Below are 57,671 nucleotides of genomic sequence, written 5' to 3'. Positions count from 1 at the left end.
AGAAACACTGCAAGATGTGAATACAAAAGTGATTTTAAAAAATCAATCCTATAACAAGCATGTTGACCTGCCGCGCTTAAATCATTGGGAAGATTTCTCGAGATTAGTAAATAATTAACTTATCACCATAACGTGTAGTTGATTCCTGTTTCGACTGGGCACTTTGTTGCTGACGCTTCGCTTTCGCACAGAGCAAAGCTTCCTGGGGGCGTCCGATGAGCCGCTTGGGCCAACACGATGTTGGTCACGAAGGCGTTATCACAGGACGTGATGGTTTTAGCCTTCGTTCCCTTATCGCTAATCCCCAAGGAGTCGCCCAGTCTCCACTCCAATCAACTTATAACAAAGGCATATTTTTAACAAATGTCGTCCACAATTTTGGTGATGAGTTAAATAATTAAAGCAATACACCCGAATAGAAGGCACTTAAAAAGTGAATCTATTCGGGTGTATTCTTTGTTTCAATCAATACAATTGCTTTTCGATTTCTAACGCAACGCTTTGAATAGTGTCAATTAATAAATTATCATCGTAATCACTGTAGCGTACTTCTGGTATAACGAGTGACACTGATGCAATTATTTGGTTGGAAGCATTTAAAATCGGTGCAGATACAGAGCATGCTCCACGCACTCGTTCGCTATTACTTTTCGCTAACCGTTGTAAACGGATTTGCTTTATTTCCTCTAACAGCTGCTCTTTTGAAAGTATCGTCCTACCAGTGATAGCTTCAAGATTTATATTCTCCACATACTCTTCAACATTTGACATAAATGCGAGCAATATTTTAGATGATGCACCTGCATAAAGGGGAGAGGTGTCACCTACAAACATTTTCGTTGAAAGCGGATATGTTGAATCATAGTTTAAAATACATCGTCTTTCCAATCCATCAATAATATTCATGGAAACACTTTCACCGATTTCTTCGTTTAGCTTTTTTAAAATAGGTTCTGCGACAATAATAAGACTTGATTCTTCTTTTACTAAATTCCCTAAATACAGAAGTGAATGACCTAATTGATAGCGCTTAGTTCGCTCATCTTTGTGAAGAAAGCCTTCGTACACAAAGGTAGAAACGAAGCGTTGTAAACTGGAAATGCTGATCCCTGTTTTTTTACTTAACTCAGTTAGGGAAAGGCTTGGTTCATCTTTTGAGAAAGCTTTTAATATTTTAATAGCTTTGTGCAGCGATGACATTGTATAGTTTTTTTCGAAAATCTCCTGATTCATCCCGTCACCTACGTAATAAAATAATTTTCTTCGACATCCGGCGGAGCATTTATCTTCATAAATTCTATTATAGCGTAATTTTATTTTTGTAGAGAGGACTTTTGGAATTCGTTTGTCTGTTCTCCAAGTATCGGTGGTGCTAATTTATATTGAATATCTAAATCAGAGAACTTTAACGGGCTTTTGATGAATCTGATTGTACCATATTGTTCATGCTCTATTTCTCCAATCATGTCGCGTGCCATAAATTGCGGTTGTTCTAGTGCCTCAGCAATTGTGTTCACACGTCCTCCTGGAAGTTTGTATTGTTGTAACAAGGTAATCCACTCATCCCGTGTTTTTGTCATGGTCATGTCAGTAACCATCTGGACTAGCTCCGCTTCATGTTGTTTGCGCATCGTATTCGTTAAAAAGCGCGGATCATTGGCCCATTCTTCACGTTGCAACATCGAGCAAAACTTTTTAAATTGTCCATCTGTCCCAACGCAAATCATTAGGGGACCATCTGCACAGTTAAATACTTGATAGGGCGCAACATTATTATGACGATTACCGAGACGTTCTGAGATAAAACCTGTATTTAAATAAGCACTCGCTACATTCGCTAAGCTACTCATCTGAACGTCTAATAAAGCTAAGTCAATAAATTGCCCTGTATTGGTTTGATCACGCATTCGTAAAGCGGCTAAAATACTAATGACAACATAATTAGAGGTTAAAATATCTGCAATAGGAACACCAACTTTTGTCGCTTCTCCTTCAGGTGAGCCAGTGACATGCATTAAACCACTCATTGCTTGAATTACTGGATCGAAGCCTGGTTCGTGTGCAAGAGGACCAGTTTGACCGAATCCTGTAACTGCACAATAGATGATTCTAGGATTCACTTTGCTTAATTCCTCATAGCTGAGCCCCATTCGCTCCATGTCACCCGTTTTAAAATTTTCGAGGACGACATCAGCATCTTTGACAAGTTCTTTAAATTTTTCTCTGTCCTCAATTGTCTTCAAATCTAGTGTGATCGATTTTTTATTGCGATTGGCACATAAATAATACGTACTTTGACCATTCACAAATGGCCCCCAATCACGCATACTATCAGAACCATTTGGATGTTCTATACGAATTACTTCTGCCCCTAAATCTGCCAACATCATGGAGCCAGCAGGAGCAGCATAAACACGAGATAAATCTAATACTCGAATATTTTCAAGAGGTTGCATTGTTCGTCCCCCTAAACACGTCATTTATAAACAGGCTTACGTTTTTCTACTACTGCGTTTACACCTTCTTTAAAATCATCTAACTCTGTAACAATGGCCATTTGTGATGAAATGTAATCAAGGGCACTACGTAAATCCATCCGTTGACTTTGATAAACAGCACGTTTAATGAATTGCAATGTCGTAGTTGGACGACTAGCTAATTCTTTTGCGTAATTCAATGTGTATTCGTCAAGCTCATGGTCTTCTACAACAAATGTCACAACACCTTTGTCTTTTGCTTCATCAGCAGTTAATACACGAGCTGTCCAGAACATGTCCAATGCTTGATCGATGCCGATTAATTTTGGTAAATAATAAGCGCCACCGTCGCCCGGCACGATCGCAACGTTAATGTAGCTTTCAGAAATCTTTGTAGATTTTGCAGCAATCCGTATATCGCACATTAAGGCCATATCAAGCCCTGCGCCCATTGCAAATCCATGTACCTGTGCAATAACGGGCTTATCAATTTCTTCAAGAAGAAGGGGAATACGCTGAATCTTTTTCCACAGAGAATTTTTTCGTGCTAACCCTGTAGAAGAGATATCGTCCTCGCTTTGGAAAAACCCTTCACCAGCTTGCATCGCCTTAATATCCCCACCAGCGCAAAATGATTTTCCATTACCTTTTACGATCACAACACGAATGTCCTCTGAATCACGAACAGTTTCAAGGGCTTCAATCCATTTAGCGATCATCTCTTCACTAAAAGCATTGTACGCTTCAGGTCTATTTAATGTAATTGTAGCAACATGGTCTTGCACTTCAAAAAGTAAATCAGTCATCGATAACACTCCTTATCATGTCATTAGTGGTTTGTCTCACAAATTAATGTTGGTAATTGGCCTTATCCTTCTACTTTGAGAAGTGGAGAGCTTGCGCTACTTGAAGTTAAATATCCCCATAGACTATCTCCACTATTTTCTAGCAGTTGTGTTGCGACTAAATTCGTCCAATAAGAGATGCTAGCTCCTTCATCACGCCATGACCAAAGTCTGCGTGTAAATTGGTGCAAACTATGCTCGTGTGTTGTACCAATTGCAGCATGTACTTGATGCGCAATTGTTGTCACTGCTTGAATAATTTCCTCGAAACGTATGCGGGCGTAAGCAACCTCACTATTTTGATTATTCTTCAGAAGGGCTTCGGTTACATTATTAAATGCTGCTAAGGCGATCGCTGTTTCACCTGCTAAATGTACAATATGCTGCTGAACGAGCTGGAAGCGATGAATCGGCCGACCGAATTGCTCACGTTCTTTCGTATATTGAACAGTTAAATCATTTATTTTATCGACGGCACCAGTCATCAGTGCTAATTGAAAAGCGGTATTGAGTGTTGTTATAGCGTGTATGTTGTCAGGAGATAACACAGCAGATACTTGTGAAACATTAGCATGATGGAATATAACGGTATCACGCGGTTCGCCTGCTAAATTCGACCCTAGCTTAATTTCAGCTTGGCTTAAATCTATTTCTACAAGATGAGTACCCTCCGTGCTATAGGCAAGTGTCACTAGATTTTTTGTATGACGTGCCCAAGGGATATGGATCGCCTCTCCCGTTAATTTGCCATTCTCTAACGTAAAGGCTTGGTTAGGGCAGAGCATATACGTCGCAAAGTCTTCAATTACTTGTAAACTAGCAAACTCTAATAAATAATTTGCAAATGTTGTTTCTGCAAATGGGATCGGTGCCGCGTATTTTCCAGTTATACGAATAATATTTAATAAATCCTCGATGTCGCCACCTGCACCGCCATTTTCTTCTGTAATGGCTACAGCTGTCATACCGTTTTCTTTAAACAGATCCCATAGTTCTGGTGCCCAATGACCTTGTTCCACTGTATCAACTAACTCTTTATCGACTTTTTCTTTTAACATGCGCTCTACAACATCAAGAATCATATCTTTCATTTCACTCATTGTGCTACAACCCCTTTCGCTACAACGCCATACAGTACCTCTGAAGTTCCTCCTCGGATAGTGAAACCTGGTGCATGTAAAATGGATTCAGCCATAAAGCGATCTATTTTACGATGCGCGTCAAGAGTAGGATAAGTCTGTACGATTAAGCGTGTAATTTCAGGAATACTCTGCTCAAATTTCGTACCGAGTGCTTTCACAAGTGCTGCAGGAATAGATACGTCTTCACCATTACCAGATTCTAAAAGCTGGGCTACCCCAATTGATAAATTACGTAGACCCCAAAGACGAGCTATTATTTTAGACGCTTGCTGTAACCCTTCTAAATTGTTTTGGCGTTTTAACTCTTGAATAAGTTCATCGATTAATGGGAACGTACTCAATATTCGCTCTGGACCACTGCGCTCAAAGGCAAGCTCTGCTAATCCTTGAGCCCAGCCATTACCGATCTCTCCAACAACCATATTGTCAGGTACAAAAACATTGTCAAAGAACACTTCGTTGTAATGATGCTCACCCGTTAAAAATTTGATCGGCACAACCGTTACACCTTCCGCATGTAAATCAACAATCAATTGACTAAGCCCTGCATGTTTACTTTTTCCATCAAAAGGACTAGTCCGTACTAAAGTCACCATATAGTGGCAAAGGTGTGCATTACTCGTCCATATTTTTTGACCGTTGACAATCCATCCACCCTCTACTTTTTCAGCACGTGTGCTTACCGAAGCGAGATCAGAGCCACTATTTGGTTCACTTAAACCTATGCCGAAGTAGCATTCACCTTTCACGATTTTTGGTAAGAAATATTCACGCTGCTCTTCTGTTCCATACCGTAAAAGAAGTGGTCCTGTTTGGCGATCAGCAAACCAGTGTGCAGCAACCGGAGCACCAACAGCTAAAAATTCTTCCGTTAAAATGTATCGATCAATAGTACTTCTCTCTTGACCGCCATATTTTTTAGGCCAAGTTAAGCCAATCCAACCTTTTTGACCAATTAATTTAGAGAATTCAGGATCATCTCCACTTAGCCAAGAGTCACATTTAGGCGTGAAAGTTCCTTTTGTTAATTCATCCTGTAGAAACGTTCGAACATCTAAGCGGAATTGCTCCTGCTCTTGTGTAAATTGCACAGTTGGTACATGAAACATTTGATCACTCCTTAAAATTTTACCATAATACGGTAACTATTATTGTATATGTGTATTTTATGATGACTTATAACTGTAGTCAATTACTTTTTGGAATTATTTGAAAATTTCAATGGGTAGTAATGAAGGTTTGTGGCTTATCACCAAAACGTGGGGTTGATTTCCGTTCCGCCTGAGCGCTTTCCTAGGGGGCACCGGTAAGCTGCTTCGTCCAAGAGGATGTCGGTCATGTATAATTCGGGAAAATAAAATTGATGAAAAAATGGAAATAAGGAGAATAAACATGTTACTATGTAGAAAATTACGTAATGGAGGTGTAGGGCGTGCAAATGGCTATCAAAACTTCCCAAAAAATAATGCAAGTGTTATCACCACAACTAGTACAGCAATTAGAAATACTACAATATTCAACAAATGAGCTAGAACAGTATATTTATGATAAGGCTAATGAAAATCCACTGTTAGTTGTCACGGATGCGACGGTTAAGACGCAATATGAGGAAATTATGCAATTAGCAAGTTATTCCGATAAGCGTAATTCTGCGCAATATTATGCACCGCAACATCATTCATTTAATCCCATTGAGATGAAGTTTGCAGTAAAAGAAAACTATGAGCATTTTTTATTGGAACAAGTACCTATGCATAAAAATCTATCTACTGTAGATTTAAAAATTTTAACGTTTTTAATTCAATCCTTAGATGAACGTCTATTTTTAGATGTTGATGTAGAAATAGTCGCAAATAAATGTAATACAAATGTTTTGCATGTAGAGGCACTATTGGACTTACTTCAAACTTTCGAGCCAGTAGGAGTAGGGGCACGTAATTATAAGGAGTATTTACTCATTCAGGTAGACAATGATGCGCTGGCACCGAAATTAGCTTCTCGATTGATCGAAGCGGATTTAGAGCTAGTGGCAGCACAAGCTATTAAACAATTAAGTAAAAAGTATAAGACATCTCTTCATGACGTGAAGAAAACTGTCAATTATATAAAAAATTTAAAACCAGTGATGACAGGAGATAAATTCGAAGCGATTCCATATGTCATTCCAGAAGTCGAAGTAGAAAAATTAGGAGAGGAATGGATGATTAAATTAAATCGTGGATATTTACCAAGCGTCACTATTGATAAACATTATGTTGAAATGCTAAAGAATGATCCGAACTGTAAAACTTATTTTAAAGACACAATGAAAGATGCTCTTTTATTATTACAAGGAATCGAACAACGTGATAAAACACTGTACGAATTAGCTAGATTGTTAGTGGAATTGCAAGAAGATTTTTTCCATAAAGGCATTGAGGCATTAAAGCCTATGCGGTTAAAAGATGTAGCAGATATTTTAAGTCTACATGTATCAACAATTAGTCGGGCTGTGCGTGGAAAATATATAAAAACCTCCCATGGCGTATATGCTTTACAATCGTTATTTACAAAAGGAGTAATGAATATTTCTGGAAAAATGGATTCTATTATGTATATTAAAAAGCGGCTCAAACAGTTGATTGAGACAGAGGATAAACAAAAGCCATTAACGGATCAGCAGCTTACAAATACTTTAAGTGCTGAAGGTATCCAAATATCCAGACGGACAGTAGCGAAGTACAGGGAAGAGATGAATATTATGAGTTCATTTAATCGTGTATATGGATAGGTTAGATGATGTAAATGAACTGTTAATGATGTATTTTTGCATCATAATTTGAAAAATGCATATAAAAAGATTCATAGATTTTTTTTAAGGCTCCTCACCATAACGTGAAGTTGATTTCCGTTCCGGCTGGGCGCTTTCCTGGGGGCGTCCGATGAGCCGCTTAGGCCAACACGATGTTGGTCACGAAGGCTTTATCACAGGATGGGATGGTTTTAGCCTTCGTTCCTCTATTGCTGATCCCCAAGGAGTCGCCCAGCCTCCACTCCAATCAACTAAAATTACTCCGTTTTATAAAATGTCATCGACAATTTTTGGTGATAAGACAGTTTTTAAATAACAACATAGATGGACAGATTGATAATTTTTTGAAATTTTTAATAATTGAATAGGTTTGGCATCAGAATTGCTCATTAAACGATAGACATTGAAATAGAAGAAAGGGGCTAGTAAATGTCTACATAACACAAAGGGGTGGTTTAATGGGGGCTTTGCAAAAATCATTGAAAACACGGCATATTACAATGATCTCCATTGGGGGGGTTATTGGTACAGGGCTCTTCGTAGGGACTGGAAAAAATATTTTAAGTACCGGCCCTGCGGCGGTGATTTCATATGCGATTGCATGCATGCTTATAGTTCTGATCATGCAAATGGTTGGAGAAATGGCGTCAGGAGAAATAGTATTAGGAAAGAAATCAGGGGGTTCGGCAGAGCTAGGCTCATTTGCTTCCTATGCAGGGAAGTATATTGGTCCATGGGCAGGGTTTACAGTAGGGTGGCTTTATTGGGCAAGCTGGGTATTTATTGTGGGGTTAGAAGCGGCACTCATAGGGGGAATGCTGCATAATTGGTTCCCGATGATACCAACATGGCTCGGAAGCGTAGGCATAACATTATTGATGACAATAGTTAATATTTATTCAGTAAAATCATTTGGTGAATTTGAATATTGGCTGTCCTTCGTTAAAGTTACGGCAATTATTGTATTTTTAGTTGTTGGCATAGCTATGATTTTAGGAATTTGGCCAAACTATGAACCGAAGGGATTAGGAATTTTAACGGAATTCGGTGGATTTGCCCCGAATGGTATTGTCCCGATTTTTACGGCAATTGTCTTTGTTATATTTTCGATTTGTGGCGCTGAGGTTGCAGCCATTGCGGCAGCAGAGTCAGAAAATCCAGCGAGAAATATTGTTCGCGCCATTCGCAACGTTGTCTTTCGATTAGGATTATTTTTTGTAGGCTCAGTAGCTATTATGGTTTTAATCATTCCTTGGAATGATTCAAAAATATTGGCAGCGCCTTATGCAAATATTTTAACGATGGCAGGGCTTCCAATTGCTGCTCAACTGATTCAAATCGTCATTTTTATTTCACTAATCTCTGTGTTAAATTCTGCTCTTTATACAAGCTCACGTATGCTACTTGAAATGTCGCGTCAAGGGGATGCACCAAAAATATTCTCACAAATTAAAAATCGTCGAGGTGTGCCTGTACCAGCTGTTATTGGTAGTACAGTAGTAGCGTATATTTGTGCGATGTTATACTTCATTTCACCTGAAGTTATTTTCTACTTTTTAGGTAATTGCGTTGGGGGATTAATGATTGCGGTTTATATTTTTATTGCTATTTCACAAATTCGTTTCCGCCGTTATTACGACAAAGTTTCAGATGAGCCATTATCGATTAGAATGTGGCTATTTCCATATTTATCGTATGTGACAATTGGTATCTTAACAGTCGTTTATTTATGCCAAGCTCTCATCGAATCTTTACGTTCACAATTCTACTTGAGTACATTTGTATTAATTGGCTCAGTTGTGTTGTTCATGATTATGCGAAAGCTGTCGACAAAACCAGCGGAGCAAATAGAGGAAAAGCTAGCATCAGAGTAGAATACTATAAAAATACAAAAAATTCGCAATATTTCTGCGAGATATCAAGCCGTGAAAGAATTTAAAGGTGCTTTAACACCTTTTAGGCTTCCAGATGCCCCGTAGAAAGAGCGAATTTTTTTGTATGAAAAAGCCTTTAAAGTCTTCGAGAGGGAGTGATCTAGATGTCGATAACTCAACTACATAAAGAGGAACATTTTTTTATTGTAAAAAATGATGAGGTAATGATTAAAAGTGATATCCAAATAGAGCTTCTTGAAAAAATAATAAAAAAATATAGTAAAGGATTAGAAACCTATGATGTAGAAGGCTATTTTATTCATGTAATAGAGACTTCGCAAGGTAACTTATTTCATGTCAAACCATTCATGCAGTATAGCTATATAGACTTTATGAACCCATTGTCCATTAAAGTATTAAACTCTATATCTGATGGCGTGACAGTATGTGATTGTGATGGCAAAATTTTATTTCAAAATGATATTGATATTGAAATTGTTGGCATTGATTTAATGGGGAGATATGCAAAAGACGTAATCGCTGAAGGATTAATGAGTGATTCCATTTCGATGAAAGTAATTGAATCAAAAGAAAAAGTAACTATTTTGCAGACGTTCATTAATGGCAAATGCTTTTTAGTCTCTGGTAAGCCGATATTTGATGAATACGGCGAATTACAATATGTAGTTGCTATTACTCGGGATATGACACAATTAAAGCTGTTAGAGACAGAAGTAAAAAAATTAGAAGTTCAAAACGAGAATTTTAAAAATAAGCTACATACCTTACATAATAAAGAAAACACAAAAAGTAGTTTAATAGCTGTATCTTCAGCAATGATGCAGGTTGTAGAGCGTGTTATGAGAGTTGCAGAGGTAGACTCTACTGTATTAATTGGTGGTGAATCGGGCGTAGGTAAAGAAGAGATAACAAAGCTTATTCACGCAAATAGCCGCCGTCATGATAAGCAAATTTTAACGATTAACTGTAGTGCAATCCCTGAGAATTTATTAGAATCTGAACTTTTCGGCTATGAAGCAGGAGCCTTTACGGGAGCGTCAAGAGGTGGTAAGGCAGGGTTATTTGAGATTGCGTCAGGTGGCACAGTGTTTTTAGATGAGATTGGAGAAATGCCCTTGCTACTACAGGCGAAATTATTACGTGTGCTCCAAGAATCAGAGGTACAGCGTCTAGGTAGCGGAAAGCCTATTCCTATCGATGTACGCATAATCGCTGCGACAAATCGAAATTTAGCGGAGATGGTGAGGCAAAGTAATTTTCGAGAGGATTTATATTATCGGTTAAATATTATCCCGATTGAAATTCCTCCTTTAAGACATCGTCGCCAAGATATCATCCCACTAATCAACCATTTTCTAGCTATTGTTGAAGAAAAATATGGGATCCATCGGACAATTGAGTCATCTGCAATGAAAATATTAGAATCTTATGATTGGCCAGGCAATGTACGTCAACTTAAAAATATGGTGGAACGTATTTGCTTACTAGCAACCCAGCCAGAAATAACAGCATTTATTGTGCAACAAGAGTTAGATAGTAACCCAATTATTACACGTGATCTAGAAAACCGAGTAGAAATACAAAGCATTCAGGAACAGCTTGTAACTCCGAAGTTTAGTGGTACTTTAAAGGAGCAAGTAGCTGCATTTGAAAAGCAGGTTATTAAAGAAGCTCTATCTAAATATCCAAGTATCAGGCAAGCTGCTAAATCACTTGGCTGTGATCAGTCAACATTAGTACGTAAAATACAAAAGTTCCAATTAACGAAACAAATTTCGTATAAGGACTAGTGATGTATTTTTGCATCAAAATTTCATTCAAGCACAATAAGTTGTAATATCGCAATACTCGCTAATTAATACAAGGAAAATGATGAATATGTTAATAGATTTAGAAGAAAAGAGGCATTTTCAAAAAAGAAAACGTCTCTTTTTCATTTTGTAGTAGTTGTTGTGAAGCGTTTTGATTTTTTCACTCATCACCAAAAGAAAGGAATGTTTTGTTAAAACGTATGTCATTAATATAAGTTGATTGGAGTGGAGGCTGGGCGACTCCTTGGGGAGTAGCAAATAGAGGAACGAAGGCTAAAACCATCACGGCCTGTGATAACGCCTTCGTGACCAACTTCGTGTTGGCCCGAGACCCTGCAGCGCAGCGAAGCGGCTCATCGGACGCCCACAGGAAAGCGCCCAGCCGGAACGGAAATCAACTACACGTTATGAAAATGTAGCAATATTTTTTCGTTAAAATAATTTTTTTCTTCAGTTGGCATGAGAATTGCTACTAAAAAAATGAATGAAATTTTAAACGAAAAGAGGTTGGTATTTATGACAGTTCAACTAAAAGAAGAGTTAAAGACGTTAGATCAAAAACATTTTCTACACCCAACAACGTCGATTGAGCAACAACAAACACAAGGTCCAGCAGCCATTTTTACCGAGGGCAATGGCATTTATTTAAAAGATATAGAAGGAAATATCTACATTGATGGGATGTCTTCTTTATGGAATGTAAATATTGGGCATGGTCGTAAAGAAATTGCCGAAGTGGCGAAGGAACAAATTTCTACATTGGCATTTAGTTCCTGCTTCGCATCGTTTAGCAATGAACCAGCTATTCGTTTAGCGACGAAAATTGCTTCTTTAACTCCTGGAGATTTAAACACTGTATTTTTCACTTCTGGCGGCTCAGAGTCGAACGATACAGCGATTAAATTAGCACGTCATTACTGGTTACTAAAAGGACAGCCAGAGCGCCAAAAAATTATTTCACGTACCCATTCATACCATGGTGTAGCAATGGGTGCTACAAATGCGACGGGCTTACAAGCGTTTCGTGACTTTACGAATTCGCACGCACCTGATTTCCACTATGTATACAGCGAATCCGTACGTAATTTACGTGAAACTATTGAAGCGTTAGGCCCTGATACTGTGGCAGCATTTATTTCTGAACCTGTACAAGGTGCAGGTGGGGTTAATATTCCACAAAAAGATTACTTTAAAGAAGTGCGAAAAATTTGTGATGAGTACGGTATTTTATTCATTGCAGATGAAGTCATTACCGGGTTTGGTCGTACAGGTAAATTTTTCGGTATGGAACATTACGGAGTAGTGCCAGATATGATGTCATTCGCTAAAGGAGTTTCAAGTGGTTATGTTCAACTTGGTGGTGTGGCAATATCCGAAAAGCTGCATCAAGATCTTTGCGAACTTTCTAAAGGGACATTAATGCATGGATATACTTACAGCGGTCATGCACTAGCTTGTCAAGTTGGGTTGAAAAATATAGAAATCCTCGAGCGTGAAAATCTCGTTGAGAATGCTGCAAAGATGGGCGATGCCATGTTAGAAGGATTCCAAGCACTGCAAGAAAAATATAGCTTTATCGGACGCGTGCGTACGCTTGGATTACTTGGAGCCATTGAATTAGTGAAGAGCCGTGAAACGGGCGAATTGTTTGAATCTCCTCTTAGTCCAATTTTTGTACAAGAAACGATGAAACGAGGATTGATTCTACGAACAGTTACGTATGATCAAGATACAGTTGTTTTTTCTCCACCTCTCATTCTATCAAAAGTAGAGCTAGATGAAATGTTACGTATTTTGGACGAAACATTTGAGCATATACGTAAAATAATTGTTGAAAAAGAGTAATGTTAACGAAACGATCATTATTTGAAGGAGGAGTTTTATGACAACTATCGTTAGAGAAATACGAGAACAATTTAATCCTGCAAAGCCATCTCAATGTATTGGGCAAGTTGAGCTTTTAACAAAAGATGAAACGAAAGACGTTATCGTTGCAGCTCAGGAAGCATTTGAAGGTTGGAAAAATACGTCTTCTGTGGCGCGTGGAGAAATTTTACGCGTGACAGCAGACTTGCTCGAGAAAAATATGGATAAAGTAGCTGAAATAGCTTCGAATGAAATGGGTAAAACGAAAAATGAAATGCTTGGTGAAGTTAAACGCGGCGCTTCCATTTTACGTTATTTTGCACAAGAAGGGATGCGGGCAACAGGTGAAGTGTTACCTTCCGCCAATGAAGCGAAATTATTGTATACAATGCGAGTACCACTTGGCGTCGTTGCTGCCATAACTCCTTGGAATTTCCCTGTCGCTATTCCTCTATGGAAAATTGCACCTGCATTAGTGTACGGCAATACGGTTGTTTGGAAGCCTTCTGTTGAAAGCGCTTTAACTGGTGAATTAATAGGAAAATTATTTCAAGAAGCAGGTTTACCAAAAAACGTGTTAAATGTTGTACAAGGTCGCGGTTCAAAGGTTGGGCAGGTATTATTGGAGGCACCTGAAGTAAAGGTGATTACATTTACAGGTTCAAATAGTGTGGGTCAAAGTATTTTAGATACTGCTGGATCAACTAATAAAAAAATTCAGCTTGAACTTGGAGGGAAAAATGCAGCAATCATTTTAGCAGATGCCAATATCAATCAAGCTGCTAAATTAACGATTGAAGGTGCGATGAAGCAGACTGGACAGCGTTGTACAGCAACTAGTCGAGTTTACATTGAGGAAGCAGTTTATGAAAAGGTAGTAGAGCAGTTAATTGAAGAAGCTAAAAAAATTGAAGTTGGTGTCACGATGGGGCCAGTGTCATCTAAAGGACAATATGATTCTATATTATCCGCCATCGAGAAAGCAAAAGTTGAGGGAGCAGAGCTAGTATTTGGCGGTGGTCCTACAAAAGGTATATTAGAAGGATACTATATAGATCCAACAATTTTTACGAATGTAACTCATGAGATGTCGATTGCTCATGAAGAGATTTTTGGACCAGTTTTAGCGGTCATCAAAGTAAAAGATTATGAAGAAGCGATTCGATTATCGAATGATTCTAATTTTGGATTGAGTGCTTCTATTTATACTAATAACATTCCGAAAGCATTTGATTTTATTAACCGTAGTGAAGTAGGACTTGTACAGGTTAACGATGAAACAGGTGGAGCTGAGCCTCAAGCGCCGTTTGGAGGAATGAAAAACTCAAGTACCGGTGCCCGTGAGCAGGGGCAAGCAGCGAAAGAGTTCTTTACAACGTATAAAACGATTACGATTGGCACAAAAAGTGAGTGAAAATTTTATCATGAAAGAAATTTAAATAGAAGACAAAAAAATAAATGTCACATATGCCTCGGTGTAATGGCCCAGATTTTTCTTAAATTGTACGTAATAGCTTGTAAAAAATCTGGAGCATTCTCTTGAGGCATTAACTTTATACTCAAAAATATGTTTTGGTGAAAGCAAAGTAACACGATGTGAACAACCGCAAAGGCGTTTTTGCCTTTTTAAAATTTATTAAACGAAAGAAGGTAGAGCTATGGCACAAAGTCGTTTAGCAATTGATGTCGGTGGAACGTTTACGGATGTATTTGTTTTTAATGAAGAGACAGGAGAAGTATTTGTCACAAAAACGTCGTCTACACCTTCAAATCCGGAGCAAGGAATTTTAAATGGAGTAGCAAAAGCAGAATTGAATGGCAAGGATATTAAAATTTTTTCTCATGGCACAACAGTTGGAACGAATGCATTAATTGAGCGCAAGCTGCCAAAAACAGCTCTTATTACGACAAAGGGTTTTAGAGATGTCATCGAAATTCGCCGGGGAACGAAAGAAGATATTTGGGACACATATAAAGATACTGCGAGGCCTTATATTCAACGACGAGATCGATTTGAAGTGACAGAACGAATAGATTATGAAGGTAATATTCTTCAAGTTATTGATGAAGAGGAAGTTCGTTTATTAGCAAAAAAATTAAAACGTCGAGGAACAGAGTCCATTGCCGTGTGTTTCGTCAATGCCTATGTGAACGGGGAAAATGAGGCGAAAGTCAAAGAAATTTTAAAAGAGGAATTACCGGATGTCTATGTTTGTACTTCAAGCGAGGTGCTTCCGGAAATCTTTGAGCATGAGCGCATGAGTACAACTATTATCAACGCCGTTCTTGGACCAATTATGAGTAATTATATTAGTAAGTTAAGCACTGAAATGCAGAAAAAAGGCTATGACGATGAAATATTAGTTTTACACTCGGGTGGCGGTGTCATGACCTCAAGTACAGTGCCCCGCTATGCTGCTAGATTAGCAAGTTCCGGGATAGCTGCTGGAGCAATTGCGAGTAAGCATATCGCAAAGTTATGCGGATTTGACAACGCAATCGGCTTAGATATGGGTGGTACAAGTACCGATATATCACTGATGTATAAGGGGGATATACGAATTACAAAGGACTGGTCGATAGAATATGGCTATCCAATTGGTTTCCCAAGCATTGAAATATTAACAATAGGAGCCGGTGGAGGTAGCCTCGCCTGGAAAGATGAAGGCGGTTCTTTACGAAATGGACCACAAAGTGCAGGGGCAGTACCAGGTCCAGCTTGTTATGGCCGAGGAGGCACTGAGCCAACTAACTCAGATGCAAATTTAGTGTTAGGACGTCTAGGTGTAGATTTGTTAGATGGGACGATGCAGTTAAACAAAGAGGCAGCTAGAGAGGCTGTGAAAAAAATCGCCAATGCATTCGATCAAACAGTTGAAGAAGCGGCAAGTGCCATTATAGAAGTTGCAAATGCCAATATGAGTGATGCAGTTCGATTAATTTCAGTACGGAGAGGTTATGATCCCCGTGATTTCGCGCTTGTAGCTTTTGGTGGTGCGGGACCATTACACGGTGCCTATTTGGCAAAAGATTTAAACATCCCCAAAGTCATTATTCCTACGCATCCAGGTGTAGCAGCGGCAATGGGATGCCTGCTTGTAGATGTACGCCATGATATTTCTAAAACATATGTGAAAAAACTAGCTGAAGTAAGTGTAGAGGAACTGACAAATCAATTTAGTGAATTGCGAGAAGAGGCAAGAGAATTATTAGAAGAGGAAGGAATAGCAGAAAACACATCGTCATTAACGAATTATATAGATCTTCGTTATAAGGGACAATGGCGATCTCTAGCTGTTCTCGTATCCGATCAAATCACTTCTCTAGATGCTATTTTGGAAGCGTTCCATAAAGAACATGAACGAGAATTTGCATTTTCTGATATGGATCAAACTGTAGAAATATTTGGCTTACGTGTAACGGCTATAGGAACAGTACCAAAACCTAATTTTCCTCAATATGTTTCTGAAGGCTCACTGGAAGAAGCTTTTAAAGAAACACGACCTGTTTATTTTGAGGGTAAATATATTGAAACAAACGTATATAATCGCGATAAAATACCCGTTTATACACAATTTGCTGGTCCGGCCATTATTGATCAGCTTGATACGACGACTGTTATTCCACCAGGGTTTACTGCGGAAGTAGATGCCTATAAAAATATTATTATTACGGTGAACTAATACGCGATAAGGGGGAATTGGCTATGAGTACGACGAAATTAGAGATAAATCAAAAGGTCCAAAATCTAGACCCAGTAACATTTGAAGTGTTAAAAAACGGCTTTGTGAATTTAGTCGATCAAATGGCTGAACAAATGCTACGTACATGTTATTCGTTTGTTATATATAATCGAGACTTTAGCTGTGCATTATGCGATGCACAGGGGAATACCGTTATGCAAGGTACGCAAGATATTTCTGTACATGTAGGGACATTACATTTAACTGCAAAAGCTGTCTTAGAAGATTTCGCTGATGATATTCACCCAGGTGATGTATTTTTAGTAAATGATCCTTATCGTGGTGGAACACATTTCAGTGATGTGCGTGTAATTTTACCAGTATTCCATGATGACAAACTAATTGCACTTATGCAAACAAATGGTCATTGGGCAGATGTCGGTGGTTCTAACCCAGGTTCCTTTGATATTACAGCTAAGGAACATTACGGGGAAGGGCTTCGTATCCCACCTGTCCGCATTTATAGTAAAGGTCAATATTTAACAGATGTTGTGAAGATTATTGTCATGAATATGCGTATCCCGGAAGAACGTATTGGAGATTTACGTTCTCAAGTGGAAGCCGCAAAAGTTGGTGAGAAGCAGCTTCAGGAAATGATAGAAAAGTACGGCATTCATACGGTGCTAGTAGCTTTTGAGGAAGTCCAAAATTATGTAGAACGATTAATGCGAGTGAAAATTAAAGCTTTACCAAAAGGACAATGGGAAACGGTGGACTATATCGATATGGATCCACAATTAGGAGATGGCCTCATCCCAATTCGTGTGAAAATGACCATTACGGAGGATGAAATAGCTTATGATTTAAGCGATTCACATCCTTATATTAGCTGCTTTTTAAATGCAGGCTTTGGCTCAGCACTTTCTGGTACTTATGCAGGAACCAAAACATTTTTCCCGGATATTCCGCTGAACTCAGGATTTTATCGTGTTGTGAAAATATTTCTTCCTGAAAACTCTGTCGTCAATGCACCTAGCCCAGTAGCTGTCTCTGGCTATTGTTCAGGCGCATTTGAAAAAATTATGAATGCATGCTTCGAATTATGGTCGAATATTATGCCGGAACGCGCGATCGCATGTTCATTTAATTTAGAGTATTTATTAATAGGTGGGTATGATCAGCGGAGAGATAGTAGTGAATATTTTATGTGGTATGACTGGATGGCTGGTGGCCATGGCGGACGTATTGACCGTGATGGCGCGAATACAACCTCACCGGTGTTCGGGGTAGGTTTAAGTGTTCAACCATGCGAAGGGCAAGAGCGTTTGTCTCCAGTTGTTACAACGAAGCATGAAATCATTATAGATTCAGCTGGTCCAGGTAAATACCGTGGTGGTTGTGGTGTAGAAAAGGGAGGCGTTTTAACGGATATAAACCAAACAGTGATGTCCTATTGCTGTGATCGTTCTCGCTCCATTACATGGGGGATTATGGGTGGCTTACCTTCCATTGCACAGGGGGCTATTTTAAATCCAAACAAAGAGGAAGAAAAATTTTTAGGCACGATCTTCTCCAATGTTGAATTGAAGAAAGGGGATTCCTTTACACGTCCTTCAGCAGGAGGCGGAGGTTTAGGTGACCCATTAGCACGAGATGTAAACGCTGTTTTAGAGGACGTTATCGATGAATATGTTTCGATTGAGCGTGCAAAGCTTGATTATGGTGTAGTTATCAATGAAATTGACCGCGATATGGATGCCTTCGAAATTGATATGGCTGCAACATTAAAAGAACGCGATTATATCCGTGAAAATCGCCATAGATGGTTGGAAACAGACCCAATAGAAGTTGAGCAGATGTATAACAACGGTGAAATTAATCAAATGGATGTTGTTCGTAAATATGGTGTCATAATGGATTATGAAACAAATAAAGCATTGCCAATCTCCACAGAGCAGTACCGAGAAGCAATGAAGAAACGTTCTTTAGCATATTGGGGATAAACAAAACGTTCTAGTGCAATTTGATTGAGTATAATAAATAAGAGGCTGGGACAAATGTGTTTCAGCCAACAAAAATACCGAACTATCCAATGAAACTCTCATGACGTGTTTCGGAATAGTTCGGTTTTTCTATTTATCGTGTTTTGTTAATTTAGAGATTATTCGGTTTTATGAAGGAACCATTTGGTTATGTCCCAGCCCCTCTGCGAAATAAGGGTATGCAAATTTCTAATATCCAGTAATGCATATACTATGAAAAATATCACTACATAACTTAAAAAATCTAAAGGTAAAGAGTTGTTATTTAATATGCCGACATTACTTAGAATTTTTTGAATTACCAATGTAAGAAACATAGCTAATCCAATCGCTATAAGCTTACGGAGCAATAATATCACATCCATTCTAGTTATGGATTTTTTTCTATATGCATGACAAACTTTTGGTACCCAAACTAATCATTTATCAGCTAACTAAGTAAGAACAACGTCCAAAATAAAGAAGTGGTATTTTTTTTATTAATTAGTCAAATATAAACCAGAATTTTACCAATGACTTATATTCATTCTATCATGGTATTGTAACTTCATGACCACAAGATTTTATCGGTTAGTACTGTATTTTTTCGGTTTTATGAATAGAAAAGTGACCTGACCATTCGATTATTAATTTTTATAGTAAGCCAATTTTTCTTATTTTTTCAACAGCTTCTTTTCTTGATTGTACTTGTAGTTTTTTGAAAATCTTTGTTAAACGATATTCGACTGTGCGTAAACTGACAACTAAATTTCCCGCTATTTCTTTATTTGTTTTTCCGTTGGCCACTAATTTAAGCACTGCTAGTTCATTTTTTTGGAGGTCATATTGAATGAACTGATTCATTATTTCTATTTTGTTCTTTTGGCTTTCTACTAGTTTTAATTGTCGTAATAATTTCACTGGTATCATGGCATTCCCATCTAGAGCGGAGCGTATTGCCATAATAAGATTTTCCTTAGAGGATGTTTTGCTAACAAAGCTAGAAACATCTGATTTTATTAAAATATTGAAAAAAGGTTCAATGTCGTAGCCTGTGTAGATAATTTTAATTGCTTCAGCATTTAATTGTTCCACTTCTTTTACTAATCCTTGATCATTTAAAAAGGGCATGTTTACATCAAATAATAATATTTCAAATGTTTGTTGGGAGAGGGCATTCAAAGTCTCCTCACCAGTTCTTACAACTGTGACATGGAAATCTACCTCTTGTTCTAATAATAATTTTATACCTTCTCCAACCGCTTCATGATTGTCCACTACTAAAATATTGATCAACTTATTACCCTCCCTTAATTAAAATGGACTATTTTTTATAAAATGTTATTTATAATGCATTATACCCAATTTTGGTCTCGAAAGGGATACAATCCATACATAGTTTTAAAGAGAACGTGTTTTATATACTGAAAACGGATTATTTCAAGGTAATTAAAAGAGAAGGGTGTACAACAAATTGTAGATAATCGAGAGGGTTATTTTGTAATGAAGAAAGAGTAAAGCGATTTAGATTTTACACCAGCAGATTTTTTGCTTCTATAGCTTCGTTTTATCTAGTTTTCAAGAAAAAGGAATTTGTCTTCACTAACTATTGAGACAAATTCCTTTGATGGTTTTTTATTTCGTGAAACGACTTAGCCTAAAGAGAGATAAGTCCTGTTTACTCTTTCCATGTAGGGTAAGATCAGCTAATACTTCACCAACCGCGCTACTAAATTTAAAACCATGTCCTGAGAAGCCCGCTGCAATGATTATATTTTGATGCTCTGGTAAAAAATCAATAATGAAATCTTCATCTGGTGTCATCGAATATTTACATGTTTTTCCGAATTTTAACGCACCGTGCTGAGGCATAAACCGATTAATAAAGTTTTGTAAATCTATTGCATCCTGTTCGTCAAATGGGCGTAGCGGATCGTTTGGATTGATAGTCTCACCGCCATCATGTCTTCCAAGCTTCAGACCTGCCCCATCAATACTTGGAAAACCATAGTATGCGGAATCAGCAAATTCAAAACAATAGGCCGGGAAAATATCTTCACGATAAAGCTCCTCATCAGCCTCAAACCATGCAAATGTTTTTCGAGTCGGTGTTACAGGGATGGCGATGTCCATTGTTTGTAGTAACTCAGTTGCCCAAGCACCAGCTGTCACAATTAAATGTTTAGCTTCGTATGTATTATTTGCTGTTTGGACACGGACAATTTCTCCAGCTTTGATGTTCAGCACTTTTTCATTTGTATGTAAGGTTGCTCCTGCCTCAATGGCTAATTTTTTATAAGCACTAATGCAGGCTTCTACACGAAGGACACCAGCAGTAGGCTCAAAGCAAGCAACAAAGTTTTCAGGTAAGGATAATCCAGACCATTTCTCCATTGCCTCAGCCGCAGAATACTGCTCTAATGCTAAATCATAGAGCTTTCCACTAGTTTTTACATTTTGAATAAAAGTATGGGTCTCTTCACCGACATTTATTACACCTGTTTGTAAGAATAAAGCTTCATCCGTTAACGTTTCAAGCTCTCTCCATAATTCACCTGCTCTTTTAACAAAAGGTACATAGCTAGCACCTTCACCATACGCAAAGCGAATAATTCGTGTTTCCCCATGATGACTACCTTCTTCGTGAGGAGGATTAAAGGCATCAAGCATCAAGACGTTTTTTCCTGCTTTTGCTAAATGATAGCCAGCTGCCATCCCCATCGATCCTGCACCAATTACAATCACATCGTAAATCATTTTAATCCCTACTTTTTTACTCTAGTATAACAAAATAAAAGGAGGTTGGACAGAAATTTCAGAAAATATTTAAACTTCTTTCAACGGGTGTCTAAACACCTGTTGAAAGAAGTTTAAGCCTCCGGCGGATGTCATGGAATAGGAAAGGAATTCATATAGGATGTTAGCCTAAGATCATCGCATTCATGCGATAACGGCTAACTGACCTGCGTCACGCAGGCCTAAGCACAAAGCCGATTCCGGACGCAATTATGCCTAGGCATAATTGATATAAGAAAATGCACAATTTCCTAATAGAGTAGGAGTATTGTGCATTTTAGTTAAAAAGCTATTTCGTACTAGGTAATACTTTGTTTAACAATATGGCTACTATAGCAGCTGTTGCTATTGGAGAGCCGAATAAGTATTGAACTGTTGTTGGTAATGAGTATAAGAAATCTTTAGGAAGTAATGTTAGAGCTAATGTTAAAATCACTGGCACTGCGATTACATACATTTCCTTTTCACCAATGTTTTCATTTTTCATTACTTGTAAACCACTGATGGCAATAATGCCACAAACGATAACGAATACACCACCGATAACTGCTGAAGGAATAGCAGAAATAAGAGCAGCTAATTTACCAGAGAAGCCGAACAAGATAAACCAAAAACCGGCAGCAATAAAAACACGTCGGCTTGCGATACCTGTAATCGATATCACACCTGCATTTGTTGAATAGCCAGTGACAGGAGTTGAGCCTAGTAATGATGCGATGAAACAACCAATTCCTTCGCCAATAACGCCTCGATTAATTTGTTTATCAGTTAATGGTTTATCGATGACGTTACTCACTGCAAACCATGTACCTGTTGTTTCGGCCATTAAAACGATATAAATAATCACCATTGTAATGATGGCTGAAAAATTAAACGTGAAGCTAAAATCTACAAATGGAATTTGAGGCATACTAAACCATTTTGCTTGTGATACAGCTGATAAATCTAAAACACCCATAATATTTGCAGCAATACAACCTGCGATTAAAGCGATGATTACTGAAGCGATACGAAATACGCGGCCTTTTTTATTAAAAACAGAACCTAGCATAACGCAAAGGATTAGAACGATAGCTGAAGTTAAAGCTAAATTGATGTTTTGGTTAATAGATGCACCTGCCGCATTAAAAATGTTATTACTTAAACCTACAGGCATTAATGAAAGACCGACCACAAAGATAATTGTCCCTCCGACAATTGGTGGAATGAACGTTTTCACGATTTTATTGAATATACCTGTAAAACCTAAAATAATAACTAAGATGGCACCGACTAAACTTGCACCTAGCACAGTGCTCCAACCAAGATTTCCACTGCCACTTGCTGCATAAATACCTACAATGGCACCGATTGGAACGTATGAAGGACCTTGTGCTATCGGTAACTTCATGCAAAAGTGAGTTTGAATAATCGTTGCAATCCCGGCCGCAATGAAGGTCGATTGAATCAATGCGCTTGATTGGCCTGATTGTAGACCGATTAACATGGCAATTAAGAAAGGTACTACGTAGACATCCATCGCCATGACGTGCTGTAAACCAAGTAAGGTAGATTGACCGAGTGATACCTTTTCATCTGGTAAAACTGTTAACTGCTGAGTTTTCATTTTATCGTTAGCTAATTTGTTATGTTGCGTTTCCACTAAGATGTACACCTCAAAATTGTAAAATTTAGAATTTCTATTTATGCTCTAGCGTGAACCATATTTCCTTGTACCCAAATTTCACGGATATTTTCAGGGCGCACAAGATACATAATTTTTTGGAAGATATCCTGTAAATCTTCCTTGCTATCAAAAATAGGAAGTTTTGCAGAAGGTATGTTAGTATCGATGATTTGTACATCCCACGTGTAGTTTTCTTGTAATCGACCAATTGGTAGGCTCAAGCTTTCTCCACCACCTGCTGTTGCTAAATAAAATGCTTCATTAATCGTAATACGTGAATTTGGTACACCTCGTTTTTCAGCAGGAAGAGATGTATCGACACCGTCTTCTAGCATTCTAGATGACATGACTGCTTGTCTAGCATTATCGAATAGACTAGGTGAGAAACCGCCAGAAATATCTGACCCTAATCCGATATCTACGCCTTTTGCTTGGAAGCGAGCAATTGGAATGACGCTATTTGCAAAGTAAGCATTAGAAATTGGACAATGACCAATCGCTGTGCCTGTTTCAGCAAATAGCTGTGCATCATCATCATTTAAGAAATTGCAATGTGCCATTACAGATTTATCACCTAATAGACCAAAATCATGTAAGGCAAAGGCATCATTTTTCTTAAATCGTTCCTGTACGTAGCCATGCTCCCAATCGCTTTCACTACAATGTGACTGGATATGTGTATTGTGTTTAGCAGCTAATTCTCCTAAACCTTTTAAAGCATCGTCTGTACAGCTTGGAATAAATCTTGGTGTTACAACTGGATAAACACCTTGTTTCGTTGATTTAGCTAATTCCTTCACAGCTAAAATAAATTCTTCTGTATCTTTTAGTGCAGTCTGAGTATTTGCATCTCGATAATAGTCTGGATTTTGTTCAGGATCATCCATCACAACTTTCCCAACTAGACCTCGTTGCCCTTTTTCAGCACAAATTTTCGCTAATAGCAGGCTTGCTTCTTTATGGACAGTTGCAAAATAGAGCGATGTAGTCGTTCCGTTTGCAAGAAGATTACTTACTAAATCTTCATAGACCTCTTGTGCAAACTCTATATCGGAGAATTTGGATTCGATAGGGAAGGTGTATGTGTTCAGCCAGTCATAAAGTGGAATATCTAATGCAGTTCCAGCTTGTGCCCATTGCGGTGCATGTACATGCAAATCGACAAAGCCTGGTAGGAAATATTGTCCGTCAGTTAATTGATGAAAATTTTTTTGAAGCTGATATGTAGTTAGCAAATTTTGATAATCTGGATGCTCAGGAGCTACTGTTTTCTCAATCATCCCGTCAGCATTAATGAAGAATAAATAATCCTTTAAAATTTGTACTTCAGTAGGAGACTTACTTGAAAAAGCTGTCCCTTTGAAAATTAACGTATATTCAGTCATAAAAACCACCTTAATGTTCGTATATTGATGAATGTATGGATTATTATAGGTCATCAAAACTGTTTCGTCTATAAAAAAAACGAATATTAATAGGGGAAGCGCAGACTTTTTGAACAGATTTCACTATTTTTTTACAACTTTTACAAGCATTAAGATGAATCATTGCTAAAAGTTAGGATGACATTTGTAAAGCGTATGCCATTTAGTTGATTGGTGTGGAGATTCGGCGATTCCTTAGGGATTAGCATTAGAGGAACGAAGGCTAAAAGCATCACGTCTTATGATAAGGCCTTCGTGCCCCCCCAGACGCACTCAGGAAAGAGCCCGGCCAGAGCGGATATCAATCCCATGGTGATGAGATTATGAGATATAGTACAATTTTTGAAAATAAAAAAACTACACATCATTTCGTTATTGTACAAATTTTGTGTAGTTCAAACTTTTGAAAAGAGGCTGTTATGAAATTGAGTTATTGATGATGTTAATAAAAGTATTAAAGGTCGAAGAGGTATTTTGTTCATTTTTTCTTGTGCAAAGATAAATAGGACGCTGGATATCGATGTCTTTTATAAACACTCGTGCTACTTGCTGTCGCTGAATAAAGCTAGAAGCTGCGATGGATGGAGCTAGCATCGTACCATATCCAGCTGCAATGGCGTAAATGGATTCATTGATGCCGTCCAGTTGTAGCCCTACTCGTGGTGGTGTGACTTTATGAACCTTGCATAAAGCGTTTAAATATTCTTTCGTAGAGCTACCATCTTCGCGTGAAACAAATGGCTGCTGCATTAATTCCGCTAATGTCACTTTCTGTTCTGCCAGCGGATGACCATATGGGACGATAAACCAATAATCGAGATTCATGAGAAATTGGTAATTAATATCTGGATGATGACCATCCTCTTTTACGATAAAAGCCATATCGGCCTTATAGTGAAGTAATTCTTCAATAACCTGTTGGGAATTAGCGGTTTTTATGTGAATATTAGTTGTCGGATAGGCTTGTTTATATTTTGCGAGCCATTTTGGTAATAAAAAATGGGATGGAACATGGGTAGAAGCAATTTCTAATTCCTCATTACCTGTGTTTTTTAATTGTTCTAGTTTGTTTTCAATATCCAATTCTAAATCAAATAGTCGCTGAGCCTGTTTAAATAAAAATTCCCCATGCTGTGTTAAGGTAATTCCTCGACCTTTTGATTCTAAAAGCGTTAAGCCTAGTTCTTTTTCCAAATTTCTCATTTGAATGGTAACGGCAGGTTGACTAATCATTAGAGCTTGCGCTGCCTTAGAAACACTATTGAGCTCAGCTACTTTTGTGAATAATCTAAGAGCATGTAAATTCATTATGTATCCCACCTCTTATAAGAATTTTTTATCCTTTTATATAAATTATATATTAGATTTATTAATTTTCACTCTGTATCCTTTTAATTACAAAAAGTTTTTAGGGGGTGGGGGACATGATGAATCGACAGCACATCGGAATTTTATTTGGTGGAGTGCTATTACTTGTAGTGGCAATGGGGATTAGCCGGTTTGCATTCACACCAATATTGCCATTTATGCGTCATGATGTTGGGTTTTCGTTTGAAGTTGCAGGATTTTTGGCATCGAGTAATTATATTGGCTATTTCATAGGCGCTTTGTGGGCAGGATTTATCAATCGCCAAAAGAAGAACTTTTTATTGTTAAGTGTTGTTTTGAATGTCCTTTCTGTTGTTCTTATGGGAATCATTGAAATATATAGTATTTGGCTTGTGCTTCGTCTGATTGCGGGCATTACAGGGGGACTTATTTTTGTATTAACATGTAGTATTATTATGGATTATTTAGCAAAGCATTCACTTACACGATGGTCAGGCTATTTATTTGGTGGTATCGGATTAGGAATTGCTATTTCAGGTTTATTAGTCCCTGCTATTGAAGCACGTTTTGCTTGGCAAGGTACATGGATCGGCTTAGGGATTTTATCTGCTGTTTTTTTAGTGATAACATGTATACTTTGGCGAGATTTGCATGTACAGGATAGTGTGAAATCCGTAAAATCCTCTGATACCAAAATGACAAAGGGCTTTATGCCATGGTTGATCGTCGCATATGGCTTTGAAGGGTTAGGCTATATTATCACTGGTACTTTTTTAGTGGATATCATTCATAATATTCCCTCACTGCAAGCATACTCTTCGTATAGCTGGGTCATTGTAGGGGTAGCGGCCATACCATCAGCACCAGTTTGGACAGTGTTATTAGAAAAGTTTTCAGCAATTAAAATTTTGTTTGTGGCATACATATTGCAAGTATTCGGCATCTTGTTACCAGTATTTTCACAAACAGTATGGAGCGTATTATTATCGTCATTTTTATTCGGCTTAACATTTGTAGGCATTGTGACGTTAACGACGTCTTATGCACGTCAACTATTCCCAACACAAAGCGGTCCAGTCGTATCATTGTTAACAACATTTTATGCCTTTGGACAAATTATCGGACCAATTATCGCGGGTCAGCTTGTGGCAGTTTATAGTAGCTATAAGGCGGCGCTTGTATTTGCAGGAGTCATCGTATTTTTTGCATTGATTGTCATGTTATGTGGAAGATGGATCACTGTTAAACGACAGTCCACCTTAGACAATGTATTGCCTATCAAAACTCAATCCAGTTCTTAAATTAGAAAAGCCAGAAATCTGATTAGAGATTTCTGGCTTGTGTTTTTACTAAAGATGGCGACCTCTATCTACATAATATAAAAAAATAGGATGTGCGCAAAAGACGTATTTACTATTTTATGAAGGAATGAGGGAATAGAATCAGCGGTTTTTAATTTTTTATGTTGAAAGGATAGTAAAATAGATGGTTTTGGATTAAATATTAGCTAAAAGTTGACTTTAAAAGGAATTATTCATTATGTTTAGGTAAACGAAAATTTGGGGGGATATTAGGTGGATAAGCGTGAGCGAACAAAAGCACAAATATTAGTAGCGGCAAAAAATGTTTTTTTAGCAAATGGATATAAGGAAACGACAATCAAGTTAATTGCCAAGGAAGCAGGGCTAGGTTACGGGACGATTTATTCTCATTTTAACCTAGGAAAAGAGGAAGTTTTGGCAACTTTAATTGAGGATGTCATGAGTCCATTCTATAAAATTGCAGAACTAAATTATACGCCGAAAAATAAGCAAGAGGCTTTTAATTTTACGTTTAAAAATACATATAATTACTTATCCTTGGCAGTTGAAAACAAGGAAATATTTAGATTGATTCATGAAGCGAAAGGAGTGTCCCCGTTAATTGGGGAGAAATGGGAATCAATCACGGATCAATTTATTATAAGGGTGTCAGCCAACGTAGAAATTGTTCGACAGCTGGGGCTGATTCGCAATGAAAATTATCATGCGGAGGTTATTGCGGGTTCGTTGTATTACATTGGAGAGCGGTATTTATGGAAAATTATTTTGGGCAAAACGGACATTCCGATTGAGGAAATTGCGCGTGATGTGGCAACAATGTATACGTTCGGTTTGTTTAAATAATTCTGTTTAAAGTGTAAAAAAAGCTAAATAATAACAAAATTAGCTAATGACGTGGCGTCGGTTCCTTGCCTATAATTAAAATAACGATATTAATAATAAAAACGATATATGGGAGGAATTGAAATGTGGTTAAATCAGTCATGTTTAGAGGGCGGAGTTGAAATGTGGTTAAATCAATCATGTTTAAAAATTGACACCGCGTCAGTTTTGAAGGAAGATTGTTCGCTTTCAGAAACTTTCTTTAAAAGAACAGCCACAGATGAGCAATGTATCGAAATGTATAAACATATGGTACAAGGAAGAATCTTTGATGGGATTGCATTGAAATTTCAACGCCAAGGTAAAATAAAAACATATCCGCCAATTAGAGGGCAAGAAGCGGCACAAGTTGGAAGCGCTTACGCATTGAATTCGAATGATTGGATTTATCCTAGTTACCGAGATATTGCGGCTTCATTTGTTCACGGGATGCCTATCGATAAGTTCTTTTGTTACACAATGGGTAAGATGGCTGGGCAGCATTTAACTGATTTATCTATTTTTCCTATTCAAATCGTTATTGGAGCGCAATTTTTACATGCGGTAGGTGGGGCATGGGCTAGTAAATATAAAGGGGAAGATAGTGTTTCGGTTGCTTATATGGGTGATGGAGGTACCTCTGAGGGCGATTTCCATGAAGCATTAAATTTTGCGGGTGTATATAAATTACCAGTGGTTTTCTTTATTCAAAACAATCAATGGGCAATTAGTAATCCAATTCATAAACAAACCGCTAGCCAATCAATCGCACAAAAGGCGTTGGCTTATGGGATTACAGGAATTAGAGTAGACGGCAATGACGTATTAGCAGTTTATGAGGCAACGAAGCTTGCTATAGAAAAAGCTAAAAATGGAGAGCCTGTGCTGATTGAAGCTGTTACATTCCGCCAAGGACCGCATACAACTGCAGACGATCCGACGAAATATAGAGACCAAGCTGAAGTTGAGGAATGGCTGACAAATGATCCTATAGAAAGAATGAAAAAATTTATTATTACAACTGGGCTATGGGATGAGAGGCAAGAGGAGGAGCTGTTAAATGACTGCGAAGAAATCGTTTTAAAAGCTTATGAAAAGGCACTTACAATCGAAAAGACAACGATTCCAAAAGTACTAAGAGCAACGTATGAAACAATGCCTCAAAACTTAGTAAGACAATTGCAAGAAAGAGGAGAGGTGTAATGATGGAGATGACAATAGTACAGGCAATCAATACATGCTTAACCCAAGCAATGGAAAATGATGAAACAATCCTCTGTCTCGGTGAGGATATCGGAAAAAATGGAGGAGTTTTCCGTGTGACGGATGGGCTCATAGAACGTTTTGGAGAAAGGCGTGTAGTTGATACACCGATTGCTGAGTCTGCAATTATCGGAGCTGCAGTAGGTTTAGCCACTAGAGGACTTAAACCAATAGCAGAGATACAGTTTTTAGGATTTATTTATGAGGCGATGGATCAAATGGTAGGACAGGCCGCACGCCTTCGTTCTCGAACGGAAGGCACAGTTACCGTGCCACTGGTTGTTAGAGCACCGTACGGAGGAGGGATTCATGCACCTGAATTACATTCAGATAGTTTAGAAGCATTGTTTCTGCACTCACCAGGTTTAAAGGTAGTCATGCCAAGTACGCCTTCCGATGCTAAAGGGTTACTCGCAGCGGCGATTAAAGATCCAGACCCAGTATTGTTCTTAGAGCCGTTGAAGCTATATCGAACGATAAAAGAGGAAGTACAAGAAGAATATTATGAAGTGCCTATTGGTAAGGCGTCGATTGTTCAAGAGGGGGAGCATGTGACCATCGTTACATATGGTCCAAGTGTCGTAACGGTTAAACAGGCAGTAGCTCAATTACAAGGGCAGGGTGTGTCCGTGGAAATCATTGATTTACGAACAATCTCACCTATTGACTATGAAACCATCATTCAGTCGGTAGATAAAACTGGCAGACTAGTCGTTGTTCATGAAGCGGCAAAAACAGGCGGTGTAGGGGCGGAAATCGCAGCAGTTATTGCCGAAAACTGTATGTATGCTATGCACGCACCGATTTTACGTGTCACAGGTTATGATACACCGTACCCAGTATCGAGCATTGAGGCAGAATGGATGCCAACCGTAGCGCGCATTGTAAGTGCAGTTCAAAATGTCATGAAAGAATAGGGAGGGATAGTAATGTATGATTTTTTACTCCCTGATGTAGGGGAAGGTTTACATGAAGCAGAAATTGTTGGCTGGTTTGTAAAGCAAGGGCAAAAAGTAGCGATTAATGAGCCGTTAGTTGAGGTTCAAACCGATAAAGCCGTTGTAGAAATTACAGCTCCAATTACGGGGGTAATTGAGAAGCTTGGGTGCGAGGAGGGAAATACCATTAAGGTAGGTAGCCTGCTTTGTCAATTTAGTAAAACCTCTGATTCGTCACCAACTCAGAAAACACAGCCACTTGGAGAGAAAAAAGAGAAGAGTATGCCGGAAGAAAAGATTGAATTTTCGGTATTAGGAAGGGTGAAGGCAGCCCCTTCAGTTAGAAAAGCAGCGCGCACTATGGGCATTAATATTGAAGAAATACAAGGAAGTGGACCAAACGGACGGGTGTTGCGATGTGATTTAGATGAACATGCTAAACAATCATCATCCGCGATAGCACTGGCTCAAAACAAGTCAAAACGAAGTGAAGATGAAGCTAATGAAAATAAAATCATCCCTATTCGTGGCTTGCGTAAAGCAATCTTTGAAAATATGCAAAAAGCCGTTTCCAAAGCAGTATTATGCACCGGAATGGAAAAAATTAATGTGACGAATTTAGTGACTTTTAAGAAAAGTGTTCAACAGCTGCCAGAAATGAAGGACAAAAAACTAACTTACTTACCTTTTTTTATTAAGGCAGTTGCGACAGCTTTACAGGAACATGAGCAGTTTAATGCCAAGGTAGATGAAGACCAAAAAGCACTTGTGATTTTACCTTATATTCATATTGGTGTTGCAGTTGCTACTTCAGACGGTCTACTTGTGCCAGTGATAAAGCATGCAAATAAAAAAAGTATTTTTGAAATTACAGAAGAGCTAGAAAGCTTATTGGCAAGGGTTCTTTCTAAAAAAGCAACGGTTGAAGATTTAACAGGTAGTACTTTTACAATTTCTAGTACAGGTAAGGACGGGGCGATATTTGCGACGCCGATTACTAACTATCCTGAAGTAGCAATCTTGGGCTTTCATAAAATTGTGAAAGAGCCAATCGTAGTAGAAGATACGATACAAATTGGCCATTCCATGACACTGTCTTGCACATTTGATCATCGTGTTATAGATGGCGAGCCAGTAGGTGCATTTATGCGTAGTGTGGCAGGCTATTTAGAGGAACCTGTACGTTTTTTACTATAGTTCAAAATGATAGATGCTAGCCAAAGCGATTTCTGTTGTTCTGCGGTTGTAATATGCAAGCGTTCTAAGACACATAAGGAATGCTGATTTAAGTTATTTTTCAGCGGGTGTCCAAACACCTGTACCTGTCGCTGTGCTTTCGGCACAAAAGACATCTGCTGAAATAGAACTTCACATCCTGTGAAACGCCTGATTGACCAACATCATGCTGTTGCCGCTTCGCTTTCGTGCAAAAACTTCTGTTTGCCTAAAACTCCGGGCGCAATTATATCGAGGCATAATAGATAGGTGGAAGATGGATCACTGTTAAACGACAGACCACATTAGACAATGCATTGCCTATCAAAACTCAATCCAGTCCTTAAATTAGAAAAGCTAGAAATCCGGTTAGGGGTTTCTGGCTTGTGTTTTTACTTAAAAGGTAATGTTACAATGCTATACTGAAATGAGTGAATAGTATGGCAAGAACAGTAACGACAAACGCTGGAATCAATATACAGAATTTCATAGTCCTCAAATTAAGAAAATAAGGAGCGGAAACATTTACGCATATATCATGTCAGTGAGGAAAGTGATATAACAGTATTTCACGCACGATTACATGCTGGTATTATACAAGTGAAGCAATACAATATCCTATTGCTAAATTTGAAGTAGCAAATCTATTTGAGGAAATGGTTAAACGTAATGTTGAATTACGCTTAGTCGATAGCCTATGGAACATCCATGATGAAATTCAAAAAACAACATTGAATTGGTCGATGTGCAGAATGCGATTTGCGCAACAAAGAAAATAATTAGTAAAGCCTCGTAAACGATACTATAGCGTTTACGAGGCTTATTATATTTAGACAGTAAGCACTAATGGGATACTCGTAATATCAATCAATTCACTATCTTTATATGTAAATATGTATTCATAGTTAGCTGTTTCTTCTAGCATTTGCGGTAAGTAATATTTTAAATCTGCTATTCCTACATTTTTAGGATGGAAAATCCATGATAGATCTTTCCAATCTAAAATGCCTTCTGCAACTTTAATCGGTGTCACATATTGATAGGATTCTGGCAACTCAGCAATAAAAGCATACATACAACCAAAGTCAGTCATTCCATCAGTCCATGTTATTTTTCCTTTGAATGTAATATCCGGCAGTACAATGCCCGTTTCTTCCTTAATTTCTCGTAATGCACCAGCCAGTGGAGTTTCATCTTTCTCAATCTTTCCACCTACACCATTCCAAGCCCCCATCCATTCAGGAAAATCCCTATTCAACAATAATATTTGGTCACCCTTCTTAAGAAAACAAATTGTGAATTCAACCAAGTCTTTTTCCTCCTTTTTAAACGATGAAATGAAAATATAGATAATAAATAGTAGCACAACCCAGTGAAATGGTTGCCCTACTAATAATAATAACTGGTTTTAAAAAATCAATATTAGATAATAGAGTAGGTAAAGGAGGTAACATAAGCCATGTAAAAACTATTGACAGACTCTTTTAATAAGCTAAAGTTTTACTTATACGATATTGCTAAAAAACGAGGTGCACATATGATTTTAATAAGTTCTTGCTTAGCAGGATTAAAGGTACGTTATAACGGAACAGATAGTTTAGATGAAAGAATACAAAAACTTGTGTTAGAAAATAAGGCCGTAACTGTATGCCCTGAACTTATGGGAGGTTTTTCAACGCCTCGTGAGCCTGCTGAAATTGTTGGTGGAGATGGTGAAGATATTCTTGATGGAAAAGTGAGAGTAGTTGAAAAATCTGGCCGTGATGTCACGGAGCTTTATGTAAATGGCGCATATGTAACTTTACAGAAAGCACAAGAACTAGGTGCGACTAAAGTTATTTTAAAAGAGTATAGTCCATCCTGTGGCAGTGCAATGATTTACAACGGGGATTTCAATGGTACAAAATTAGTTGGCGTTGGCGTAACAACTGCATTACTAAGAAGAAATAATATTGCGGTCTTTTCTGAAGAAGATTTTTTCTCAGAAGTTACTGAAGTTAATCAATACACTTGATGATATAGATCGAGAAATATTTATAATGAAGTTGTCATTGGAGTGAACTCAAAGGATATTGCAGCTCAGGTTGGTTTATTCGCCTCATCAAATCATCGGAAAATGTAGGTGAACAAACCGAAGAAAAGGTTGCATTCGGTAAATCAGTTACTAGAAACTTACCAATGGAAGTAGTCAATTATAAGGAATTAACCCTTGCACCGATTGTAATAAATCTACAAAAATAATGGGTAACGAACAAAATATCTTCTTTAACTCAAAATGTTAATAAAAAAGTTGCTCTTTTTTATTGAGCAACTTTTTTTAAAGTTAACTTATTGAAATTCTAGAAAATTTGGTTTCTCAGGATAGTATAGATCCTTACGTAAGCAGACATCCCGATGGGTGAGCGTTTCGCCTTTAAATCGAATCCAAATTTCATCATCTGCCATTACACCATGTGTTTTCCTCACGATGCCCCAGCGATTATAGGTTTGCATATCTAGTGAAGCCAGTAATTCTTTTGCGTTGACCCGAGTAGGGGGGAAGGTTCTCCATTTTAGCCAACGTTCCAGTTCTTCTAAGGTTATATGCCCCTCCATCGTCGGTGAAAATTGCTTGTTAAAATCTTCAATATAGTTAATGACATATGGTGTGCCACCATCAGACGGTTTTAACTCAACGTGTGCAATAATGTCATCCATCCACATCACATCAAAAGTCATGTAATCAATCAATAGCTTCACTTCTTTCTATGAATAAATGTTTCAAAACTGGATCACGCAACTGTGAAAGTAATACTTCCTTAGCACGTCCAAAATCGTACGGTGATTTTTCAATTGTCGCTACTAATTTCTCCTTATCAATAAAGGGTGGTCCTTCGTAAAGAGCAAGTTGTTTTGTGAAAGATGAATTCAGTGGTTTTGCCTTTACTTTTCTCTTTAAAATCGTTAAAGGTTTGCCAGGTGGATAGTCTTTTTCATCAGATAATAGGCTAAGCCCGTTATCGAAAATAGGCGCTAGTTCCCAAGTTTTTTCTTTTGGATCGTATAAAAATAAAATATTATTTGTATGCCGATCTTCATTTAGAATAAAGGCATCAAAAGCGAATAGTTGTGCAATTTGATAATGTACAACGAGTCCTGTATACTGCTCAACCTGAGCCATTAATTGTTCGAATTTTTCTTTAGTAGAAAGTGTTTTGTTATTTGTAATAGAGTCAGTAGAGCTAAAATTTGCTTCAAACAAGCGCTCAAGTGTCACTTCCTGTTTTGTACCACGAAAATCGAGTGAATAGCAGCCTTCAAATTGTTCACCGTCAGCCAATTGAATGATACATGGCTGATAGATGATATATTTAGAGCGATCAAGAGTTGAGCATTCAAGAATAAGGGAAGCTAATACTTCTGCTTGCCCCTCATAACCTCGTGTATTTTGTTTGACCCACTTATTGCCGATACGCCATTTCGATTGATCGCCTTTACTAGAGGTACTAATAATATGTTCAGCATTGATAGGAATATGAACTGTTTCCATGTCATCACATCCAATCTAGTTTGAATTTCTTCTATTATATAGTGGCAACATCATTTAACGCACGAAAAATTCCCAAAAACCATGTCCAAAGCTTTTTCATAAATTATTTTGTATTTACCTGCTCAATTTTTAATCCGAAAATTTGGGGCGGTTCAACCTTATTCATTTGTAAATATGTAGATATTTGTCCACGATGATGGGTTTCATGTTCGGGAATCGATATAAGTATTCTCCAAGCACTTACTTCATGACCATGAAGGGTTAAAACCTTTTTTAACAACAAATCGTTGCCAATTTTCAATAAACCCTCTGTTAATTTAACTTGGCATGACTCTAAATAGTTTGAAATATCCTCAAGAGAAGCTCCCTTACTAGTATCATGTCCTGCGTACGTCCACGAGCCGTCTTCAAATATTCCGAGGAACATTAAACGAGATGATGCAATATGTCGCAATAAATCACCTATAGAAAACTTATCTTCAGAAGGCTTCCAATCTAAAAGTTCATCAGGTATTGCCTTGATATATTGCATCGTTCTTTTATGAACACCATCTAAATATTTTACATACTCCCCTATGTCATGAATCATGTCTTCACTCTCCCATTTTTTTCTCACTTTCATTACTTATATTCTTAATTTTTCGAAATTATCCTCTTGAGAAATTTAAATAATAGGAAGAGTTAATGTAAATGTTGTTCCTACATTTTGCCTATTCTTAAATGAAATGGAACCATTGTGAGCCTCCATAATATGCTTGCAAATAGATAATCCGAGCCCGGCTCCTTCATTTTTCACAGCTGTCTCCCTTGTAGCTTGAGCACCTCTGAAATAGCGTTCAAAAATAAAAGGCATATCTTAAGGCAATATCCCATTACTATTATCTATTACATTAATGTATAGTAATTGATTTTCAATATTGATATTCGTAAAGATATCTTTGCTATATTGCTCTGTTAAGTTATTCGATACCATCGCAATCCGGGAGAGAAAGGTCAAGAATAATAAAGTCAGGATAGGTTTCTTTCATATATTGGACTGCCTCATGACCAGTATTAACGATATGAGGTTCAAAATGGTTGACGCTTAAGTAGTCCTTTATGATATTTGCAATAGCACTTTCATCTTCTATAATTAGCACCTTGTTTTTTTTTAACCATAAGAACTCTCCTTCTTTAGAAATTTACCTCCTTTTTCGATTTGATAGGAGGAAGAACAACATGATGACGAAGCTTGCATAGACGAAAATCCAAGCAAATCGCCAATAAAAAATGGTCGGTATTGACGTTATTGAATCTTCTGAAGTCATCATTTCCAATGAAAGACGGACAGGTGGAAGCAGCCAAATTAGTCCCTTGATCTGCAGAATTGACTCTTTTAAAGTAGCGATGACGACAGATACAATTAAAATGGCAAGTACACCCCACCAAGTATTTTGCTTGTTTTTAACGAGTTCTCTCGTAAAAATAGCTGAAAGTGCGATAGCTAGTACAGCTAAACTAAAATGAGAGAGAAATCCTAGTAATTGATGTATAAATTTTGGTTTTTCTCCAAAGGCGCCAATTAGAGTAGGGTAGATCACTGATACACAGCTTAAGAATAAACCAATGAGTACACAAATTATAAAAATTCCTAAATTATATTGTGTGCGACTTTTGGCATGAAGTGTTGTTATTACTTTTTGTCCTTCGTCTTCGGCGTGAAATAGTGTCACTGTAAACCATCCCATTAGAAAAAAGAGAATAATAGCTGTAAACGAATAGCTATTTAATATAGGATTTGGGGTAAAGGTATAGTTGACAACGAGACATAAAATAAAAATTGAAAAGGGTGGAACATATTTATAGGTCCTTAAATAATTTATAAAATGATAGCGCAATAAACTAGTCATGGCAGCGTCTATTCCTCCTTAAAAATGGGTATAAAATTGTTCCTCCTTCTGATTAATTGGGATTAATTGTTTAATAGAGGCTTTTTTCTGTAGGAGATCCAATAATACTTGATCAGTATCTTCTGTCTTAATAACGGTAATGACCTCATGACAACCATTATTTAAAAGACTTTGATGTTGAATTTTAAGAAAAGGTAATAGGTTGTCCAATAATTTATCACTGGATATTTCAAAAATTAATTTATTTTTCTTTATATCATTTTTATTGAATGATTCAGCTTGAATGACCTTATTATTTTGAATAACAAGTACTGTATCAACAAGATGTTGCAGTAATTTTGTTTCGTGACATGTTAAAACGATACTTAACCCTTTGTCCTTTAAAATAGAGAGAGTTTCTTCTAAGTCACTTTGGGCCTTAGGATCGAGTCCTGATAACGGTTCATCTAAGATTAATAGATCTGTGTCTTCAAGCATTGCCTGCATAATCATAATCTTTTGCTTCATACCCTTAGAAAAATTAACAATACGAATGTTACGAGCATCCTGTAAATGAAATAATTCAAGTAACTCATTTATTTTTAGCTGTAGTTGTTTTTTGGCCATGCCTCGAATACTGCCCATATGATAAAGATATTCTTCAGGCGTAAACAAAATATGTGAAGGGGTCACTTCTGGCACATAGCCAATTTTTAAAGATTGTCGATGTTTCACTATAGAACCACTGTCAGCATCGACTAATTCCGCAATAATTTTAAGAAGGGTACTCTTACCTGACCCATTCTTTCCTACTAGGGCTATAATTTGATTGGCACAAATAGAAAATGTAGCATTCTCTAAAATTTTCTTACCTCTATACTGTTTAGAAATATTCTGTATTTCCATAATCGTATTCATCTTTACACACCTTTATTTTTAGGCTTTTTAACTTACGATGTAAAACATTTAACTACTAACTGTAAATTTAGTATAGATGAATAGTAGCTCCTTTGCTAATAGAAAATTGGTGTTATTTTCTATTTTTGGGTAGTTTGTGACCTATCAGCATAACGTGGAGAGTTGATTTCCGTTCCGGCCGGGGCTTTCCTGGAGGCGTCCGATGAGCCGCCGTTGTTGCTGTCGCTGCGCTTTTGCACAGATAAAACCCAGTTGCTGCCGCTACGTTGCACTACACTTTCGCACAATAAACATCCGCTGAGCTGCATGGTCTCGTCTGTGACGCTAATTCCCAAGGGGACGCCCAGCCTCCACTCCAATCAACTTATAGAATGACTATGTAAAAGGTTCTGCCTAATTTTTGAGTAGAACCCCTATGTTTTAACACTAATTAATTAAACTCGATACTAAAATAAAGGAAATAATTTAGGGAAATACCAATTAAGGTACAATATTTTATTACTTGTTTATTTTCACCAATTATATTTTGCTGTGTTACAATTAAGAGCGTAAATACCAGATTATTAAGATGAAAAGTTCTAATTGATTGAAATTATTTTATTCTTAATATTGAATGGAGTGAAATCTATGCAACGATTTCTAAATGATTTGTTAGGAGCAATAAAAGATAATATAAAACTTATTGGTTATTTTTTTCTGGGGGTATTTTCAGTAGGAGCTTTCATGTATGCTGTTACTTTTGTTATAAAATTTATAATTGGAGATTCTTTTTTAAATTAAATAACCCCTAGAAAAAAATCTAGGGGTTACGTATGAAATAATATAGAGTCATACATCCGAATTAATTTAGCTCAAAATAAAAAGACCAAAACGTCGTCATAGTAAACGGTTTAAACGTTAATTCCGCTAATTCTGTATTTAGAGATAGTTTTTTTGTAGCAATACCGTTTGATTATAAAGATCGATATTTTTTTAAACTTATAATATTTAATGTAATAAATACAAGGGCGAAGCAAGCAAGAATTACTAAATCCACTAGAATTTCACTAAAGGAATATCCTTTATACATAACCCCGTTCAATGCGGCTGCGGCATAGTATAGTGGCATAATACGCCCAATATTTTGCAGCCACTCCACCATATTATCAAGTGGGAAAATACCTGAAAAGAAAATTTGCGGTACAATGACTAGCGGAATAAATTGCATCATTTGAAACTCTGATGATGCAAAACTTGATAAAAGAGCTCCTAATGATAATGATACAAGTGCGACGACGATATTGATTAGTAGCACAAGCCAGATGGAGCCAACGTGTACGATATCAAGGACATAAACCCCGAATAGAACAATAATGGTCGTTTGAATAAATGCAAACAATCCATAACCAATCATATAACCAGCAACAATTTCAGAACGTTTAATCGGTGTCGCTAGTAAGCGTTCCAATGTCCCTGAAGTTCGTTCTTTTAACAACGCTATACCTGTAATTAAAAAGACGAAAAAGAAAACAAAGAAGCCTGTCAACATCGGGCTAAAAATATCAAAAATAGCGGTATTTTCATCGCCATATACATACTCAGTTTTCAACTTCATCATTGCAGATTGTTCTGGCTGCAAAACTTGAGAAAGCTTCATCTTTAAAGCCTTGGCTGTAGACGGATCATCATTTAATAATGTGAGCTTCAATTGAGTTTGATGAAAAGCTAACCAGCCATCATATTTTTCATCTTTTAAACTGGCAATAGAAAAATCATTTTTTTCGATAACATGAAAATCCGCTTCTTCAAGCTTTTTAATGATTGATGCAGGACCATTTGATACGACTAGTGTCATTTCAGGTTCGTTACTATTAAAAACAAAATACATTAACGAAAGCACAAGAAGAGGTGCAAAAAATAATAAAGCGAGTGTACGTTTATCACGGATCATTTGCTGCATAATTCTTGTAACAATTGCGCCGATTCTCATAGTGCTTCACCTCCAGCCTTTAAAAACACTTCATCAAAGTCTTTTGCTTGATAATGAGCTTTCAAATCATGTGGTGTTCCATGCGCAATGATATGACCATTGCGTAGCATTGCCAACTGGTCACAGCGCTCAGCTTCATCCATTGCATGTGTCGTTACTAAAATTGTTTTATGCTCATCGTTTTTTAAACGAATTAACTCCTGCCAAATTTCCTTTTTCAATACGGGATCAATACCAACCGTTGGCTCATCTAAAATCAACAATTTTGGGTTTTGGATAAGGGCAATTGCAAGGGATAATCTCCGTTTCATTCCGCCAGAATAATTCAACACCTTACTATTTAAATCATCCGTTAAATGAACAAGGTTTGCAGCATAATTGACACGCTCCGCACGCTCTTTTTTTGATAATCGATAAAGCTTAGCAAAAAAATGAAGGTTCTCTTCACCGGTTAAATCCAAATACAGCGCATCAGATTGTGCCATATAGCCGATATCAGTCAGTAATTGCTTATGAGGGACAGTATAGTTTAACACTTGAATACTACCATTATCGGGCTTAATCATTCCCATAATCATTTTAATTAACGTCGTTTTCCCACAGCCAGAAGGACCAAGTAAGCCAATAAGCTGTCCCTTTGGAATTTCTAAGGAAAGCGGGGCAATTACTTGTTTTTGATGAAACTTTTTTTCAATGGAGTTTAATGAAATTGCATTGTTTCCCATATATCCATCTCTCCTTTACTGAACACAGTGTTGATACCTGAAATTTTAAGGCAGTGGATTGGAAATTACAATAAACAGATAACTAAAAAGTGTTAAGTGATTTTGGATTTCAACATTTTCAAGCTAGATGAAATCAGACTACCTAAGTCAAAAAGACTTACTAATACCACCAGAATTCATTGGAAATAGTAAGCCGTTTATAAATAACCATTTTACTAAATTAGATTGATAGAGATAAATAATGAGGAATGCCGATAAATAAGGTAATACTGTAATTACAAACTATTTGACCTTGTTGTGATCATTGAGGTAACGGCTTCGCTTTCGCTCAGACAAAACACATTGCTGTCGCTACGCTTTCGCACAAAAAACATTTGCAGGCCTAAGCACAATGCCGATTCCAGACGCAATTATGCAGTGGCATAATTGATCAACATCGCTAAATACTAATCAGAATAAAGTGATAATACAATGGGGGGTTCTAAATGTCTATTCACGATATTATGAATTTCGAAACCAAACGAGCTATAAAAAATGCATTACTTATACAAATAGAGGAAGTAGGTTTTGAACGAATAACAGTAAAAAACCTTGCTATTACTGCAAACATTAATCGAGGAACTTTTTATTTACACTATAAGGATAAATATGAAGTGATAGAGGATTTGCAGCAGGAATTATTAAATGAACTTGAAAGCTATGTAAAAAACGTTCAACCGCTAGATGCCTTTCAGACGATAAAAATAGGTCAACTTTATCAGCCGTTTATAGCAGTGTTTAAATATATTAAAGAGCATGCTAAAGCCTTTCGAGTTATATTAGGGGAGCAGGGGAGCCCTGCTTTTAGTAAGAGGATGAAGAAAGTTTTTAGTAATCATATTTTGGACAGAATCTCTGTTATTCGAGAAGAAGGACTTGATCCAGAGTTTCAACAATATTTTGAAGCTTTTTTAACATCCGCGATTTTAGGTGTTATTCAAGAGTGGCTAAATAATGGAGATGAGGTTTTAAATGTGGAGGAGTTAGCAATGATTCATTTTCGGTTATTGCGGTTCCTTGGTGATTTGGCATCTTTGCAGCAATAAGTTATACAAGAATCTGCTTGCTACAAGAAAGCAAGCAGATGTTTACATTTATAAGTACAAATCACGTTTAACAAAAATACGAATAGCCAACATATAGCATAGCATCCCAATTAAAAATAAGGTTCCTAGCATCCAAATAGACGAGCTATTTTGAGTCATTAATTTCTCAGGTGCAAACAATGAATAGATGGTAAAGTACTTAAGCTTTTCTAAAGAACCACCCATATTACTAAGCGCTTGAATTAAATAAAAAAGAATTGGAATTCCTGTACTATACGCATAAGAGGTTCTTAAATCCTTGCTACTACAGGATACAAAAAAGCAATAGCCACTAATGGCAAAGTGTAAGAAAAAAAGACCGATATTTAATGTCAAAAAAGCACTTATATCCAATTTATTTGGAAAAAGAATCTCTGAAAATAGGGCTGTTACCAAAGTTGTTACTGAGAGCAGTGTAAAGATGCTAGCAACTAAAAAAAATGCTTGGGTGAAAACAATTTTAAAGCGTGTATTCGGTGTCGCAATTAAGTATGCCATTGAACCATTATCGATATAGCCCATAATTAGTTTATTTGCCGACATAATGATGAAAACTAACGGTAGAATAAGCAATAAAAATCCATACAAATAGGTTGATAGAAATTCAATTAACGTATTACCTATGTTACTCATACCAAATGCTGACATTAATTCAGGCATTGTTTCGGTAAGCTTATTAAGAGTATTGCTCATCTCAGGGTTATACATATAGACAATACTAATGATATAGAGCATTAATACAGCGAGAATGATACAAAAAAGTTTAACAGTAGCTAGCACCTCGTGTTTTAGCAAAGTAAAGTTCATGATTTTGTACCTCCTCTTTCGTAGTAATGCATGAATATATCTTCAAGTGATTGTGAAATGATATCGAGGTCATTAATTTTATAGTCTGCTAATGTATGAAGTAATGTTTGGACATTACCCTGAACTTTGATAATGGCTTGTGTTGGCCCAATTTGTTCAATTTTAAGTTGCTCTCCTAAGAAACGAGATAGCTCTTGCTCGTTTTGAAATTCAATTAAAAACTTTTTAGATTTTTGTTTTTTTAAGTCTGCAATTGTTTCCGTTGCAACAATTTTCCCAGCATTAAGGATTGCTACACGGTCACAAGTTTTTTCAATTTCTTCAATCATATGAGAGGACATGAATATTGTTGTTCCTTTTTCTTTTTCAGCTAAAATAAAATCGATAAACTTTGTTTGTATAAGAGGATCTAATCCACTTGTCGGTTCATCTAAAATGACTATCTCAGGGTTATGCATAAATGCGCAAATGAGACCAAGTTTTTGCTTCATACCTTTTGACATTTTCTTAATAAGCCCAGTGGCATTTAATTCAAAATATTGCATGAGTTCATTAGCTCTTGTTAAATCATGTAACCCTCGCATTTGGGCAATAAATTTGATAAATTGTTGTCCAGTCATTTTATCGATAAACGCAATTTCCCCAGGTAAATAGCCTACAAGTTTTTGAATTTCAGCCGTAGATTGGCGACAATCTAATCCTTTTATGAAACACTGTCCTCCTGTGGGTTGTAAGAAGCCCATTAAATGCCGTATTGTAGTAGATTTACCGGCACCATTTGGACCTAAAAATCCGAACACTTCACCTTTTTCGATTTGTAAGTCCACATTCTGTACACTATAAAAATCCCCAAACTTTTTAGTTAAATTATTGACCTCGATCATTGCCATACAATTCACCTCTTGGACTGTTCTTTATAATGATTATAAGACGATTTTTCAAAAAATAAATGACTATAAAAAAGAACATGAATGGCTTCTTTAAAAAGACTCCTTCATGTTCTCCGCATAGTGATTACAATTTTACATGTAATATCAATTTGAAGATATTTATTCTCCATAATAATTATTCAGTGCTACTTCTAAACGTTCTTCTAAGTGCTTCGAAATATAACTCAACACAAATTGCTCCTTTTCCATCTCAATTTGAGAGGAACGAAAAGTTTTTCTGAAAAAGCCTGCCTTATTTTCCATCGCAAATTGCTGTAATGCTTCTGTCCGTAATGTCGACACAATTTCATTTTCGATATGACGCTCACGCATTTTTTGAACAATATCCTTTACGCTACGCTCTTGCAGTTCGGAAATTTGTTTTTGTAGATTTTCATTTTCTTGTTTAAGTTCAGCTGTTTCTTTTTGAATCTCTTCTACTCGAAGCTCCGATTCCGAGGGTACTAATTGAATGTTTTGGGCGAGAAAGTCTTGATTGATCGTTACTTGAATGGATCCATGTTCTTCGTTTGGAAGAATATTAAAAAGTCCTGTTTGTATCATTTGCTGTAGAACATTTCCAAGAATATCAACTTTATTCGCTAAATCATCAGTGCCCATAGTTGTCGCAGTTATTTGATGTTTGAAGAGTTGACTGTTGTCATCAATCCCTAGTAAAAGTTTTAAGCCTCTGACGCGGTGTTCATCTTTTAGCAGTAAAATCATGCGAAGTCTTAAGATGGCAGGAAGGGTCAAACGAATATTGGTGTTTGGGCTATACGAAGCATTATCAAAAATATACTGTTCAAATGGTTTAATGTAATAGCGAAGCATCGCATCCGTTATTTCAAACCAGCTAGCGACTTCTGATGTAGAATAATAATTTGTTTTTTCAATATGCGCTAAATAGTCGTCATTATAAAGTATTTCTTCCAAAGGTGTATTTTTTATTACGACAAACAATGGGTCATGTTGCACAATTCCGAGTACCATTTCTTTTGCATCAGTTAGTTTAAGCATCCTTTCACACCCCACTTTATTTTTCCGAATAACTCTATATAGGTTTCTATTCTACTGGAAGCAAATGTATGACTATTTTATGTAGGAAATAATCATTAGAACCAATTACCTGAATACCTTTTCTGACTCTTAAGGGAAATTTAAGTCGTATAAAGTGGGAGAGATGTTGAAGTATGTGGTACTTATTTAACGTGTACTCCAATTTGTACCTCAATCCTGCTCAAAAGAACGTTCTAAAATGTAATTAGGAAAATGTTTTGGCAATAGGCTTAATAGGTTTCTATGGCCAATTTTCGTTTTTTTCTGAATAATTAGATGACTACCTGAAAGAGCAAGCGATTTATTTTAGGTATAGTAAATCTACTTTTACTTATGTATATTTATAAAGGAGGGATTTTAATAATGAAAAAATTACTTATATTACCACTGACGTTGCTACTAGGTTTTTTGTTAGTGGCGTGTAGCCAAGATAAAGAAAGTGATAGTGGTAAGAAAACTGATAATGCTGAAAAAACAGCAGAAGAAACATCTAAAGACGAGTCATTAAAAGTTGATAAAGGACTTTTAAACGTTGAAGTTACTATACCAGCTTCCTTTTATGAAGGTCAGGATATTGATAAAGCGATTACTGAAGCAAAAAAAGAAGGAATTAAGGAAGCCATCAAAAATGACGACGGCTCTGTGACATACAAAATGTCTAAATCAGTACATAATAAAATGATGAAAGAGCTAGAAAAAAGTGTTTTAGAAACGGTAGAAGAGATTAAAACTAGTGATGATTTTACTTCTATTAAAGACGTAACTTATAACAAGTCTTTTTCGGAGTTTACGCTTACTGTAAATAAAGAAGAGTTTGAAAGTAGTTTTGATGCTATGTCATCAATGGGACTTGCTATAGTGGGTATGTATTATCAACTTTTCGGCGGAACGGATCCTGAGAAGTTTAAAGTTACAGTAATTTTTAAAGATGAATCAAATGGAGAGGTAATTAACAAAGTTGTTTATCCAGATGATTTAAATGACAGTAAATAAGTTGGAGAACACCTAATTTGGGTGTTCTTTTTTGTTGTATTTTTGGCCATTTCCTAAGTAGACAGGTATAATACTTTGTAGAGAAATTAATAGATTATGCTGAAAAAAACTATCTAAAAAGATAGTTTTTTTAAAAAGCACCCAATATATCAATGCATTTTAATTTGAGCCTTCAAATCCAGATCACTCATTTTAAAATATACAGAGAACCTATTTGATAAAGATTTTTTTAACTCTTCACCACGTTCCTCGTCCAATGGTTTAGCATAAACCATAATCACGCCAATATTATTGTTTCCATCACCCAATGGATTAATCACTAAATCTTCATTAAAAATTATAGCATTACTCATAGCTGCAAAATTTAAAACAGTATTTTGTAACATTCTCTTTTCTCTTTGATTCAATTCTACAGTATCAATTATTTCAATTGTGACATATTGCATATTTAACACCTCTAAATTACTATAAAAATAGGATAATATCCATCATTTTTATTTATTTACCATATTTGTTTTTGTGTAGATTATTACTAGAAGTTGTGGATGACATTTGTTAAAACGTATTCTATTTGGAGTGTAGACTAGGTGACTCCTTGAGGATTAGCGATAGAGGAACGAAGGCTAAAACCATCACGTCCTGTGATAACGCCTTCGTGACCAACTTCGTGTTGGCCCGAGACCCTGCAGCGAAGCGGCTCATCGGACGCCCTAGGAAAGCATTAGTATCATTGGTGCTTCATTTATTAATCCTGTAGTCTCTGAAAATAAAGAAGACAAGGATACAAAGACATAATCATAGTTATCCCATTATAAATACAGCTAAATAATGTAAACTCTTAAGAAAAATTTAAGAAATCTCCCCGCAATTCTTTAAGAAATGCACTTTATAGTAAAAGCATCTAATAATTACTAATGATCGGGGAGAGAAAAATTATGCAATTTATCACGTTCCTTACTGAATTTATAAAACATCCAAAAACGATAGGTGCGATTTCACCTAGTTCAAAAAAATTAGCAAAAAAAATGGTCGAAACAATTTGTTTTAAAAATGCCCAATGCATTGTTGAACTAGGTCCGGGTACTGGTTCATTTACGAAAGAATTAATAAAAAGAAAAGAGAAGTCAACAAAGTTAATTCTTATTGAAAATAATGAGATTTTTTATGAAAAGCTACGTGAACAATTTGAACATGAGCCGAGTATAATCGTAATATATGGATCAGCTGAGGATTTATGTGAATATATGTCAGCGTTAAATATCGAAAAAATTGACTATGTCGTATCTGGGTTACCTTTTACATCTTTGGATCCTGTCGTTTCCTCACGTATTTTACGGAATGTAAAGGAGTGCTTAGAAGACGGAAAATTTATTACATTCCAATATTCACTTGTTAGGAAATCCTTTATTCAAAACTATTTTGAGGATATTACACATGAAAAAGTATGGATTAATCTTCCACCTGCCTATGTGCTGAGCTGCAAACTTGGAAATGTGAGGGCTGTTTAATGGGATTACATGATCTTTTATCATATATTGAGCAATATGGTTATTTTGCTTTATTTTTCAGCTTATGGTTAGGAATTGTGGGTATGCCCCTTCCTGATGAGATGATCGTTATGAGCGGCGGTTTTATGTCTTCGTTAGAAAAAATGAGTGTGTTAAAAGCTTTTGTAATAACTTATCTTGGCGCGGTTTCAGGACTTTCCTTAGGATTTATTCTTGGTAAAGTGTTTGGTCATAAAATACTTGATAAATTGGTGAAAAAGAACAAGGCTAAATATTTATTAAAGTCAAAAGAATTAATAGATAGATATGGTCATTTTGCATTAGTTATAAGCTATTTCATACCAATTGTGAGACATATACTTCCATACTTAGTAGGTATGAACAACATGTCGTTTAAAAAATACGCATTGTATTACTACACAGCAGGCTTTGTTTGGACATTGATTTACTTTTCACTTGGTTTGTTCTTTGGGAAACATATCGAACATATTTCCATACTAGCAACAAAATACGGTATATATTTTGGCGTTTTCGTCGGTATTGTAGGGTGTTTATATTATTTTTATAGACGAAAATTAAAGACGGTATTGTAGGATGTTTTTATTATTGTATATACGAAAAATTAAAAAATAGTTAAAATTAGGAACTGTATTGTGTGCAAAGAGGGTATTTAGAATGGAGATTAGACGCCCCATGAAAGCGCCAAGTCGGAGCGGAAATCAAATCCAAGTTATGGTGCTGATTCTGATTAACAATATATTTTGAAATTGGTGGGATTAGATGAGTAAAGAAACAATACTTATAGTTGATGATGAAAAAGAGATTAGAAATCTTATTGCTATTTATTTAAAAAATGAAGGCTATGATGTTCTAGAAGCAAGTGATGGAGAGGAAGGCCTAACTCTTTTAAAGAAGCATCAAGTACATTTAATTGTCCTAGATATTATGATGCCGAACGTGGATGGCATTGAAATGTGTATGAAGGTAAGGGAAATAGCCGAGATGCCAATTATCATGCTGTCTGCAAAGTCTCAGGATATGGATAAAATCGTTGGATTATCATTAGGGGCAGATGACTATGTAACAAAGCCATTTAATCCATTAGAGCTAATAGCACGCATAAAATCTCAGCTTCGTAGATATATCAAAATGAATCGATTAGATAGGATGAACGAAAATGAGATAGAAATTGGTGATATGCGAATCAATACAGACACGCATGAAGTAATCGTCAACAATGAAAAAGTGAAGCTTACGCCAAGGGAGTTTTCAATTCTTGAATTATTTGCAAGAAATCAAGGGATTGTAATGAGCGCTGAGCAAATTTATGAAAAGGTTTGGAAGGAAGAGGCTATTCAGTCTGAAAATACGGTAATGGTACATATACGAAAAATTCGAGAAAGAATTGAAACAAATCCAAGAAATCCTCAATATATTAAAACAGTATGGGGAGTAGGTTATAAAATTGAGAAAGATCATTAAGCCATTTAAATACATACTAAACAAGCTTAAATTGCTCATTATAAATGCCTTTACAAAAGTACGGCAAAGTATCAGAATACAACTTTTGACAACTTTTATTCTTTGTGCATTTTTAGGTTTACTTGGAGCAAAAGCCGCTCTTTCATTTGCTTTGAACATCAACCAAACAGCTAAGATTGATTATAGTCAAGGGATGCAGGAAATAAATAATCAAGCGAAGAGTGCCGCAGATTTAGCCAGCAATGATAATAGTTTAGAAGCAATACAGCAAATGATTGAATCAGAAAATTTAAAACTTGAAATGAAACAAAGTGCGTTAAAAGTAATCGTTACCGATGAGAACGGAAAGGTTTTATACAAAACAAAGCAAGTGGAAGAGGAACAAATCAATTTGCATAATAAGATTAGGAATGTAATGGATTTTGCGATAAACCATCCACTCTATAATTACGAGATACCGGCAATCAATCAATCCCCGGAAGAATTTATTGCCTTTTATCCATTAACTTTAGAAGAAAAAAACTTATATTTCTTTGTCAGTGGTATTCCTGAGGGGATGGTTATCGCGAGTTCGAATGAGGGCCTTATCCCATTATTTAGTGCAATTATTGTATTTACTTTTTCATTCTTCTATATAACGAAACGAAAAATGAATCAAATTGAGGTGTTGGCGGAGGGAGTCATGGAAATCGCTAAAGGAAATTTAGCCTATCGCATTAAGAAAAAAGGCCAGGATGAGATTGCTGTATTAACAGACAATGTAAATCATATGGCTGAAGCAATTATGACAAGTATTGAAATGGAACGAAAAATTGAAAAACAAAAAAATGAATTAATCACCAATGTATCACATGACTTACGGACTCCTCTTACCTCAATTATGGGCTATTTACGGTTGTTAAGAGATGAGAGGTACGACACGAAGGAGCAATCGGATGAGTATGTAAAGATTGCTTTCTCCAAATCCGAACAATTAAAAAACTTAATTGATGATTTATTTGAATATACGAAGCTAACGAATGAAAGCATAGTCCTTGGGCAACAAGAGGTATGTATCAATGAACTTCTTGAACAATTAATTGAGGAGTTGATTCCGCAAGCGGAGGAAAACCGTCGTACATTCTATAAAAATTTCTCACAGGAGCGGATCTTTGCCACAGTAGATTCTGAAAAAATTGTCAGGGTTTTTGATAATTTATTAATGAATGCAATTAAATATAGTACAGGTGATGGCGAGATTTTTGTTTCTCTTGAAAGAAAAGAAGGGAATGTTCAAATTTGTGTTGCTAATGAAAGTGATGAATTTACATCCGATGAGCTAAAGAACTTATTTGATCGTTTTTATAAAAAAGATCAATCCAGAACAAGTGTAGCGGAAGGTTCCGGACTTGGACTTGCTATTGCTAAAAGCATTGTAGAACTACATGGTGGTAACATTGACGCAAAGTATACGGACGGTATGCTACAGTTTATCATCGAGCTACCTGTTACAGTTTAACTTCTTTTAGCGGATTCCGGACGCAATTATTTAAAGGCAAAATTGATAAAAATAGTAAGGTAGCATTAGTGCAATGCTACCTTTTTTCATGGGTGAATTAGTTGCTCAATAGTGAGAATATGATTGGCATTAGAGTGGGGGAGACTCTTTTGTAAGTGCGTTAAAATTTTTTTGTCCTTAATAATAATTTGAATTTCTGTATAGCTATATTGTTTTTGGACTTCTTGAACATATTCTGTAATTTTCAATAAATGAAGTGGGTCTTTCATTTCTATTTCTACAAAAAAGGGCAGTGTTAATTGATGTAAACTTAAGCAACCGCGACGAATCCAAATCGCTTCATTGACGTAATAACGGATAGGTAATTGACGATTACTTGCGATAAATAAGTCCATTTATTTCTCCTTTTCTATATCTTTGATGTTAAAAGTGGTGGATAGAACCCTCGAAAAGATGGATAGAACCGCTCCAAATGTGGATAGACCCCTCAAAAAGATGGATAGCCCTCTTTAAACCGAAGGGTAGGCGTATGCATCAATCGTCTCTAGAAAATATTTTAGCGCAGGTGATTGTACTTCGTCATTGCGATAAATAAACCAAGTCGGGATTTGAGCCTGCTTTGTTGCTAGTATGTGCAGCGACAGTGATTGAGTATCCATATATTTTTGAGCGATTGCACGTGGCAGTAATGTTACACCTAGCCCAGCAGCAACGCAGCCAATGATTCCGTCGAGGGTGCCAAATTCCATACGCTTTTGTGGTTGCACACCGTCTTCACGCAACCAATGCTCCCAAATAGCTCTATATGAGCAGCCATGAGGAAAAGTAATAAATGTGCTGTCCTCTAAATCTCGCTGGCTATCAATTCGTTTATGCTTGCTAGATGTGATGACAACAAGTTCCTCACAAACAAATTCCTTCGCAAGGATATTTTCTTTATAAACGGGTCCATTTACAAACGCACCATCCAATTCATAGTTTTCTAGCCGTTCAATATTTTGTTGGGATGGACTTGTCAATATAGAGATATCCACCTGATCATGTGCTTTATGAAAAGTCGTTAACAAGGTAGGTAAGTGTAGTGCCGCAGTCGTTTCCATTGAACCGATACGTAAATGTCCTCTATTTTCCTCTGTATCCTGAAGTATTTCAAAGGATTTTTCATAGAGATGTAGCATTTTTAATACAATCTCAAAAAATAGCTCCCCCTTTGCAGTCAAGCTTATGCCTCGATGTCCCCGATAAAAAAAAGTTGTATTATACATGTTCTCGAGATTTTGTATTTTCATAGAGATGTTGGATTGGGTGTAATTAAGTTCTGCAGCCGCCTTGGAGAAGCTACCTGATTGCACGACTGTCCGAAAAATTAAGAGATCATTCATATTCATAAGTTCCCTCCAGCCATCAGTTTATTTGATATCTATTATAACGAATTCGTGCTATTTGTAATATCTGAACTTTCGTTATAGTGAGAGGGAGGGGAGAGGGAAATATGCACAAGCAAACAGTTCAATATTTAGTAGGAGGCATTTTTACATTAATCATTGCCATGGCCATTGGTCGTTTTTCCTATACGGTTATCTTGCCGTATATGCAAGATACTTTTACCTTTAGTCGTGCCACCGCAGGTTTTCTAGCAACGAGTAATTATTTAGGATACTTAGTAGGGGCATTGGTGGCTGGTCGCTTACAAATAGGGGATAAGCGTTTTCCCTTTTTACAAATATCACTCATTATTAGCATTTTGACAACGGCTATGATGGGCTTTACAGATGCTATTATCGCATGGTATGTACTTCGTTTTATTTCAGGGGTTATGAGTGCATTTGTTTTTGTAGTTGCTGCAAGCCTTGTACTCGACAAGTTAGCTGGGAATGGCAAATCACATTTATCAGGGCTTTTTTATAGTGGGGTAGGCACAGGGATTGCTCTAAGTGCGATTATTGTATCGCCCATTCATGCAATGTTTGATTGGGATGGAACGTGGATTGCTTTGGCGTTATTTAGTGTCATATTACTTGTATTCGTCGTATTTTTCATTAAGCCAGTTACTCAACATACACAACAGAAATCAAGTCAGATAGTAGCAATGCGAAAATTTCCACCTACGACATGGATGAAGTGGCTAATTTTAGCTTATAGCTTAGAGGGTCTTGGCTACATTGTCACGGGGACATTTATCGTATCAATAGCAGAAGAGTCAACAGGCTTTCATGGTGATGCAGCTTTTGTATGGTTTGTTGTTGGGATTGCCGCAATCCCATCTTGCATTGTTTGGTCTAAACTTGCACAGCGACATGGCTATGTGAGGACATTATTGATTTCTATGCTATTGCAAGGGCTAGGCATTGTTTTACCAGCATTTGCGACAAATACGATGACACTCTACACTAGTGCTTTTATTTTTGGAGCAACCTTTATGGGAATTACAACTGTGGCCACAACATTAGCAAGACAAATATTGCCGGTGAACAGTCATCAAATATTAGGTTATCTAACAGCTGGTTATGCTTTGGGACAGATGTTAGGTCCTTCCCTTGCAGGAACATTAGCCAATTATACAAACAGTTATCAGTATGCATTGTTTGGCGCAACCGCTGTTGTAGTAGTTGGAGCTTTATGTCTAATTAGTGGATTAAAATATGAAAAGGAGAAAGTCGGTGAGCTGGATCTCATAAGTGAATAATAAGGAAGCTTAATAACGGTCATCTAGTAAATTAAATACAGTGATGGCGTTCATTGCAGTACCATTTGCGATGCTAGGTGGCGCCTATTGGCCGTTAGAAATCGTTTCTTCTAAAGTAATTTTAGCTCTATCTTATATTTCACCAATCACATATGGTTTAGAGATTTTAAAAGGTGTGACGATTAATGCTAGTTCTTATGTAGAGTTATTACAACCTTTAAGCCTACTATTATTTATGACAGTCGTATTTATGGGCATTGGCATTAGTGTCATGGAGAAGAAAAGCTAAAATTTAGCTAACTCCTCTTACAAAAAGTTAGCTATCTTCCCTATTAGACCTGTTTAAGTCCGCTGAACCCATCTTAATGTATCTTCAACTGTAAATTTAGTCATAAAAAATACTGCACCTACAACTGCTAGATATCTAACAATTGAGGTGCAGTTTGTGAACGACTTACTTTCTTACCTTTTATTTAGTGGATATCACGTTTTTTGAAGTTACCACCACGTACCTCTGATACATCAGAAATAACTACAAAGGCACTTTCATCGATATCTTTAATAATCGACACAAGTTTATTTTCTTCCATACGGTTAATGACACAGTTTAATATATCAGTGGGTTCATTAGAGAAACCTCCACGCCCTTTTGTATATGTAACACCACGTCCTAAACGAGCTTGAATCGCATCACCAATTTCTTCTGACTTTGCACTGACAACACGAACATCTTTTGATTTTTCTAAACCTGTTTGAATAATATCGATCACGTTTTTCGCAATATAGTACGTTAAAACTGAGTATAATGCGCTCTCTAAGCCAAAAATAAAGCTTGCTCCTAAGAAAATAAAGGCATTTATAAATAATATAATATCCCCGACTGAAAACGGAATCTTACGTGATAGTAACACGGCTAAAATCTCGGAGCCATCTAAAGCGCCACCATTACGTAAGACAATCCCAATCCCAACACCAAGTAATATACCACCAGATAAAACAATTAATAGTGGATCATTTGGACCTAAAATTGTTTTAACATCATGCATAAGTACTGTGGAAATAGATAGAGCTGCTATCCCAGCACTACTCATCAATGCAAAAGTTTTACCAATTTGTTTGTAGCCAATAAAAATAAACGGAATGTTTAATACAAAGAGGAGCGCACCTAACGGAATATCAAAGAGGTGTGCTCCCATAATACTAATACCCGTCACGCCACCATCAATGACATCGTTCGGTATTAATACCGCTTCTAGTCCATATGCTGCGATGATGGCGCCAATTATAATCATGATAAATTTTCGTGTATTTTCAACTGTCTTTCTTCTTTTCATAAATCTTCTCCGTTTCTTTACGTAAAAATATTACTTAAGGTTTTGGAATAATATTTATAGCAATTGTTTTTGTCTCAGTCTCTTTGCTTGAGTCGGCCATATTATAGTATTTAATTATTAAATCGTTTAATTCAATTTCAAAATTCATAAATTGATTAGTCGTTAATGTCAAATCGATAAATGAAAAAGTTGCTAAATCTGCAAGTCTTTCTTCTTCATCAAGTAAATTTAAATAATTTTGATATTGAGATAGTAAAGCTAATTGATAGTTGGAAACATAATTTAATTTTTGCTTGATTGTTAGTTGTGTCCAATCCTCCTGACTAAGTTTTTCTGCTCCTTCATTTAATGCATAAAATTTTTCTGTAACAGAACGTACTTTTCGCTCTTTCACAATTTTTATGATGTTTTCATCCATTAAAATTTGGATGTGACGATACAAAGTAGCTTGAGGTACATCCTTGATGATAGAAATCATCTCCAAAGTGCTTAAGCCTTCTTCTTTATCGTGCATTAGAGCTTGTAAAATTTTCATTCTCACAGGGTGCATTAAAACCTCTGCTTTATTCCGCATAAAAACGATCCTCCTATCCAATGGAATCAAGGGAAGCACAATCAAATGTTATCAATATGAGAACATTATCAATAAATATACTATATATATTTTTTACAGATGTACAGTAGAAAGGTAATGAAATTTTTTACATCTTCTGTTATCATTATTGATAATGATAATGAATGGAGGTTTTAGAAATGAAATTACACTATGGTTTTGATGAGTTAAGCCAACTGGATTGGGCAAGCATACTTCCAATCATTTTGCCATTTTTATTCGTAGGATTTGTTCTAATCATTGTTGCTTTATTCGATCTATATCGGCACCGAGATACGCGAGAAAACATACTGATGTGGGCAATTATTATTTTGTTCTTTAATTCAATTGGTTCTGTTCTATACTTCATTATTGGTAGGAAGGATGTAAATAAACATGCGCTTAGAGATTAAAAATATTACAAAAAAGTTTAAACAAAAAACAGCCGTGAATGATTTTTCTATGGTCATTGATGTTAATGAGTGTGTCGGATTAATTGGACCGAATGGAGCAGGGAAATCCACGTTAATTCAAATCATTGCCGACATTCTGAATGCCGACAAAGGGGAAATTCTTCTTGATGGTCAAAAGATTTCATCTATGAAAAATCAAATTGGTTACTTACCTCAGTATCCTAATTTTTTCTCATGGATGACAGCATTTGAAACATTGTCCTTTATGGGAACACTTTCAGGCATAGCAAAAAATGAATTGCAGAAGGAAATCCCATTACTTTTAGAAAAGGTCGGCTTAGGAAAAGAAGCACATATTCATGTCGGGACATTTTCAGGTGGTATGAAGCAACGCCTTGGTATTGCACAAGCATTGTTGCATAAGCCAGCTTTAATGATTATGGATGAACCGGTTTCAGCGCTAGATCCAATAGGGAGAAGAGAAGTGTTAAATCTATTACAAGAGATAAAAAAAGAAACGACAGTTTTACTATCAACGCACATATTGAGCGATGCGGAGGAAATTTGTGAACGCTTTGTGATGATTAAAAATGGTCACAAAATAGAGGATGCTACAAAATCAGAGTTACTTAAGCGCCATCAAGAATCAGCTATCTTTTTAATGATTCGCAAGGTAGATTTTCAATGGTTAACAATGCTTGAACAATTATCTTATGTGCAGAAAATCGAAAGCTGTGGAAATGGCTTCAAAATTCACGTTGAAAATTTAGAAACAGATGCTAATCGATTAATACAGCACGGACTGGATTCAAAAGTGATGTTTACTAAATTTGAAGTGGGTATTCAAGACAATCTAGAAGAAATATTTTTAGAATTGGTGGTGTAAGTGAATGAATGCTTTTATTGCATTAAGCAAAAAAGAAGTACATCAAATGGCAAGGGAGTTTAAAATATTGTGGCTTCCAATCGTATTTATTTTACTAGGGCTAACACAACCGATTATGATGTATTATTTACCTGTTATTTTACAATCAGCTGGTGGTGTTCAAGGTATAATAATTGATCCTACGATGGCAAAACCTGTGGGACAGGAGGTACTTGCCTCAACATTAAATTCACAATTTGATCAGCTCGGCATTATTATTTTGGTCGTTGCCACTATGAGTATTATCCAAGGAGAGAAAGCAAATGGCATGATGGCATTTATCCTAACAAGACCAGTATCGATATCATCTTATTTAAATAGTAAAATCATCATCCATTATATTGTAGCTGTTATATGTCTAGCTCTTGGCTATGCGGCTTCCTATGGCTATTCAGCGTATTTATTTACTACTGTTCCTATGACACAAGCTATGTGGGCTTTTGTATTTTATTGTGTTTGGCTGTTATTCATCATAACGTTTGTTGCGATGATGAGTACATTTTTTAATAGTCCTGCATTTATAGCACTTATAAGTATCGTCGTTCTATTAATATGTCGTTTTATCGCGGGATTACATCCATTCATAGACGTTGTGAATCCTGCTAGTAATAGTATGTATGCAACAAATATTCTAACGACAGGTGATGTGGGATCTTGGTATGGCATCAATATTGCAGTAACACTGCTGTTAGTTTTATTGATGATCATTACTATGCAAAGTTTTATTGCTAAAAAGAAATTTTAACTTCTTTCTGCAAATGTTTTCTGTGCGACAGCGAAGCGACAGATACAGATGTCTCCCGCCACTTTATGGGTGATGAATACGGGTTTAAGTCGCTTTTTCAGTAGGTGTTCAAATATTAGGTGGTATAAATGATAGGGGATGAGGTGATGAAATTGTTATTGATACAAAATTTACAGAAATCGTATGGACAGCATGAGGTTTTAAAGGGCGTAGAGTTAAAAATAGAAAAGGGAGATATATTAGGGTTTGTTGGTGGGAATGGTGCAGGTAAAACAACGACATTAAATTGTATTGCTGGATTAGTAGAACAGAATTGCGGAAAAATAATGATTAATAATGTTGCGAAATCACAGTCACTCGAATATAAAAAGCAATTTTATTATATACCTGATACGATTCATGTATTTCCAAATATAGCTGCATATGATTGGATACAGTTTGTTTTGAAACTATATGAAAAAACGGATGATGAAAAACTACAAAACTTCATTAACATCTTTGGCATGGAGAAAAGTATTTATAAACCGATGGGAACGTATTCTTTTGGAATGCTTCATAAGATTGCGTTGATTACTGCTTTTACAATTAGTCCACCTATGCTTATTATGGATGAGCCGATAAATGGTCTAGATCCACTAGCTGTCGTTGCTTTTAAAAATTGTATGAAAGAGTACGTTGAAAAGGGTGGAACCGTTCTCTTTTCCACTCATCTGTTAGATGTTGCAGAGAAAATTTGTCAATCAATTTCGTTTTTAAAAGATGGAAAGATTGTCTTACATGATCGTGTTGAGAATGTGCTAGTCGATGGGAGCCTAGAGACTATTTTTATGGAGAAACAAGCAAATGAAGGATAATATCCAATTAATCAAATTCTTTTTAACATCTTTTTATGTAAAGCCAAAACAGCCAGTAATTCAAGTACTCCTATTGATTGCATTCATTTATGTAGCCATTCAGTATTTTGTGCTTACTCTCATTATCTACTTTATAGCGAGCCCAGAGGAGTATTTATTTTATAATATTCTTCTTTCAAATGGTGTGACGTATATATTGATTTCTTATTTTAGTATTGCGATAGTGTTTAGTCAAAATGATTTTGCTATATTTTCTCATTTGCCCATTTCTGCGAAGCGGGTTGTAATGTCGAAAATAGTAAGTGGAGTAGCTTTACCGATGATGGTAGTAAGTATTCTATCAATACCGACGTTTTTCATGTTACTGA

59 protein-coding genes (2 of these 59 cut by a window edge) are annotated in these 57,671 nt (G+C 36.5%); 31 read left to right on the top strand and 28 right to left on the bottom strand.

The features are described 5' to 3' along the window. On the top strand, positions 1 to 118 hold the 3' end of the coding sequence (locus ACYQ73_RS01750) for a 5' nucleotidase, NT5C type (protein WP_460010876.1). The gene continues 446 nt to the left of window position 1, outside the view; only the last 118 of its 564 coding nucleotides appear in the window; its start codon lies off the left edge, out of view; the stop codon is at positions 116 to 118. A 97-nt stretch (positions 119 to 215) separates the two neighbouring features. After that, entirely contained in the window at positions 216 to 401 is a 186-nt protein-coding gene (locus tag ACYQ73_RS01745) for a hypothetical protein (RefSeq protein ID WP_460010875.1), read from the top strand. A 64-nt stretch (positions 402 to 465) separates the two neighbouring features. On the opposite strand, the gene ACYQ73_RS01740 is transcribed toward ACYQ73_RS01745, so the two are convergent. The 5 genes from ACYQ73_RS01740 to ACYQ73_RS01720 form a co-directional block, all read right to left on the bottom strand. Then, the gene (locus ACYQ73_RS01740) at positions 466 to 1,233 is read right to left on the bottom strand and encodes an IclR family transcriptional regulator (protein ID WP_460010874.1); all 768 of its coding nucleotides are present in this window, start codon (positions 1,231 to 1,233) and stop codon (positions 466 to 468) included. A gap of 80 nt (positions 1,234 to 1,313) precedes the next feature. Then, the gene (locus tag ACYQ73_RS01735) at positions 1,314 to 2,456 is read right to left on the bottom strand and encodes a CaiB/BaiF CoA transferase family protein (RefSeq protein WP_460010873.1); all 1,143 of its coding nucleotides are present in this window, start codon (positions 2,454 to 2,456) and stop codon (positions 1,314 to 1,316) included. A 20-nt stretch (positions 2,457 to 2,476) separates the two neighbouring features. Further along, positions 2,477 to 3,283, bottom strand: a complete 807-nt coding sequence (locus ACYQ73_RS01730; protein WP_460010872.1) for an enoyl-CoA hydratase/isomerase family protein — start codon at positions 3,281 to 3,283, stop codon at positions 2,477 to 2,479. A gap of 62 nt (positions 3,284 to 3,345) precedes the next feature. Next, a complete protein-coding gene (locus ACYQ73_RS01725) occupies positions 3,346 to 4,422 on the bottom strand; it encodes an acyl-CoA dehydrogenase family protein (RefSeq protein WP_460010871.1) in 1,077 nt (358 codons plus the stop codon). Then, positions 4,419 to 5,573 carry an acyl-CoA dehydrogenase family protein gene (locus ACYQ73_RS01720; protein ID WP_460010870.1) on the bottom strand — a complete coding sequence of 385 codons (1,155 nt, stop codon included), beginning with the start codon at positions 5,571 to 5,573 and terminating at the stop codon, positions 4,419 to 4,421. The genes ACYQ73_RS01725 and ACYQ73_RS01720 overlap by 4 nt, the downstream gene beginning before the upstream one ends. A 329-nt stretch (positions 5,574 to 5,902) precedes the next feature. Between ACYQ73_RS01720 and rpoN the strand changes: the two genes are divergently transcribed. The 8 genes from rpoN to ACYQ73_RS01680 all read left to right on the top strand — a co-directional run bounded on the left by rpoN (position 5,903) and on the right by ACYQ73_RS01680 (position 18,513). After that, positions 5,903 to 7,234: an RNA polymerase factor sigma-54 gene (gene rpoN / locus ACYQ73_RS01715; protein WP_460011503.1), complete on the top strand. Its 1,332-nt coding sequence runs from the start codon at positions 5,903 to 5,905 to the stop codon at positions 7,232 to 7,234. Between the two features lie 151 nt (positions 7,235 to 7,385). After that, positions 7,386 to 7,571, top strand: coding sequence for a hypothetical protein (locus tag ACYQ73_RS01710; protein WP_460010869.1), 186 nt, complete (start codon positions 7,386 to 7,388; stop codon positions 7,569 to 7,571). A gap of 142 nt (positions 7,572 to 7,713) precedes the next feature. Beyond that, on the top strand, positions 7,714 to 9,129 hold the full coding sequence (locus tag ACYQ73_RS01705) for an amino acid permease (RefSeq protein WP_460010868.1): 1,416 nt from the start codon (positions 7,714 to 7,716) through the stop codon (positions 9,127 to 9,129). 164 nt (positions 9,130 to 9,293) lie between these two features. Beyond that, positions 9,294 to 10,940: a sigma-54 interaction domain-containing protein gene (locus ACYQ73_RS01700; RefSeq protein WP_460010867.1), complete on the top strand. Its 1,647-nt coding sequence runs from the start codon at positions 9,294 to 9,296 to the stop codon at positions 10,938 to 10,940. 537 nt (positions 10,941 to 11,477) lie between these two features. Beyond that, positions 11,478 to 12,806, top strand: a complete 1,329-nt coding sequence (locus ACYQ73_RS01695) for an aminotransferase family protein (RefSeq protein WP_460010866.1) — start codon at positions 11,478 to 11,480, stop codon at positions 12,804 to 12,806. 37 nt (positions 12,807 to 12,843) lie between these two features. Then, positions 12,844 to 14,241: an aldehyde dehydrogenase family protein gene (locus tag ACYQ73_RS01690; protein WP_460010865.1), complete on the top strand. Its 1,398-nt coding sequence runs from the start codon at positions 12,844 to 12,846 to the stop codon at positions 14,239 to 14,241. A gap of 244 nt (positions 14,242 to 14,485) precedes the next feature. Next, entirely contained in the window at positions 14,486 to 16,510 is a 2,025-nt protein-coding gene (locus tag ACYQ73_RS01685; RefSeq protein ID WP_460010864.1) for a hydantoinase/oxoprolinase family protein, read from the top strand. A 23-nt stretch (positions 16,511 to 16,533) separates the two neighbouring features. Then, positions 16,534 to 18,513 carry a hydantoinase B/oxoprolinase family protein gene (locus ACYQ73_RS01680; protein WP_460010863.1) on the top strand — a complete coding sequence of 660 codons (1,980 nt, stop codon included), beginning with the start codon at positions 16,534 to 16,536 and terminating at the stop codon, positions 18,511 to 18,513. A gap of 672 nt (positions 18,514 to 19,185) precedes the next feature. Here ACYQ73_RS01680 and ACYQ73_RS01675 read toward each other — a convergent pair. The 5 genes from ACYQ73_RS01675 to ACYQ73_RS01655 all read right to left on the bottom strand — a co-directional run bounded on the left by ACYQ73_RS01675 (position 19,186) and on the right by ACYQ73_RS01655 (position 25,725). Next, positions 19,186 to 19,827 carry a response regulator transcription factor gene (locus ACYQ73_RS01675; RefSeq protein ID WP_460010862.1) on the bottom strand — a complete coding sequence of 214 codons (642 nt, stop codon included), beginning with the start codon at positions 19,825 to 19,827 and terminating at the stop codon, positions 19,186 to 19,188. 339 nt (positions 19,828 to 20,166) lie between these two features. Next, complete coding sequence (gene solA / locus ACYQ73_RS01670) at positions 20,167 to 21,288, bottom strand: N-methyl-L-tryptophan oxidase (RefSeq protein ID WP_460010861.1); 1,122 nt, start codon at positions 21,286 to 21,288, stop codon at positions 20,167 to 20,169. A gap of 328 nt (positions 21,289 to 21,616) precedes the next feature. After that, positions 21,617 to 22,969, bottom strand: a complete 1,353-nt coding sequence (locus tag ACYQ73_RS01665; RefSeq protein ID WP_460010860.1) for a uracil-xanthine permease family protein — start codon at positions 22,967 to 22,969, stop codon at positions 21,617 to 21,619. A 41-nt stretch (positions 22,970 to 23,010) separates the two neighbouring features. After that, positions 23,011 to 24,378 carry a guanine deaminase gene (gene guaD, locus ACYQ73_RS01660; protein WP_460010859.1) on the bottom strand — a complete coding sequence of 456 codons (1,368 nt, stop codon included), beginning with the start codon at positions 24,376 to 24,378 and terminating at the stop codon, positions 23,011 to 23,013. Positions 24,379 to 24,834: 456 nt separating this feature from the next. After that, on the bottom strand, positions 24,835 to 25,725 hold the full coding sequence (locus tag ACYQ73_RS01655; RefSeq protein WP_460010858.1) for a LysR family transcriptional regulator: 891 nt from the start codon (positions 25,723 to 25,725) through the stop codon (positions 24,835 to 24,837). Positions 25,726 to 25,841: 116 nt separating this feature from the next. Between ACYQ73_RS01655 and ACYQ73_RS01650 the strand changes: the two genes are divergently transcribed. The 6 genes from ACYQ73_RS01650 to ACYQ73_RS01625 all read left to right on the top strand — a co-directional run bounded on the left by ACYQ73_RS01650 (position 25,842) and on the right by ACYQ73_RS01625 (position 32,124). Beyond that, positions 25,842 to 27,047 carry a YbfB/YjiJ family MFS transporter gene (locus ACYQ73_RS01650; RefSeq protein ID WP_460010857.1) on the top strand — a complete coding sequence of 402 codons (1,206 nt, stop codon included), beginning with the start codon at positions 25,842 to 25,844 and terminating at the stop codon, positions 27,045 to 27,047. A 273-nt stretch (positions 27,048 to 27,320) separates the two neighbouring features. After that, on the top strand, positions 27,321 to 27,911 hold the full coding sequence (locus ACYQ73_RS01645) for a TetR/AcrR family transcriptional regulator (RefSeq protein ID WP_460010856.1): 591 nt from the start codon (positions 27,321 to 27,323) through the stop codon (positions 27,909 to 27,911). Between the two features lie 123 nt (positions 27,912 to 28,034). After that, the gene (gene pdhA / locus ACYQ73_RS01640) at positions 28,035 to 29,132 is read left to right on the top strand and encodes a pyruvate dehydrogenase (acetyl-transferring) E1 component subunit alpha (RefSeq protein WP_460010855.1); all 1,098 of its coding nucleotides are present in this window, start codon (positions 28,035 to 28,037) and stop codon (positions 29,130 to 29,132) included. Beyond that, the gene (locus ACYQ73_RS01635; protein ID WP_460010854.1) at positions 29,132 to 30,109 is read left to right on the top strand and encodes an alpha-ketoacid dehydrogenase subunit beta; all 978 of its coding nucleotides are present in this window, start codon (positions 29,132 to 29,134) and stop codon (positions 30,107 to 30,109) included. The genes pdhA and ACYQ73_RS01635 overlap by 1 nt, the downstream gene beginning before the upstream one ends. A gap of 12 nt (positions 30,110 to 30,121) precedes the next feature. Further along, positions 30,122 to 31,327 (top strand): dihydrolipoamide acetyltransferase family protein, encoded by a 1,206-nt coding sequence (locus ACYQ73_RS01630; protein ID WP_460010853.1) that lies wholly within the window; start codon positions 30,122 to 30,124, stop codon positions 31,325 to 31,327. Positions 31,328 to 31,911: 584 nt separating this feature from the next. After that, a complete protein-coding gene (locus ACYQ73_RS01625; protein ID WP_460011502.1) occupies positions 31,912 to 32,124 on the top strand; it encodes a DUF6886 family protein in 213 nt (70 codons plus the stop codon). A gap of 50 nt (positions 32,125 to 32,174) precedes the next feature. Here ACYQ73_RS01625 and ACYQ73_RS01620 read toward each other — a convergent pair whose 3' ends face one another. Continuing rightward, on the bottom strand, positions 32,175 to 32,654 hold the full coding sequence (locus ACYQ73_RS01620) for an NUDIX hydrolase (protein ID WP_460010852.1): 480 nt from the start codon (positions 32,652 to 32,654) through the stop codon (positions 32,175 to 32,177). Positions 32,655 to 32,882: 228 nt separating this feature from the next. Here ACYQ73_RS01620 and ACYQ73_RS01615 point away from each other — a divergent pair, with 228 nt between their 5' ends. Continuing rightward, a complete protein-coding gene (locus tag ACYQ73_RS01615) occupies positions 32,883 to 33,359 on the top strand; it encodes a 2-thiouracil desulfurase family protein (RefSeq protein WP_460010851.1) in 477 nt (158 codons plus the stop codon). 314 nt (positions 33,360 to 33,673) lie between these two features. Here the strand turns inward: ACYQ73_RS01615 and ACYQ73_RS01610 are convergent, their stop codons facing one another. The 7 genes from ACYQ73_RS01610 to ACYQ73_RS01580 form a co-directional block, all read right to left on the bottom strand. Further along, positions 33,674 to 34,048, bottom strand: a complete 375-nt coding sequence (locus ACYQ73_RS01610) for a hypothetical protein (protein ID WP_460010850.1) — start codon at positions 34,046 to 34,048, stop codon at positions 33,674 to 33,676. Positions 34,049 to 34,067: 19 nt separating this feature from the next. Further along, the gene (locus ACYQ73_RS01605) at positions 34,068 to 34,874 is read right to left on the bottom strand and encodes a hypothetical protein (RefSeq protein ID WP_460010849.1); all 807 of its coding nucleotides are present in this window, start codon (positions 34,872 to 34,874) and stop codon (positions 34,068 to 34,070) included. Between the two features lie 103 nt (positions 34,875 to 34,977). Continuing rightward, a complete protein-coding gene (locus tag ACYQ73_RS01600) occupies positions 34,978 to 35,490 on the bottom strand; it encodes a DinB family protein (RefSeq protein WP_460010848.1) in 513 nt (170 codons plus the stop codon). A 48-nt stretch (positions 35,491 to 35,538) separates the two neighbouring features. After that, positions 35,539 to 35,727, bottom strand: coding sequence for an ATP-binding protein (locus ACYQ73_RS01595; protein WP_460010847.1), 189 nt, complete (start codon positions 35,725 to 35,727; stop codon positions 35,539 to 35,541). A 106-nt stretch (positions 35,728 to 35,833) separates the two neighbouring features. Further along, positions 35,834 to 36,013 carry a response regulator gene (locus ACYQ73_RS01590; RefSeq protein WP_460010846.1) on the bottom strand — a complete coding sequence of 60 codons (180 nt, stop codon included), beginning with the start codon at positions 36,011 to 36,013 and terminating at the stop codon, positions 35,834 to 35,836. Positions 36,014 to 36,055: 42 nt separating this feature from the next. Next, positions 36,056 to 36,601 carry an ABC transporter permease gene (locus tag ACYQ73_RS01585; protein WP_460010845.1) on the bottom strand — a complete coding sequence of 182 codons (546 nt, stop codon included), beginning with the start codon at positions 36,599 to 36,601 and terminating at the stop codon, positions 36,056 to 36,058. A 180-nt stretch (positions 36,602 to 36,781) separates the two neighbouring features. Continuing rightward, positions 36,782 to 37,648 carry an ABC transporter ATP-binding protein gene (locus tag ACYQ73_RS01580; protein ID WP_460011501.1) on the bottom strand — a complete coding sequence of 289 codons (867 nt, stop codon included), beginning with the start codon at positions 37,646 to 37,648 and terminating at the stop codon, positions 36,782 to 36,784. A gap of 639 nt (positions 37,649 to 38,287) precedes the next feature. Here ACYQ73_RS01580 and ACYQ73_RS01575 point away from each other — a divergent pair. Next, positions 38,288 to 38,440, top strand: a complete 153-nt coding sequence (locus tag ACYQ73_RS01575) for a hypothetical protein (RefSeq protein ID WP_460010844.1) — start codon at positions 38,288 to 38,290, stop codon at positions 38,438 to 38,440. A 172-nt stretch (positions 38,441 to 38,612) separates the two neighbouring features. On the opposite strand, the gene ACYQ73_RS01570 is transcribed toward ACYQ73_RS01575, so the two are convergent. Together ACYQ73_RS01570 and ACYQ73_RS01565 are read right to left on the bottom strand one after the other, a co-directional pair. Continuing rightward, entirely contained in the window at positions 38,613 to 39,629 is a 1,017-nt protein-coding gene (locus ACYQ73_RS01570) for an ABC transporter permease (RefSeq protein WP_460010843.1), read from the bottom strand. Next, positions 39,626 to 40,354: an ABC transporter ATP-binding protein gene (locus ACYQ73_RS01565; RefSeq protein WP_460010842.1), complete on the bottom strand. Its 729-nt coding sequence runs from the start codon at positions 40,352 to 40,354 to the stop codon at positions 39,626 to 39,628. The genes ACYQ73_RS01570 and ACYQ73_RS01565 overlap by 4 nt, the downstream gene beginning before the upstream one ends. Before the next feature lie 485 nt (positions 40,355 to 40,839). Here ACYQ73_RS01565 and ACYQ73_RS01560 point away from each other — a divergent pair, with 485 nt between their 5' ends. After that, positions 40,840 to 41,439: a TetR/AcrR family transcriptional regulator gene (locus tag ACYQ73_RS01560; RefSeq protein ID WP_460010841.1), complete on the top strand. Its 600-nt coding sequence runs from the start codon at positions 40,840 to 40,842 to the stop codon at positions 41,437 to 41,439. A gap of 48 nt (positions 41,440 to 41,487) precedes the next feature. On the opposite strand, the gene ACYQ73_RS01555 is transcribed toward ACYQ73_RS01560, so the two are convergent. The 3 genes from ACYQ73_RS01555 to ACYQ73_RS01545 form a co-directional block, all read right to left on the bottom strand. Continuing rightward, on the bottom strand, positions 41,488 to 42,285 hold the full coding sequence (locus ACYQ73_RS01555) for an ABC transporter permease (RefSeq protein ID WP_460010840.1): 798 nt from the start codon (positions 42,283 to 42,285) through the stop codon (positions 41,488 to 41,490). Next, entirely contained in the window at positions 42,282 to 43,169 is an 888-nt protein-coding gene (locus tag ACYQ73_RS01550; RefSeq protein ID WP_460011500.1) for an ABC transporter ATP-binding protein, read from the bottom strand. Before ACYQ73_RS01550 ends, ACYQ73_RS01555 begins: the two co-directional genes overlap by 4 nt. A gap of 165 nt (positions 43,170 to 43,334) precedes the next feature. Beyond that, positions 43,335 to 44,234 (bottom strand): coiled-coil domain-containing protein, encoded by a 900-nt coding sequence (locus ACYQ73_RS01545; RefSeq protein ID WP_460010839.1) that lies wholly within the window; start codon positions 44,232 to 44,234, stop codon positions 43,335 to 43,337. Positions 44,235 to 44,636: 402 nt separating this feature from the next. On the opposite strand from ACYQ73_RS01545, the gene ACYQ73_RS01540 reads away from it, so the two are divergent. Then, the gene (locus ACYQ73_RS01540) at positions 44,637 to 45,266 is read left to right on the top strand and encodes a hypothetical protein (RefSeq protein WP_460010838.1); all 630 of its coding nucleotides are present in this window, start codon (positions 44,637 to 44,639) and stop codon (positions 45,264 to 45,266) included. 149 nt (positions 45,267 to 45,415) lie between these two features. Here the strand turns inward: ACYQ73_RS01540 and ACYQ73_RS01535 are convergent, their stop codons facing one another. Then, a complete protein-coding gene (locus ACYQ73_RS01535; protein WP_460010837.1) occupies positions 45,416 to 45,712 on the bottom strand; it encodes a hypothetical protein in 297 nt (98 codons plus the stop codon). Between the two features lie 489 nt (positions 45,713 to 46,201). Here ACYQ73_RS01535 and ACYQ73_RS01530 point away from each other — a divergent pair, with 489 nt between their 5' ends. The 4 genes from ACYQ73_RS01530 to ACYQ73_RS01515 all read left to right on the top strand — a co-directional run bounded on the left by ACYQ73_RS01530 (position 46,202) and on the right by ACYQ73_RS01515 (position 49,754). Then, positions 46,202 to 46,774 carry a class I SAM-dependent methyltransferase gene (locus ACYQ73_RS01530; protein WP_460010836.1) on the top strand — a complete coding sequence of 191 codons (573 nt, stop codon included), beginning with the start codon at positions 46,202 to 46,204 and terminating at the stop codon, positions 46,772 to 46,774. Continuing rightward, the gene (locus ACYQ73_RS01525) at positions 46,774 to 47,367 is read left to right on the top strand and encodes a DedA family protein (RefSeq protein ID WP_460010835.1); all 594 of its coding nucleotides are present in this window, start codon (positions 46,774 to 46,776) and stop codon (positions 47,365 to 47,367) included. The genes ACYQ73_RS01530 and ACYQ73_RS01525 overlap by 1 nt, the downstream gene beginning before the upstream one ends. A 187-nt stretch (positions 47,368 to 47,554) precedes the next feature. Next, positions 47,555 to 48,256 carry a response regulator transcription factor gene (locus tag ACYQ73_RS01520; RefSeq protein WP_427425354.1) on the top strand — a complete coding sequence of 234 codons (702 nt, stop codon included), beginning with the start codon at positions 47,555 to 47,557 and terminating at the stop codon, positions 48,254 to 48,256. Beyond that, the gene (locus ACYQ73_RS01515; RefSeq protein WP_460010834.1) at positions 48,240 to 49,754 is read left to right on the top strand and encodes a sensor histidine kinase; all 1,515 of its coding nucleotides are present in this window, start codon (positions 48,240 to 48,242) and stop codon (positions 49,752 to 49,754) included. Before ACYQ73_RS01520 ends, ACYQ73_RS01515 begins: the two co-directional genes overlap by 17 nt. An 86-nt stretch (positions 49,755 to 49,840) precedes the next feature. Here ACYQ73_RS01515 and ACYQ73_RS01510 read toward each other — a convergent pair whose 3' ends face one another. Together ACYQ73_RS01510 and ACYQ73_RS01505 are read right to left on the bottom strand one after the other, a co-directional pair. Then, complete coding sequence (locus ACYQ73_RS01510) at positions 49,841 to 50,149, bottom strand: hypothetical protein (protein WP_460010833.1); 309 nt, start codon at positions 50,147 to 50,149, stop codon at positions 49,841 to 49,843. A 114-nt stretch (positions 50,150 to 50,263) separates the two neighbouring features. Continuing rightward, positions 50,264 to 51,142 (bottom strand): LysR family transcriptional regulator, encoded by an 879-nt coding sequence (locus ACYQ73_RS01505; protein ID WP_460010832.1) that lies wholly within the window; start codon positions 51,140 to 51,142, stop codon positions 50,264 to 50,266. 104 nt (positions 51,143 to 51,246) lie between these two features. Between ACYQ73_RS01505 and ACYQ73_RS01500 the strand changes: the two genes are divergently transcribed. Then, positions 51,247 to 52,440, top strand: a complete 1,194-nt coding sequence (locus ACYQ73_RS01500) for a YbfB/YjiJ family MFS transporter (RefSeq protein WP_460010831.1) — start codon at positions 51,247 to 51,249, stop codon at positions 52,438 to 52,440. Between the two features lie 43 nt (positions 52,441 to 52,483). Beyond that, positions 52,484 to 52,729, top strand: a complete 246-nt coding sequence (locus ACYQ73_RS01495; protein WP_460011499.1) for a hypothetical protein — start codon at positions 52,484 to 52,486, stop codon at positions 52,727 to 52,729. 184 nt (positions 52,730 to 52,913) lie between these two features. Here the strand turns inward: ACYQ73_RS01495 and ACYQ73_RS01490 are convergent, their stop codons facing one another. Both ACYQ73_RS01490 and ACYQ73_RS01485 read right to left on the bottom strand, forming a co-directional pair. Beyond that, positions 52,914 to 53,774 carry a YitT family protein gene (locus ACYQ73_RS01490; protein ID WP_460010830.1) on the bottom strand — a complete coding sequence of 287 codons (861 nt, stop codon included), beginning with the start codon at positions 53,772 to 53,774 and terminating at the stop codon, positions 52,914 to 52,916. A gap of 34 nt (positions 53,775 to 53,808) precedes the next feature. Continuing rightward, positions 53,809 to 54,348, bottom strand: a complete 540-nt coding sequence (locus tag ACYQ73_RS01485; protein WP_460010829.1) for a helix-turn-helix domain-containing protein — start codon at positions 54,346 to 54,348, stop codon at positions 53,809 to 53,811. A gap of 179 nt (positions 54,349 to 54,527) precedes the next feature. Here ACYQ73_RS01485 and ACYQ73_RS01480 point away from each other — a divergent pair, with 179 nt between their 5' ends. The 5 genes from ACYQ73_RS01480 to ACYQ73_RS01460 form a co-directional block, all read left to right on the top strand. After that, positions 54,528 to 54,779, top strand: a complete 252-nt coding sequence (locus tag ACYQ73_RS01480; RefSeq protein WP_460010828.1) for a PLD nuclease N-terminal domain-containing protein — start codon at positions 54,528 to 54,530, stop codon at positions 54,777 to 54,779. Further along, the gene (locus tag ACYQ73_RS01475; RefSeq protein WP_460010827.1) at positions 54,763 to 55,665 is read left to right on the top strand and encodes an ABC transporter ATP-binding protein; all 903 of its coding nucleotides are present in this window, start codon (positions 54,763 to 54,765) and stop codon (positions 55,663 to 55,665) included. Before ACYQ73_RS01480 ends, ACYQ73_RS01475 begins: the two co-directional genes overlap by 17 nt. A 4-nt stretch (positions 55,666 to 55,669) precedes the next feature. Then, positions 55,670 to 56,449 (top strand): ABC transporter permease, encoded by a 780-nt coding sequence (locus ACYQ73_RS01470; RefSeq protein WP_460010826.1) that lies wholly within the window; start codon positions 55,670 to 55,672, stop codon positions 56,447 to 56,449. 146 nt (positions 56,450 to 56,595) lie between these two features. After that, complete coding sequence (locus ACYQ73_RS01465) at positions 56,596 to 57,303, top strand: ABC transporter ATP-binding protein (protein ID WP_460010825.1); 708 nt, start codon at positions 56,596 to 56,598, stop codon at positions 57,301 to 57,303. Further along, positions 57,293 to 57,671: the 5' end (the start) of a hypothetical protein gene (locus ACYQ73_RS01460; RefSeq protein ID WP_460010824.1), read on the top strand. Its footprint extends 650 nt past the window's final position; 379 of the gene's 1,029 nt are visible here — the first part of the coding sequence; it begins with the start codon at positions 57,293 to 57,295; the stop codon falls past the right edge of the window. Before ACYQ73_RS01465 ends, ACYQ73_RS01460 begins: the two co-directional genes overlap by 11 nt.

It is taken from the genome of Lysinibacillus sp. CTST325 (assembly GCF_054665055.1).
Note: the sequence above shows the minus strand (reverse complement) of the source record. Positions and strands in the feature narration are given on the sequence as shown.

Coding starts and splice junctions, on each gene's coding strand:
- ACYQ73_RS01475 (WP_460010827.1), top strand. CDS start 54,763: ATGCGCTTAGAGATTAAAAATATTACAAAAAAGTTTAAACAAAAAACA.
- ACYQ73_RS01615 (WP_460010851.1), top strand. CDS start 32,883: ATGATTTTAATAAGTTCTTGCTTAGCAGGATTAAAGGTACGTTATAAC.
- ACYQ73_RS01695 (WP_460010866.1), top strand. CDS start 11,478: ATGACAGTTCAACTAAAAGAAGAGTTAAAGACGTTAGATCAAAAACAT.
- ACYQ73_RS01700 (WP_460010867.1), top strand. CDS start 9,294: ATGTCGATAACTCAACTACATAAAGAGGAACATTTTTTTATTGTAAAA.
- ACYQ73_RS01680 (WP_460010863.1), top strand. CDS start 16,534: ATGAGTACGACGAAATTAGAGATAAATCAAAAGGTCCAAAATCTAGAC.
- ACYQ73_RS01520 (WP_427425354.1), top strand. CDS start 47,555: ATGAGTAAAGAAACAATACTTATAGTTGATGATGAAAAAGAGATTAGA.
- ACYQ73_RS01610 (WP_460010850.1), bottom strand. CDS start 34,048: ATGTGGATGGATGACATTATTGCACACGTTGAGTTAAAACCGTCTGAT.
- ACYQ73_RS01705 (WP_460010868.1), top strand. CDS start 7,714: ATGGGGGCTTTGCAAAAATCATTGAAAACACGGCATATTACAATGATC.
- ACYQ73_RS01465 (WP_460010825.1), top strand. CDS start 56,596: ATGAAATTGTTATTGATACAAAATTTACAGAAATCGTATGGACAGCAT.
- rpoN (WP_460011503.1), top strand. CDS start 5,903: ATGGCTATCAAAACTTCCCAAAAAATAATGCAAGTGTTATCACCACAA.
- ACYQ73_RS01730 (WP_460010872.1), bottom strand. CDS start 3,283: ATGACTGATTTACTTTTTGAAGTGCAAGACCATGTTGCTACAATTACA.
- ACYQ73_RS01725 (WP_460010871.1), bottom strand. CDS start 4,422: ATGAGTGAAATGAAAGATATGATTCTTGATGTTGTAGAGCGCATGTTA.
- ACYQ73_RS01570 (WP_460010843.1), bottom strand. CDS start 39,629: ATGAGAATCGGCGCAATTGTTACAAGAATTATGCAGCAAATGATCCGT.
- ACYQ73_RS01745 (WP_460010875.1), top strand. CDS start 216: ATGAGCCGCTTGGGCCAACACGATGTTGGTCACGAAGGCGTTATCACA.
- ACYQ73_RS01540 (WP_460010838.1), top strand. CDS start 44,637: ATGAAAAAATTACTTATATTACCACTGACGTTGCTACTAGGTTTTTTG.
- ACYQ73_RS01690 (WP_460010865.1), top strand. CDS start 12,844: ATGACAACTATCGTTAGAGAAATACGAGAACAATTTAATCCTGCAAAG.
- ACYQ73_RS01510 (WP_460010833.1), bottom strand. CDS start 50,149: ATGGACTTATTTATCGCAAGTAATCGTCAATTACCTATCCGTTATTAC.
- pdhA (WP_460010855.1), top strand. CDS start 28,035: ATGTGGTTAAATCAGTCATGTTTAGAGGGCGGAGTTGAAATGTGGTTA.
- ACYQ73_RS01545 (WP_460010839.1), bottom strand. CDS start 44,234: ATGCTTAAACTAACTGATGCAAAAGAAATGGTACTCGGAATTGTGCAA.
- ACYQ73_RS01720 (WP_460010870.1), bottom strand. CDS start 5,573: ATGTTTCATGTACCAACTGTGCAATTTACACAAGAGCAGGAGCAATTC.
- ACYQ73_RS01735 (WP_460010873.1), bottom strand. CDS start 2,456: ATGCAACCTCTTGAAAATATTCGAGTATTAGATTTATCTCGTGTTTAT.
- ACYQ73_RS01560 (WP_460010841.1), top strand. CDS start 40,840: ATGTCTATTCACGATATTATGAATTTCGAAACCAAACGAGCTATAAAA.
- ACYQ73_RS01535 (WP_460010837.1), bottom strand. CDS start 45,712: ATGCAATATGTCACAATTGAAATAATTGATACTGTAGAATTGAATCAA.
- ACYQ73_RS01585 (WP_460010845.1), bottom strand. CDS start 36,601: ATGGGATGGTTTACAGTGACACTATTTCACGCCGAAGACGAAGGACAA.
- ACYQ73_RS01525 (WP_460010835.1), top strand. CDS start 46,774: ATGGGATTACATGATCTTTTATCATATATTGAGCAATATGGTTATTTT.
- ACYQ73_RS01565 (WP_460010842.1), bottom strand. CDS start 40,354: ATGGGAAACAATGCAATTTCATTAAACTCCATTGAAAAAAAGTTTCAT.
- ACYQ73_RS01550 (WP_460011500.1), bottom strand. CDS start 43,169: ATGATCGAGGTCAATAATTTAACTAAAAAGTTTGGGGATTTTTATAGT.
- ACYQ73_RS01555 (WP_460010840.1), bottom strand. CDS start 42,285: ATGAACTTTACTTTGCTAAAACACGAGGTGCTAGCTACTGTTAAACTT.
- ACYQ73_RS01505 (WP_460010832.1), bottom strand. CDS start 51,142: ATGAATATGAATGATCTCTTAATTTTTCGGACAGTCGTGCAATCAGGT.
- ACYQ73_RS01740 (WP_460010874.1), bottom strand. CDS start 1,233: ATGAATCAGGAGATTTTCGAAAAAAACTATACAATGTCATCGCTGCAC.
- ACYQ73_RS01685 (WP_460010864.1), top strand. CDS start 14,486: ATGGCACAAAGTCGTTTAGCAATTGATGTCGGTGGAACGTTTACGGAT.
- ACYQ73_RS01490 (WP_460010830.1), bottom strand. CDS start 53,774: ATGAAAAGAAGAAAGACAGTTGAAAATACACGAAAATTTATCATGATT.
- ACYQ73_RS01605 (WP_460010849.1), bottom strand. CDS start 34,874: ATGGAAACAGTTCATATTCCTATCAATGCTGAACATATTATTAGTACC.
- ACYQ73_RS01630 (WP_460010853.1), top strand. CDS start 30,122: ATGTATGATTTTTTACTCCCTGATGTAGGGGAAGGTTTACATGAAGCA.
- ACYQ73_RS01575 (WP_460010844.1), top strand. CDS start 38,288: ATGCAACGATTTCTAAATGATTTGTTAGGAGCAATAAAAGATAATATA.
- ACYQ73_RS01635 (WP_460010854.1), top strand. CDS start 29,132: ATGATGGAGATGACAATAGTACAGGCAATCAATACATGCTTAACCCAA.
- ACYQ73_RS01485 (WP_460010829.1), bottom strand. CDS start 54,348: ATGCGGAATAAAGCAGAGGTTTTAATGCACCCTGTGAGAATGAAAATT.
- ACYQ73_RS01710 (WP_460010869.1), top strand. CDS start 7,386: ATGAGCCGCTTAGGCCAACACGATGTTGGTCACGAAGGCTTTATCACA.
- guaD (WP_460010859.1), bottom strand. CDS start 24,378: ATGACTGAATATACGTTAATTTTCAAAGGGACAGCTTTTTCAAGTAAG.
- ACYQ73_RS01470 (WP_460010826.1), top strand. CDS start 55,670: ATGAATGCTTTTATTGCATTAAGCAAAAAAGAAGTACATCAAATGGCA.
- ACYQ73_RS01655 (WP_460010858.1), bottom strand. CDS start 25,725: ATGAATTTACATGCTCTTAGATTATTCACAAAAGTAGCTGAGCTCAAT.
- ACYQ73_RS01595 (WP_460010847.1), bottom strand. CDS start 35,727: ATGCCTTTTATTTTTGAACGCTATTTCAGAGGTGCTCAAGCTACAAGG.
- ACYQ73_RS01650 (WP_460010857.1), top strand. CDS start 25,842: ATGATGAATCGACAGCACATCGGAATTTTATTTGGTGGAGTGCTATTA.
- solA (WP_460010861.1), bottom strand. CDS start 21,288: ATGATTTACGATGTGATTGTAATTGGTGCAGGATCGATGGGGATGGCA.
- ACYQ73_RS01480 (WP_460010828.1), top strand. CDS start 54,528: ATGAAATTACACTATGGTTTTGATGAGTTAAGCCAACTGGATTGGGCA.
- ACYQ73_RS01580 (WP_460011501.1), bottom strand. CDS start 37,648: ATGGAAATACAGAATATTTCTAAACAGTATAGAGGTAAGAAAATTTTA.
- ACYQ73_RS01495 (WP_460011499.1), top strand. CDS start 52,484: ATGGCGTTCATTGCAGTACCATTTGCGATGCTAGGTGGCGCCTATTGG.
- ACYQ73_RS01500 (WP_460010831.1), top strand. CDS start 51,247: ATGCACAAGCAAACAGTTCAATATTTAGTAGGAGGCATTTTTACATTA.
- ACYQ73_RS01530 (WP_460010836.1), top strand. CDS start 46,202: ATGCAATTTATCACGTTCCTTACTGAATTTATAAAACATCCAAAAACG.